The organism is Pseudoalteromonas sp. Angola-30, assembly GCF_028599215.1.
GTDB classification, from domain to species: Bacteria; Pseudomonadota; Gammaproteobacteria; order Enterobacterales; family Alteromonadaceae; genus Pseudoalteromonas; species Pseudoalteromonas atlantica.
On the sequence record NZ_JAQREI010000021.1, the window covers coordinates 1 to 57,671 of the forward strand.

A 57,671-nucleotide genomic window follows, 5' to 3' on the forward strand; every position below is an offset into this window, starting at 1 on the left:
TCTATTTTGAGGATGGATAAACGTGTTGATAGCAAGGCAAAAAATTCGCTATTTAGTTGTTCTAAATGAGAATTTTTTAACGCAGATAGCGACACATTTAGCCCCTGAAAATGATTAAGTATTAATGCGAATTGGTATAAATACACATTAAAAAGCCCGATATAAATCGGGCTTTTGTATATTAAAAAACGCTATTAAAACTGATAGCTTGCACCTGCAAAAAAGCGGCGCTCTGGGGTGTTGTAGTAATATACTTCACCGCTTGTAAAGTCAGCTCTTGAGTCAACCACATTGTAATCTCTGTCAAATAGGTTCTCTACACGCAGCGACAGCTCAATATTATCGTTTACATGATAGTTACCCGCTAGGTTCCAAAGTGTATACGATCCTAGGCGCGTGACTGCCCCCTCGCGATCACTGCGGTATTGCATATCAATGCGAGCATCAAAATCACCAAATTGCTTTGCGAGCTCCCAATTAGCAGTGCGCTTGGCAACATTGCGTAGCTCATCGCCGGTTTCTTTGTTTTCGGCACTTAAATATGCAAAATTAAAGTGGCTATCAAACCCTAAAATTTGTTGTGTAAGGCTAAATTCAACCCCTTCATAGCGAGCTTCGTTTATATTAGCTAACGCAAAGTTTTCATCGTAATCAATTTTATCTTCGATGTCGTTTCTAAAAATTGCAAAATCGACTTGTGCACTGTCAAAATTAACATTTACACCAAGCTCGCGGTTTATTGATTTTTCAGGTTGGAGATCTGGATTACCAAAATTTGGGTAGTATAAATCGTTAAATGTTGGCGCTTTAAAACCTGTGCTTTGACTAATTCTAAATGTTGAATTTTCAGATAAATGATAACCAGCCGCCGCAGTATAGGTTGTTTCATCACCAAACTGTTCATCGTCGTCTTGGCGAAGAGTTAAATTGGCAAGCACAGTGTCGGTGTCGTAATAAGCCCCAACAAACACCGCTAATACATCGCGGCTATCTTCATCAAATGCTTGCGAGCTTTGCGATACATCATCGTTATACCAATTAACGCCGCCGCTAATATTAAGCGCATTTGTTAAGCGGTATTGGCCGCTGTAATCTACTTGCGAGCGCTTAGTAACAAATGTACTGGTTAATGGCCCGCCGGTAAAAGAGTCCACATATGTGCTGTCAGAATCATCGGTTGCAAAAGCAACATCTATAGCATGAGATTGGTTAGTGTAGTTTTTGCTCCACTGCGCCGACAGTTGATAGTTTTTAAAGTCCCCTCTTTCAACCGTGCTCGTAGCCGGGCTAAAGCTGCTATCGTAGTCCGCGTAGCCTTCGCTGTACTGGCCTAGTAGCTTAAAGTTACCGTAGTGTGCATCTGTATAGTTTACTTTAAAGCCTACGTTTTTATTTTCATAGCTGTCGTCATCGGGCGCTATACCTTGTAATGCATCAAAACCATCGGTTTTTTCAAAGCCTGCATTAAATGCGCTAACCACTTCATTTGATTTTACTGAACCTGCAAGCTGATAGTTTTGATAAGCGTTAGAGCCAAATGTGGCATCAAGTGATACATTGCTCGCTTCACGCGTTATTATATTAATAACCCCAGCTAATGCATCTGAGCCATACACAGCTGCACGCGAGCCTTTTATGATCTCGATTCGCTCAATACTATTTAGCGGCACGTTACTTAATGCTTTTTGTCCTAGCGTGGCTGAGCCCGTGCGTACACCATCAATTAAAATTAGCGTATCGCCAGAACCTGTACCACGTAAAGACACGCCCGACGTTTGGCCAAAGCCACCATTAGGATTAATTTGAAAACCCACCTGTGTGCTTAGTAAGGTTGGTAAATCGCGTACATTGCTTGCATCTATTTCGGAGCGTTCAATTACATTAACGCTCGCTAAAACATTTTTTATTGATTGTTCAAATTTATTAGCGGTAACAGTGATTTTTTCAATTGGGCTTTGTGCAGCAGATACAGAAAAAGACAGCGCAGCCGAGATAGCAACGCCAAGAGTTGTTTTATTTAGCATGATGTTCCCTATCTTTGCCCACCGCAAAGATTTAAGTAAGTAAGATTACTTCAAGGCCGGTCTCCGGACTCAGTAAACACATAAATGCGTTAATACTTTACCGTTGCGGGGGCAGTGTTGGGATTGCTTTTGTCATAAAGGCGCACCAACTTCCCGATTATCTCGCTGTTAGTTTTAATACTTTAAACCCTGTATTTAGCAACCAGCAAGCACCTTGAAAATAGGCGGTTATTGTGAGCAGTTTGTTTACAAATGTCAACGGACGTCTATATAGCTAAAGGTTATATTATTTATTTTCAGTAAAGCTGGATGTTACGCCGTATGAACTTAAAAGCGCTGTGATTTTAGGTTTTATTTCAGACGAATTTAAAAGCTTATCCATTTGTTTTACCGTAATTTTACTGCGCGCAGGATTAACTAAAAAATGAGTATCGTATATAGCATCTGGGGTATTACTCTTATAAAGCAGGTTCATATTAAAAATGTTGTTCTTTTTAAAGTATTGATAAGCTATGTTATTTAACACCCCTACATCGGCACGCTTTAATAGCAGCATTTTAACAACGTTAAACTCATCGATTGTTAAACTAACTTGGTGTTCTTCACTTAAATACTGTGCATCGGTTTTAAAATCAGCAAAACGATAGGAATACCCCAATACTCCCGCTTTTGTTAAAGCATGTAAGTCATCGAAATAGCTTTGCTTTTGGGCGTTTTGTGCCAGCGTATACAACTCATTTTTAGCAATAACATAAAAGCTCGTTTCCTGTAAGGCACTTCTTGCTACTTCAGGCACCCATTGCATAGCCATTAAAAACAACATGTCGAATTCCCCCCATTCGACCCACTTTTTGAGCCTTTTTACAGGCAAAGAGTTAAGAGTAAATTTATATTCGCTTTGAGAGTCATTGAGTATTTTTACAAACTCAGGCGCTAACCCTTGCTCTTTTTCGGCATTAATAATAATTGGAAAGTAACCGTCCTCTACCAACACATCTACATTTATTGGCTTGGCAAAGCTAAACTTACTGCACGCAATAATAATTATAAAAACAAGAAACTTAAGCATTCAAAGCCTTTAACAGTCGCTATTAAGTAATATTGATATTAAGAATAGCCTAATATACGCAACTGCGTGATAAGCAGGTTTAATAATGCATTTAAATAACGTTAAAAGAATATGGAATAACAGTAGAGTAATTTTACGTAGGTAAAAGGGGTTTAGGCTTGCGAGTAAGTAAAGGCTGTAATTAGGGCGGGGTAAAATGTGTGGCTAATATATTTAATAACCACACATTTAAATTTTCACTTTAAAATACTAAAGACACTTAGCTAATTAATCGCGAAAGTTTTTAAACTGGAAAGGCTGGCCTAAATCTGCAGTGCGAACGACTTGCATAGCGGCTTGTAAATCGTCACGCTTTTTACCCGTTACACGTACTTCTTCACCTTGAATAGCAGCTTGTACTTTTACTTTTGAGTCTTTAATGGCTTTAACTACTTTTTTAGCCATGTCTTTCTCAATGCCTTGTTTAAGTGCAACATTACGAAACACGTTTTTACCAGCACGAGTGATGTCTTGTAGTTCCAAGCTTGCTACGTCCATACCACGCTTAGAAATTTTACCTGCTAAAATATCAAACAACTGCATAACTTGTGAGTCAGCTTCTGCTTTTAATTTAATTGTTTTGTCGTTTAGCTCAATTGATGCGTCAACACCTCTAAAGTCAAAGCGCGTTTCTAGCTCACGGTTGGCGTTATCTACTGCATTTTTAGCTTCGTTCATTTCTACTTCTGATACGATATCAAATGAAGGCATTGGGTTCTCCTAACTATTAAATCTAAATTTATGCGCCGATTATAACGCTAAAATTATAAATCTTTACATTTTTCTGCCAGTTGTTCAGGTGCGATACTAATTTAGTTTGATATACTGCAGCCTCTTTTTTAAGCGGTTTTAGGATTTATCGTGACAAGGCGTGTTTACCAAGCAGTTTTTTTGATTAGTATTGTGGTGTTTACCCTCTTATTTGCCAAAGAAATAAAAGGCGGCGTTACGAACTTATTTCCACATGTTGATAAAGTTGCCCACTTTGGGATTTTTTTTATACTTGCCATCATTATGGATAAAGCCTTTAAGTTACCGCTGTACACGCAAGTACTTTTGCTTGCGGGCTACGGTGCAGCAATAGAAATAATGCAAGATGCGCTTCCCTACAGGCAGGCCTCTTTAGGTGATTTTATTGCTGATTTTGCCGGCGCGGCCACGTACTTTTTACTAAGAACCATTTTTACTCCTCGAAAAAAGAACCCTTATGGCTAATATTCTTATTATTGGCGACGGCGCTATTGGTTTATTGCTAAGCCATTTTTTATCTAAAGCTCACACTGTTCATGTGTTAACACGCAAAGCCACTGCAAATACACGCTTTTATTGCAAAGCAAAACAGCCTTCGCAAAAAATTAATGCGCGGTTTATTACACTTAAGCAAATTAATGAACAGCCCGCGTTTGATATTGTTATTTTTGCAGTAAAGGCTTTTCAGGTGCAATCGGCCTTTACGCAAATTAAACCCTTTTTATCGCCAAGTAGTGTACTTGTTGTATCGCACAACGGGATGGGTAATGTTGAAACGCTCAATGAGCAACTCGATAAGCAACAAGCGTTGTACTTTTTAACCACCAGCATGGCTGGCTTTAAAACAAACGACTTTATAGTACAGCACACCGGTGAAGGTAAAAGCGTATTAGGTGCCTGCAACCCTTGCGCGCACAGTTATCGCCAAGCAATGTGTGAGCAATTGCAAAACGTGCCGCAGCTAAGCTACAGTACTAATATTGAGCAGCTACGTTTTGAAAAACTATTAGTAAATATTGCCATTAACCCATTAAGCGCACTGTATGATATTAAAAATGGTCAGTTACGTGTCCCTTATTTTAATAGCATTATCTTTAATTTATTAACTGAGGCATGCCAAATAGCCCATGCTTTAAAGCTTGATATTAAGCTGGCCGATGCGCTTAACAACGCTTACAACGTAATGATGCTAACCGCTGAAAACTACTCTTCAATGCATCAAGACGTAGCGCATAACCGACAAACCGAAATAGACGCCATTTGTGGCTATATTAGCCAACAAGGAAAGCGATTAAATATCAGCACCCCGCTAAACGATGCCCTACTTGCTAAAATTAAGGCAAAAAAAAGCGTGGTATAAACCACGCTCTAAATTACGGTTAACCTTTACGGGCGGTAAACTTTTACACCCGTAAAGCCTGCTTCATGAAGAATAAGCGCCTGTAACTGGCTCATAACCCCTCTTTCACAATACAGGTAGTAATCCTTATCTTTTGGCAGATCACCAAATTTAGTCGCTAAGCGGAAAAACGGTAAATGCACTACATCTATACCGTCAATCTCAAGCGGCGCTGCATCCTCTTCCTCTGGTGAGCGAATATCAACAACCACTGCACCCGCTGGTAAATCAACTACCGACTCAGCTTCTTTAAGTTCTTGCTTAGCTTCTACGTCTATATCACGCACATCCATAATGCGAGCGTTTTCAACAACTGTATTAAGCACATCAAAGTCGAACTTTTCTTCTTCGGCTTTAATAACGTCAAGTTTAGCTTTAACTGTTGGCTTTTTAGATATTACGCCGCAATACTCAGGCATGGTTTCGGCCATTTCTGCGGTGCCAATTTTACGGGCAATATTAATAATTTCTTGTTTGTCGTGCTGAATAAGTGGGCGCAAAATCAGGGTTTCTGTTACGCGGTCAATCACACTTAAATTAGCTAAGGTTTGGCTAGAAACCTGACCTATACTCTCACCAGTTACCAAGGCTTGAATATTTAATTTTTCGGCTACTTGGCTGCCAGCACGCATCATCATGCGTTTTAGCACAACACCCATTTGGCTGTTTTCAACGTTCTCTAAAATTTCGGCAACAACCGGTTCAAAATCAACCGTGATAAATTTAACTTTATGAGTAGAGCTAAATTTTTTCCATAAGTAGTAGCTGGCTTGTTTAACACCAATTTCATGTGCTGCGCCACCTAAATTAAAGAATAAAAAGTGCGTGCGAGCGCCTTTACGGATCATCTGATAACTTGCTACACCTGAGTCAAAGCCGCCTGACATTAACGAAAGCACGTCTTCTTGTGTTGGTAGTGGAAAGCCTGCCATACCTAGGTGAGTTTGCGTAACTATGTAGGCTTTATCGTCTTTTACTTCTAAGCGAATAGTTACTTCTGGGCGGCTTAACTTAACGCGCGCGCCTTCAACGTGCTGGTTTAAACCACCACCCACGTAACGCTCTAAATCGGTAGAAGTAAAGTCGTGTTGACCAATACGCTTTGCGCGTACACAAAACGTTTTACCAACAATGGTGTGCCCTACTAGGTCTATGGTTTTTTTATAGATATCGTCAAGCGTTGTGAAATCAGTTTCGGTCACTTCAATAAATTGCACAATACCAGGAATGCGCTGCAAGCTATCGATAAAGTCTAGGCGTGTTTGTGCATCATCAAGCTTAGTTACAACAGAAATATTATCCCAGTTGTTTCTTACTTGTACTTTTTCGTCAACACGGCGCAATACAATTTTAATGTTATTTTCTAACACTTTAGTAAAGCGTTTACGTACCGAACGGCTTTTAATGGCAATTTCAGGATGTAGTTTGACGATAAATTTAAGCATAGTTCACTCTTAGACTGCGGGAATTCGCGCTCCCAGGCATTGGGCGCGCGATTATAGCAAAAATTTTTGCGTCTAGGAACTAACCAACTAACAGCAGTTAGGCAAGCGCTGGCGCTTGCTCTGCAAGTTGGGTGTATTTTTCACGTAACTGATTCATTTTAAGAATGCTTTTTTCGGTGCTGTAAGCCCTAAATAATGCTAATACTTTTAAAATGCCATGATAAATATCTTGCTCAGCTAAATTACCACTGAGCCTACGCGCTTTAATATACGGAGTCCAAAAACTAACGGTTAGCTTAAGAGTATGGGCAAGTTCAAGCGCATCTTGCTCTTCTATGGCAATCATTTCGTTATCGCGCAGGCCTAAAATAACTTGGCGAACCTGCTCTAATAAAGTTGACTGAAAACCAATGTAGGCTTGTTTTAAGCTTTCATCTCTGGAGAGGATGTCGCCTAAGTTGTCGTAAAAAAAATGATAGCGCCACATTAGCTCAAATAATGAATCTAAATAAGCTGTTAGATGATCAAATGCATCATCGTTTGCTTCAATGGGTTTAAAATGAGTATGTAAATGCTCGCTGTAAAGCGCAAAAATATGTCGGATAATGTCTTCTTTATTTTTAAAATGATAGTAAAGATTACCCGGGCTCATCCCTAAATGTGATGCAATATGATTGGTTGATATTGCACGCTCACCATGTTCATTAAATAACGAAATACTGGTGTGTATTATTTTATCCTTAGTATTCATATGCGACGACTCAAATTAACTTATAAACTACATTACACTAAATATCAGCCTTGCAGTATAAACAAATCGGGCTGGTTTAAATACCATCATAATTTACTATTTTAAAAACGAAGTCTGATTATGCTGCACGCAGACATTTGCAATAATGTAGTGCTGTTAGCTAACGCAAAGCCTAAGCAGCGTAATTACACTTTAAAAAATGGTAACTCATTTAAAGCACTTTTACTGATTAAATATCAAACATAAAAGCTCAACCTGATCTCCTAGGCTGATTTGTAGAACAAACACTGATAGACTACTTAAAAAATAATAGTTAGTGAAATCTATGAACGTTACGGCAATCTATCCTGGTACATTCGACCCGTTAACCAACGGCCACACAGACCTAATTCAGCGCGCAGCTAAAATGTTTAGCACGGTTATTGTTGCTATTGCTCATAACCCTTCTAAAAAGCCGTGCTTTAGTCTCGATGAGCGAGTTGATTTAGCCAACACTATTTTAGGGCATTTGAGTAATGTAAAAGTGATTGGCTTTTCAGGCTTACTAGCCGATTTAGCTTTTGATCATAAAGCTGATGTGCTTATTCGCGGTATTAGAGCGGTGTCTGATTTTGATTACGAATTTCAGCTCGCAAATATGAACCGCCGCCTAAATCCAGATTTAGAAAGCGTGTTTTTAACACCTTCTGAGCGCAACTCGTTTATATCATCAACCTTGGTAAAAGAAGTTGCCCGCCATAATGGCGATGTGAGCGAATTTGTAAGTCCACTTGTAGTTGATGCTTTAAAACAAAGATTAGGCTGCGACGCAAACTAAATAAACACAATTAGCGCACTTTGGTGCGCTAATATACCTAACTACTTTATACCTAACTACTTTTTAGCCATAGCTTGTAATTCATTGCGGTTAAATAAAGCGCGTTTAAGCTTTACCAAGCCTAAAATATCTTTGTCTATAAATAAAACCAATGCCATTACTAAGTCACTTGTAAGCTGCCCAATACCATAAAGCCCCCAAAACCACCAATACTCTATATTACCAAGAACGATACTATCGTAATGCATACCGTAAAATACAAACGCATTAAAACTAAGCCCCACGATTAAATAATAAAAAGCGATCGGTTTAGCTTTCGATAAAAAAATCATCCATATCATCAAAGCGATTATGGTAACTGCATCAAATAAGAACAGTTTTAAGTGAGGTGTGGCTGTTTGCGGGTCCATAACCATACTTGATGTATATGAAGCCATCATAATAAATGATATTTGGGCTAAACTTTTATCTGACTTATTTATGCTTGTAGATAAGCAATATGAAAATGCAAAAACAAACAGCCATGTAATTAAAATGGTTATGTAATCGTATAGGTCAGCCATCGCCCATAACAGGCTATGCATATCGTGAGGGCTTAAATTTTGTTGTTAAATAATTACTTAACTTTGCTAAACCTAAAATATCTTTATTTAAAAGGCTTACTGTAATCATTAGTAAATCGCTAAAATTAACACCTACAAAGTAAATATCCCAAAACCACCAGTACTCATAGTGATGCATAATATCGTTGTCTATGTACATCGCAAAAAATAAAGAAGTATTAATACTTAACCCAATAAGTAAATAAATGTACAAGGTGCAACTTTTTATAAAAAAACCACATAAAGCAATTGAGGCTAGTGTTGCAGCATCAAATAAGAAAAAATCAAAGTAGGTTATGGAGTCCATATCAATAAATAAGCTAGATGAATATGAAAGTGCCATGATTGATGTTAACCAAACTTTGCTCTTATCAGCGTTATTTATTGAGCTGGCAAGTGAATACAAAAAAGCCATTAAAAAGCCCCACTGTACAAATGCACCTATGTAGAAGGTTATATTGGTATTTAATATTAAATCAATCATGAAACCTTAATGCCTAAAAGTAAAAATTGTACCGCTATCTACACTTTTGAGGCGTAGCAAATACCATAAAACAATAATTAAATTAACTCACTCCCTCAGCCTTTCTATAAATAATCTCAAATATCTCCTAAGCCGAAGTAAACCTAAAATATCTCTGTTTATAATTAGTACAATTGCCATTGTGAAATCGCTAAAATACATCCCAAAAATATATACCGCCCAAAACCACCAATAGTAAAGTGTACCTTGTATAACAATGTCGTAATGCATACCTAAAAATAAACAGGCATTAAAGCTCAGCCCTACAATTAAATAATAAAAGGGCGTAGGTATAGTTTGTTTGGTGAAATTACGCCACAGAAGTAAAACCAAGATAGTTACAGCATCATAATAAAAATAATTTAAGTGCGGTGTTTCTATAATTGGATCCACAAACAAACTAGCTATGTAGGATACCATCATAATAAATGAAAGTTGTGCCCTGCTCTTATCTGGCTTATTAATACTTGCCGATAAGTTTTACAAAAAGGCAATAAGAAAAAACCACGTAAACAAAATACCTACGTTGTACCCTAAATCGACCAGTCCCCAAAGAACATCAGCCACTTTGCTTCAATCTCATAACACCGTTCACCAACTTATCAGTAGCATGCACTAACATTAAAAAATCCTTTTTAACGAAAAAAATACCAACCATGATGATATCCATCATATTAATAACAACTGTATAAACAGACCAAAACCACCACGGTTCGTAATTACCACGTACAAACACATCTATGTGCATAGCTAAAAATAATAACGAATTGATGCTCAAGCCAAATAATAAGTAAGTAGATATGCGCTTTTCAGGTAGGAAATACCGCAGAAATAAAATAAAAAATAAAGTGCCTACATCATAGCAAAACAGTTCTATGTAACTAATGTTGTAAATATCTATAACTGTACTTAAGCAGTAAGAAACTACCATAACTAAAGATAGCCATACTGCCTGTTTTGATGGATTGTTAATGCTAGTTGTTAGTGAATATAAAAAGGCCATTAAAAACCCCCACTGCACTAACGCACCGATATAAACTGACACTTCAGGAGGGATTAGAACATTATTCACTATTGCGGTTTCTTAGCAAAGAACGAGTAAATAAGGTTTTTGAAATAAATAATTTTTAAAAAGTCTTTATTAATAAACAGCACTAAAATCATACTCAGATCAGAAATCGCCACCACTGATGAATACAACCCCCAAAACCACCAATAGGTGTAATTATGTAAAATATAAGAGTCTAAATACATACCTAGAGCAAAGCACATGTTGATACTCAGCCCAAGCATAAGATACATAAATGCAACCGTTTTCTCTTTAATATAAAAGTATTGGGCAATAATTAAAACCACAATGGTGATAGCATCTAAAATAGCGAGATCAAGGTAAGTAATGGTTTGGTAATTGAACAAAACACCTGGAAAATACGAAATAGCCATAATCGATGAAAGTATAACTAACGCTTTAAAGCGTGAATTGATAGATGAGACTAAAGAATATAAAAATGCCATGAGGAACCCCCATTGCAATACCACACCGATTATATGGGCAATTCTCACATCTAATAAAAAAGAGATGATATCCATCTTAAAAGTAAACGCTAATAATAAGCACCTCAAAAATAATAAACAACACCATTAACTGAGCACCTAGCTTAGTATTTTACTTATTAAAACTAAAAAAACTTTCATCGCCATAAACGTTTCGATACTTCGTCTTTAAAATGCTAGCTGCAAAAGCCACCTTTTAAGCTTAATTAAGCCTAAAAAGTCTCTATTGATAATTAGTACGGCAATCATACACAAATCAGAAAACATAACAGCCGATGAATAAAAGCGCCAAAACCACCAGTAGGTGTAATTATATAGAATATTGGTATCTAGATACATGCATAGGGCTAAAAAGGTGTTAACGCTAAGGCCGATGATTAAGTAGACATAAGCTGTCGTTTTCTCTTTAATAAAATAACGCTGAGTTACATAAACAGCAACTAAAATAGCGATATCTAAAAGGGCAAAATCTAAATAAGTAACCGTTTGAAAGTTTGTAAATATCCAAGGCAAATAACCTATCGCCATAATACTCGAAAGTACAACAAAGCCTTTAAAGGGGTTATTTATTGAAGATACTAATGAGTATAAAAAGGCCATGAGAAACCCCCACTGCACAATAGCGCTTAATATATAAGCGAAATCGAAGTTAGAGATTACATCAATAATAGCCATTTTGTTTGAAACACTATGTAGTTAGGCAAAAAATAAGTAATATTAACATAATTCATCTGACCCTCGTCAGTACCACAGCCCTCGCCTGGCAACTAAAACTCAATAAATAGCCCCACAAATGCAGCAAACCTCACGTTATTAAAGTTCAGCCACACTTATAACTTTTCAATAAGCCGATTACTCTTTAGCTGGTTAACCACTAGTGAAAGCATCATTAAAACATCAATTACGTTTACGCCGATAGAATAAACACTCCAATACCACCATGGCTCAAAGTTATATAGAACATATAAGTCATAATACAAAAGCAATGTAAGTACGGCATTAGCAGTTAAAGCCAGAACGAGGAACAGGAAAGCTTTGTTACGTTTAAAAACATTGAAGTACTGCAAAGAGAGCAACGCTACAATTGTAATAAAATCGTAGAACGCCCAATTAAGATATAGGTTATCTAACAATTTTATATAGCTGCCAAAAATATATGAGCAGAGCATTAATGCAGACAAATAAACAGGAGATTTATTTTCTTTGTTTATGCTGGAGACTAGACAGTAGAGGAAGGCCATTAAGAAGCCCCATTGGGAGAAAGCCGCTACATAATCCATTAGGGCTTCAGAAATATACATTTAAGCTAGATTATGTGCTGCGTTTTTGAAGACTTAAACAAACCAAAAAGCTTATTTTTGAGTTTGTGGAGACCTAAGAAATCCCTATCTACAATCAAGGCTACTATCATAAATATATCTATGATACTAACAGTAAAACCATATATATCCCAAAGAAGCCATGTGTCCCGATTATTATATATAAAAACATCTAAATGCATAGCTAACAGCAGACACATGTTTATACTTAAACCCGTGATTAAATAAGTAAAAGAAACAGTTACTTTTTTAATTATTCTATATGTAGTAACTAGAAGTGCAATTGTAATGGCATCATAGAGGGCCCAATCGAGGTAAGTAAGTTCATTTATAGATACCCATGTTAAAGAGTAATCAGATACGCCATAGGATACCATCATGATAAATGAACTTATCAGCAATGTTGTTTCTCTTTTTACTCCTAAGCTGTAAACAAATAGGTTAAATAAAAAAGCCATAGAGAATGCCCAAAAATTTAGGGCCGATAGAGAAAAGTAACCAAAGAAATCAGTTAAAAACATTAAAATCCCATAGTAATTATTTCGGGCGTGGATTTCCACCCGGCAAAATTATTCCTGCTCTCTGCAGATCATTACTAGAAGCGCTCATCGCCTCTTGAGAGAAGCTTACTGTATCAGATTGTAGTGTTTTAGGGCTAGCAGTTTGTTCCGTCGCAGGCTGTAATTGTTGTGTTTTATTGTATGCTTGCATTTGTAATTGGCTATTAGCTGAAACTTGCATGTGATTGTTCCTTGTATAAGTTTTAATATTATTTGGCGCAACTTTTAATCACACCATCATGTAGGTAATTGCATTACCTGTTTTAAGCAGTGATAGCTATTTTGCTATCTGACTTATACAAAGCAACCAATGTGCCAACATTTTTTGACATATTAAAAATACATGCTACCTACAACTATTTATTAAAACTAAATCTAAAACCCTAGCTGACACCAAACTCATCTGACCAGTTTATTATACACATAAAAAAACGTACAGGGGTAACCGTACGTTTTTTATATCCAGGGAATTTAAGCCACGTATTTACACGGGATCTCCGCACGTGTACTTGGCTTTAAAATATATTCCATTGCTACTTCGTCACAGTTTTCTTTACGAAGGCAAAGTTCGCAATCTTTCATTACCTTCTCTGGTAACGATTCTTTACTACAAAAAGTAAAACGTTGCTGTTCAAAAAAGTCTGGCACACGGGTTAATACAATAACGCGATTAAGCGCCAATTTTTTGGCTTTTGCTAATAAGTGCTCTACAAGCTGCCTACCCTGCCCAGTTACCGCGCTTTGTGGATCTATGCCTAAAGAGCGTATTTCAGCAAGCCCCGTGTCGTAAATGTATAACGATGCACATCCCGACACTTTGCCGTCTATTTCTGTTACTGCAAATTCGTTAATTGAATGCACCATGTCGCTTTTAGCACGCGGCAAGTTTTCACCTACAGTGGCCCAGTGCTGTATCAGCCTAGCAATACCTTCAACATCATCTAAATTTGCATCACGAACCGTTATTTGCTGTTTTTTTTTGGCTTCTTTAACCGCTTTGGTCACTTGTTCAATAGATGTACCGCCAAGCGCTTGACGAGCTTTAATACAGGCATCTATTTCAAGTACTGGGTAAACGTCATCTTCAAACACGTCATTAACCGATTTGTACTGCTCAAGCGAAAGCTCTTCAAGAGTTTTACCTTCGCTTATAGCAAGCTGCACAAGTACACCCACAATGTGGTGGCCTTCTCTAAATGGCACACCTTTAGCTACTAAGTAGTCTGCAAGCTCTGTTGCATTAGCATGGCCGCCTTTTGCCGCTGCAAGCGTTTTATCGCCGTTTACTTTTACGCCTTTGATACACGCTTGCGCCATGTGAATACAGGCAAGCCAAGTTGGCATAGCGTCAAAAAGACCTTCTTTGTCTTCTTGCATATCTTTATTATACGCAAGAGGGAGTGCTTTTAAGGTCATCATCATGGCACTAAACGCACCAAATACACGGCCCGTTTTACCACGAATAAGCTCTAGTGCATCAGGGTTCTTTTTCTGCGGCATTAACGATGAGCCAGAGGTAACATTATCAGCAAGCTCTATAAATCCGGCTTCACCAGAGTTATAAAATATTAAATCTTCAGCCATACGCGATAAATGAATCATAGAAATAGAAGCACAGCTTAAAAGCTCTACTACAAAATCACGGTCAGATACGCCATCAAGGCTGTTTTTAGTTGCGCCAGTAAAGCCTAGGCCTTGCGCCAAAGCTTGGCGATCAATTGGGTAGGCAGTACCTGCGAGTGCACCACTGCCAAGAGGACAAAAATTAAAGCGCGCTTTGGCATCTTGTAGGCGGCTTTCATCTCGCTCTAGCATTTCAACGTAGGCCATACACCAATGACTAAATAACACAGGTTGAGCACGTTGTAAGTGAGTGTAGCCTGGCAATATAGTTCCCAGCTCGCGCTCAGCTAACGCCACAAACTCAGCTTTTAGTGCAGCAATAGCACCAAGCAAATGATCGGCAGTATCACGGCACCATAATCTAAAGTCAGTGGCTACTTGGTCATTACGGCTTCGGCCTGTGTGTAGCTTTTTAGCTAAATCACCTACTTTTTCGATTAGTGCAGCTTCTACGTGCGAGTGAATGTCTTCTGCACCTGAGGTTGCCACTGCTTGTGGATCTGCTTTTACTTCTTCGAGCAGTTCATTTAGTGCTGCAACCAATTTGGTGTGCTCATCGCTTGTGAGTACATTTACTTGCTCAAGCGCACCTGCCCATGCCACAGAGCCAATAATATCTTGCTCTGCTAACTGATAATCGAACGGAAGTGAGTCGTTAAATTGTTTAAACGCCTCATCTGGACCCGTAGAAAAACGTCCGCCCCATAATGCCATGAAATCTCTCCAAACCCTGTAATGCCCCTTATACAAGGGGCTATAAATAATTTACTTTTTAGCCATTGCTGAAATTCTGCTCGAAAGCGAGAATAAACGAATAAAGCCTTCAGCGTGTGACTGGTCATATACGTCGTCTTCACCAAATGTAGCAAAGTCTTCGCTGTATAAGCTATTAGGTGATTTTTTCTGAACGGCTGTCACTTGGCCTTTGTAAAGCTTAAGTACAACTTCACCTGTAGCAAGTGTAGAAAGTGCTTCTGCACCGGCTAAAATAGAGTCTTTTAGTGGTGTAAACCAACGACCGTCATAGACTAAATGCGAAAATTCACCGCCCAGTACTTCTTTCCACTTACGGCTTGATTTATCAAGCACTAGCTCGTCAATGGCTTGCAGTGCCGCCATAATAACGGTACCGCCTGGTGTTTCGTAACAGCCGCGCGATTTCATGCCTACTAAACGGTTTTCTACAATATCTACACGGCCAACACCATGTGGCGCAGCAATGTCGTTTAATTTAACTAAACAGTCGTAAGGTTTAAGCTGCTCGCCATTTACGGCAACCACTTCACCCTCAATAACCGTAAGCGTTACATGCTCAGCTTTATCTGGTGCTTGCTCTGGTGAATTAGTCCAGGTCCAAACTTGGTCACTAGGCTCACACCATGGATCTTCAAGCTCGCCACCTTCGTGCGAAATATGCCATGCGTTAGCATCACGGCTGTAAATTTTTGTTGCTGAAGCAGAACACGGAATATCACGCTCAGCCAAGTAATCTAATAATGATTCACGGCTTGATAAATCCCACTCACGCCATGGTGCAATTACTTTTAAATCGGGTGCAAGCGCTGCAAAACATGATTCAAAACGTACTTGGTCATTACCTTTACCAGTACAACCATGCGAAAGTGCATCGGCACCTACTTTACGTGCAATTTCAACTTGCGCTTTAGCAATAATAGGACGCGCCATAGACGTACCTAATAAATAAGTACCTTCGTAAATAGAACCCGTTTTAAGCGTTGGGTAAATGTACTCACTTACCATTTCATCTTTTAAGTCAACTACGTAACACTCAGATGCGCCTGATGCGATGGCTTTTTCTTCAACGCCTTCAAGCTCTTCAGCGCCTTGGCCTACATCGGCAACAAAGGCAATTACTTCACAACCGTAGTTTTCTTTTAACCATGGCACGATAGCTGAAGTATCAAGACCACCTGAATAGGCTAAAACGACTTTTTTAATTGAACTCATAGGTGTTCCTTAACAAAATTTGGATTTAGTAATGTAACTAGCAGAGCATTTTGCGCATGCATGCGATTTTCTGCTTGTTGAATAATTTTTGATGCTGGGCCATCCATTACCTCAGAGGTAATTTCAAACTCACGGTGTGCCGGTTGGCAATGTAATACCGTAGTCGCACCTGTTTGTTCTAGCAATGCTTGGTTTAGCTGATATGGCATGTATTTTTCTTTAACTTGCTCAAGAGGCGTATCATCACCCATAGACACCCACGTATCTGCATATACAACATTAGCGCCTACAGCGGCTTCTACACGGTCGCTTACCATTACTGATGCACCATTCATTGCAGCAATTTGCTCAGCCTTTTTAAGAATTTGCGAATCAGGCGAGCTGCCTTTTGGTGTAACAGCAACAAAATCTGTACCTAGCGTTGCCGCTAATAACATAAGTGAATGAGTAACGTTGTTACCTTCACCTAAGTAAGCCACTTTTAGCTCGCTTACATCGCCGTGTACTTCTTGTAGCGTTAAAAAGTCAGCCAATGCCTGGCACGGGTGATATAAATCACACAAGCTATTCACTACAGGTACACTAGAGTATTCACCTAAGGTGGTTAACGTGCTGTGCTGGTTTACGCGCGCTACAATACCATCAGCCCACGTAGAAATATTAAGTGCAAAGTCTTTTACAGATTCACGTGCACCCATAGCGCCGTTTTGCTGATCTAAATACACAGCGTGGCCGCCTAAACGGTTAATTCCAATATCAAACGATAAACGCGTACGTAAACTTTGCTTTTCAAATAAGGTAACAATTGACTTACCCGCTAATACTTGGCTGTACTTTTCTGGCTTTGCTTTTAAATCACGCGCTAGTTTTAGTAAATTTAGTGCGCCTTGCTGGTCTAATTCTAGACCCGTTAAAAAATTCTCTAACATGATAACCCTATGGTGTAATTTTTGTTCCGACATGCTCGCCCTGTAGCAAAGCAGTTAAATTATCTGGCTTTTGCCAGCTGGAAATATACACACCGCGTCGTAAATGTTGGGCAGCGTGCAGGCTGGTCTTAACTTTGACCTCCATTCCGCCCAAAATTACCCCTTCATCAATTAAAGTATCAATGTGTTTTGTGTCAAGTTGATGTAACGGCTGCTTGTTTGCATCAAGTACTGCTTCTACATCTGTCATAAAAATAAGTTCTGCATTTAAGTTGCTAGCAATCGCTGCGGCAGCTTCATCAGCATTAACATTGTACCAATTACCTTGCTCATCAAACCCAATAGAGCTCACGATAGGTAATCGACCAAGCTTAAGTAAATCGTTAACAATTGAATCATCATTACTTTCGCACTTACCTACTTGCCCAAGCGCTTTTAACTTTTGAGACGCCATAACTCCGGCTTCATACAAACAAAGGCCAACAGGTTTATGGCCTGCATTAATAGCTTGGCTTACCAGCTGCTTATTTGCACAGCCAGCCAGCGCCCCCACTATGTAAGGCATTTGCTCACTTGGGCTAATACGCAGTCCTTGGTGCTTTGCACTAGCAAAGCCTGCTTGTTTTAGCCAAGTGTCGACTAACGAGCCGCCGCCATGAACAATAACAAACTGATTATTTTGATCAGCGTTTAATACATCAAACAAAGCTTTTGCCGCGTTTTCAGTATTAAGTACAGCACCACCTAATTTAATTACCCACGTTTTAGTGCTCATTAAAAGGCTCCTTTTAAGCCAGTGGTGTGATCTAAATTCATTGATAAATTAATACATTGCAAGGCTTGGCCCGCAGCGCCTTTTAATAGATTATCTATCGCTGCCATAACAATCAGTTGAGAGCCTTGCTGCTGCCAACCAATATCAACATACGGTTGTTTTACCACGCTTTTAATAGATGGCACTTTATCAGCTAACAAACGAATCAACGGCTCGTTTTTAAGTACTTGATAAGCATCAGATACGTTTTCCTTGGTAACGCCTGGCTTAAGCTGTACATAAATAGTTTCTAAAATTCCACGCGGAAAATTACCTAAGTGCGGTGTAAATAACACCTTGTGGCCAAGGTGTTGTTCAATTTCAGGCCCATGACGATGGTTAAATAAACCATACGGGGCAAGCGATACTTCACAAAAGTGAGTACCTACGCTGGCTTTACGCCCTGCGCCAGTAACACCTGAAACAGCATTAATAATCACTTTTTCATCACTCAACAAGCCTGCCTGTTGCAACGGCTTTAACGCATTAAGCGCAGCGGTTGGGTAACAGCCGGCTACTGCCACAAGATTTGCATTGGCAATTGCACTGCTATTCCACTCTGCTAACCCGTAGGCTGCTTCGTTTAATAACTCAGGATGTTGGTGCTCAAAACCATAGTAAGTAACATAGTCGTCGTTGCTAGCAAGGCGGTAACCACCTGATAGGTCAAATACTTTTTTACCCATTGCTAAAAACTGCGGGGCTAAATCAACACTTACTTTGTGATCAGTACATAAGCAGATGTAATCGGCACTCGAATTTATGTCATCAAACGCTGATTCGCTCAGTGGTAGTAGAGGAATATCAAGAAGGTTTCTATGCTCTGGGTATAAATCACTTAATAATTTATGTTTATCTAAACTTCCCTCAGAGACATAACAGCCCGATAACGTTAAATTAGGGTGCTTAGCAACTAAGCTTGCTAATTCTGCGCCGCTATAACCGCTTGCGCCAATAATCGCTACATTCATTTTTTACTCGTTTATAAATTTACTACTAAATAGGTGTGGTGTTCGCTTACACTAGCTTAGATGCTAGCTAATACTTTTCTCAATGAATTGTTGATTATCGTCGCATTATCTTCATGGCTATACTTAATATATTTATGCTTAAAAAGTGAATTGATATTCATCATAAATACTTTTATATTGTTATGCAATTAAATTGAATAATTATTTTGGATTTTTTTATGTCTTTGCCGTCATTTATCTCTATGTACCAACAACTCATTGCAGCCCCCTCTATTAGTGCAATAGATGATGAACTTTGTATGAGTAATAAAGGGGTAATAGAGTTGCTAGCACGTTGGTGCGAAAGTTTAGGTTTTACTTGCGAAATTATAGAGTTAGAAGGTGGAAAAGGCCGTTACAACCTACTTGCTAAGCGGGGGGAAGGCGATGGCGGCTTAATGCTTGCAGGCCATACAGACACCGTACCGTTTGACGATAGCCGCTGGAACCACGACCCGTTTAAACTCACTGAACATAACAATAACTTATATGGGTTAGGTAGTATTGATATGAAAGGCTTTTTTGCTTTTGTATTACAAGCTATTAGTGAGCTTGATATAAAACAGCAAACACAACCTATTTTAATACTTGCCACGGCCGATGAAGAAACCACCATGGCGGGAGCGCAGCAAATTTGTAAGCACCCTAATTTAAAACCTGCGCGTTGTATTATTGGTGAACCTACTGATATGACTCCTGTATTTACTCACAAAGGACATATGAGCACGGCTATAAGAGTGCTTGGCCGTTCAGGTCATAGTTCCGATCCCGAACGTGGTCTTAACGCCATCGAAGTCATGCATAAAGTGATTACAAAGTTGCTGATCTTAAAAGAGCAGTTAAAGAATAAATATTCAGTTGAACATTTTGAAATACCTTACCCTACCTTAAATTTAGGTAATATTCATGGTGGCGACAACGCAAATCGAATTTGTGGCTGCTGCGAAATGCACATAGACATGCGCCCGCTCCCAGGGTTAAGCATTAAAGACTTACAAGCCTTACTTATTGATGCCACCAGTGATATAAACGCGCAATACCCAAGCGCAGTGAGCGTAATTGATTTACACGAGCCCATTCCAGCTTTTAGTGGTAGCACTGATAGCGCACTCGTTAAAATGGCAGAAAAAATTGCAGGAGAAAAAGCCGTTGCAGTAAATTATTGCACAGAAGCTCCGTTTATTCAGCAACTTGGCTGTGAAACAATAGTCATGGGGCCAGGCTCAATTAATCAAGCCCACCAACCTGATGAATTTTTAGCAATGGAGAAAATAAACCCATCGCAAAAAATTATAACTGACATTATTAGGGCAAACTGCTTTAACGCTTAAAAAGAAGACTGTATTAAAAACTCACAGCAAAAATAACAAAGGCGCCCATTGGCGCCTTTGTTTTAGCTTATAACTAGGCGTTACTGCATATACTTACTTAAGTACTTTTTAAATACAGGGTCTGTTTTAGCAAGCTCTTTTTGCTCAGCTAAAATCTCTTTTAATATAACACCCGATGTTAGCGGATTAGCCAATACCACTCTAAATACCACTGTTGGCTGATTATCGTACTTTGAGGGTGTTAAGCGAGTACGCGATACAAACGAGCGCCCTGATTCACGTTGGCGTTTTTGCATACTGGCAGTAAAGCGATTGAGCGACGCGAAAATTTCTAACCGTGTTGCGGCATCTGCTTGGGCTATGGCTTGTTTAATTTGTTTAGGCACATAGCGGTATGTAAGCAAACACAGCTCAGGCTCTGAAATCAGCTCAAAGTCTTCATCGGCTTTAATTAAATCAGCAAAGTAATGTGCTTTTTTGATACTACGATCAATAAGCATTTCATAGCCTTTGCGGCCAATAACGCGTAAGCAAGCATGTACTAACATAGCCATACCTGGGCGGCTGCCTTCAAGTGTATGGCTTCCTAAATCTTTTGAACCTTTACGTAATATGTACTCTGCATGGTGCTCTATTGCATCCGTAGCAGTTGGGTCTTTAAATAACACCAAGCCTGCGCCCATTGGCACATACATTTGTTTGTGTGCATCAATAGTAATTGAATCTGCGCGCTCAATTCCTTTTAATAATGGGCGATGCGTTTGCGATAAAAGCGTTGCCCCACCCCACGCTGCATCAACGTGAAAATGGCAGTTTATTTGCTGAGCTAAATCGGCCATATCATCAAGAGGGTCGATATTACCGGTCTCGGTTGTACCAGCAACCCCTACAATTGCCATAACTTTTATGCCTTGCGATTCAAGCTCTAAGGCTTTTTCGCGCATGGCATTCACATCAACCTTGTTATTTTCGCAGGTTTTTACACCAATTAAATTTTCACGGCCGATGCCTAGTAAGTCAATTGATTTACCTAAAGAGTAATGCCCTCGCTCCGACACTAAAACGGCCAGCCCTTTGTAGCCATAATGCAGCATACCGGCTACGAGCCCTTGAGCGGCAATGCCTTTAAAGCTGCCGTCGGGTTTTAATAAGCGGTTACGCGCAATCCACAATGCCGTTATGTTTGCAACTGTACCACCGGAACAAAAAGCACCGAGTGATGTTTTAGCACTGTGCATCCATTTAGAATAAAACGACTCATCTTGCGAGTAAGCTAAATGATGCATCATACCTAGTACTTGGCGCTCTAGGGGCGTAAATGCTTTTGAGGTTTCTATTTTTACTAGGTTTTGATTAAGCCCCACCATCAACTTTGAAAGCGGTAGTAAAAAATGCGGAAGAGCCGATGTCATATGCCCAATAAAGCTAGGCGCAGCCGTGTGTACAGAATGGGCAACTAGCTGCTCCATAATATCTTGGGCGTAAGCAGATACAAACGTTGGGTTTTCTGGGATCACCGCAGCCTGAAAATCTTTTTCAATTTCGTGTAATGGTTTTTCAATTGCCGCTATATTTTCGTTTAAAAACCCTGCTAAATTACTCGAAATTTCAAGCTCAATTTTGCTTAAAGTTGAGTCTGGCGCTTCAGGTACAGTAAATATACGCTTAAGGCTTTCTTTAGAGGCGACGGCACAACGCTTTTGATCCATCTTTATACCTAGTGTGTGTGTAGCTAAAACACGCGTTTAACAGTTAAAAATGCCAAACTATGGCGCTATTATAAGCAGCGTGCTTCTTTTAAAAATTGCGCTAACTTTACTGCAATATAAGTAAAATGTCTCCCTTTAAGCCATAAAAGCGACTAAACGGATGACAAATATTGTAAAAAAATTTCAATAATAGGATTTTATTAAAAAGTCACATTTTAGTTTTGGGCAAATTACATTTATGCGTATACTTAATATGTGTAACAATAAGGGACAAGTATGCTCACAGGGAAATTAAAAGGGAAGTGGTTTATAGCTGGCTTTACATTGTTTTTGGTCAGTTTATTAGTCTATGTTTATTACACCTATAGCTCAGCGCGTAGCGAAATAATGCACGCTGTCGATGAGCGCCTTCTAAATGCAGCCACCAGCGTAAAACATATTTTAGGGCAGCGTTACCACGATAGAATTAGCCAAGGCTACGATATTGGTTTTTCGGTTTACCAAACTAAAAGCAAACAACTCTCAGAGCTTGCACAAGCGCTTGATATAGCTTACGTCTATTCAATGATCATGCGCGATAACAAAGTTTACTTTACCTCATCCAGCTACACCAAAGACGATCAAGAAAACGCACGTGTTACGCAATTTCTTGATTTATACCCAGAGGCCACCGACATTAACAGGGGCGCGTTTTATTCTACTGAGCCTGTTTTTGAGCAATCTAGCGACCAATGGGGTGATTTTAAAACTGTTTTTATTCCCTTTGTAGATAAATATGGTACCACCTACATTACGGGTGCCGACATAACCTTAGATGATTTAAATAAAAAGCTTCAATACAGCGTCACTAAAGCCATAATAACGGCGTGTTTTTTCTTTTTTATTGCGGTACTGGTTGCAGCTATTTATATATATTTGTTAAAGCGTACCCTAGCAACAGATGCCAGTACGGGCTTTGCCAATCATATTGCGCTTGAGTACTTTATCAAAAAGAGTAATTCACACCACATGCAACTTGCCATTATTTGGGTGAACGAAATTGAAGATATTAATAGCTTTTATGGCACTCAAGTTGGCGACAACGTAATGAAAAACTTGCTCAGTTATTATCAAAGCCGCAGCCCGCAAAGCTGTAAGGTGTATCGCCTTGCTACTAATAAAATTGCCGTTCTTACTCCTAAAAGCTTTAAAAGCAGCGAACTGAGCGATTTAGTTGAGTCGTATAACGCAAACAGCCCGGTATTAACTAACCCATTTATTTATATAACTTACTGCGCAGGTATCGCCAGTGGTAATAAATCACTACTGATTGAAAACGCGCACATTGCAACGCTTCAGGCTAAACACGGCCGCGGTAAGGTTGTTAGCTACTCAAAAGTAATGAGCGATGTAAAAAACCAGTATCAATACAATGTAAGCCTTGCCAAAGAGGTTCAAGAAGCATTTGATAACAACCGCATAGTGCCTTATTTTCAAGCTATGTTTAACACCACCAATAATGAAGTTGTACATTACGAATGCTTAGCCAGAATGGTGACTAAAAATGGTGAAATTTTAAAACCCGACTCATTTTTAAATGTAGTGAGCCGCTCAAGAATGGGCGGACTACTAACGCGCACGCTATTTAGCCAATGTATAGAGCGGTTTAGAAAAACAGATATATGCTGGAGCTTAAATATCAGCGATAAAGATATACTCGACCCTAGTTTGAGTGAATACATTGCTAGCGAGCTTAAGCGCTACCCGCACCCAGAAAACATAACGCTTGGCCTTTTAGAGTCACACGCTATTACTAATTTTTTAGAGGTTAAAACGTTTATTTCTATGGTAAAAACCAAAGGGGTGAATGTCATTATTACTGGTTTTGGTAGTGGTTATTCAAATATTTCGAATGCGCTAAAGCTTGAAGTAAACGCTATAAAACTCGACGGCGCATTAGTAAAACAAGCAGTAAGTGATGAAAATATAGCCTTATTTATTGAGCATACAGTTCATGCTGCAAAGCAACTTAGTTTAACGCTCATGGCAGAATCGGTAGAAAATGTAAGTATTGAAAATGCGCTTAAAAATGTAGATGTGGCGCTGATGCAAGGCAATTACTTTGCTTTCCCAGCGCCACATGTTAACTCATCAAGCCAAGAGGAAGTGGCCGTTTAAAGGTCTATCACTAAACGATGGCTTTGTTGGCCGCTGGCCCAGTATTTACGTTCAAACGGAGTAATCGCTTCGTTTGACTCATACAGCGTTACCTCACAAGGATGACCCGTTAGTTCAAGCGCTCTGGCAAACTCTTTTACATAAATATCCCAGTTACTGCGCACCTCTAAGCGACCGCCTAGCTTAACAATAAACGGAAAAATAGCCGCGCCGTGCCACCTACGCTGGATATGCTTAGATTTAGGCCATGGGTTAGGATAAAGCAAATAATGATGAGTAGGCTGCCAATTAGCAGCCACAGCTAAACGCCAAAAGTCGTTTAAGTCAGCTTGTACCAAAATGTACTGGCCGCTGTCTGTTTGTTTATATTCAACATCGTGCTTATCTAAGCGATGTGACGATTTATCAATACCAATAATTAATGCATCTGGGTGGCGCTTAGCTAAATTAGCCGAGCTCTCCCCTACTCCACAACATGAGTCTATAATAAGCGGTCCATTAAAAGCTTGAACCTGCTCATTGACTTCATCGAACGCTTGTTGAGTGTGCTCAGCAATAGGCTTTTTAAATTCTGCGTTTAAATGCTTGTTAACGATTTCATCAAGCTTTTCGTGTATACCCGCCTGATTAGATACAATACTGCGTGAATTTGCATCGCTCATTAATGTCTAAGCCCCACACCTTTTTTAATTAACGTTAGCGCTAAAGTAAATAGCACCGTAATAAATACTAATATAACGCCAAGCGCGACACTTAAATCAACATCCGACACGCCTAAAAAGCCATAACGAAACGCATTAACCATATAAATAATTGGGTTTATTTGCGATACATTTTGCCAAAACTCTGGCAGTAGCGTAATTGAATAAAATACGCCGCCTAAGTATGTTAGTGGCGTTAAAATAAAGGTTGGGATAATACTAATATCGTCAAAACTATTGGCGTAAATAGCGTTAATTAAACCACCTAGTGCAAACACCGCTGAGGTTAAAATTACCGTCGCCATAATTACAAATATATTGTGTATTTGAATATCCACAAACAATAGCGATACACAGGTAACAATAAAGCCCACCATCATGCCGCGGGTCATACCGCCGCCCATATAACCAAGTACAATTATGTAATTAGGCACAGGCGCAACCAGTAGCTCTTCAATGCTTTTTTGAAACTTGGTTGAATAAAAACTAGAAGCAACATTAGAATATGAGTTGGTAATAACCGACATCATTATTAGCCCCGGAACAATAAATTCCATGTAGCTAAAACCACCCATTTCACCAATACGTGAGCCAATTAAATTACCAAAAATAACAAAGTATAAACTCATCGTAATCGCCGGCGGTACTAAGGTTTGCACCCAAATACGTAAAAAACGAATACACTCTTTAATCCATAAACTCTTTAAGGCTACGCCATATTTAAACATTTATTCGCCCCGCCCTTGCTCTAGTAATCCTACAAATAACTCTTCTAATCTGTTTGCTTTATTACGCATACTCAAAACAGTGTTACCTTGCTCGGTTAGCGCGCTGAAAACTGCATTTAACCCTTGAGATTTAGCCACTTCAACTTCTATGGTGTGTTCATCAGGCATGCTAAACGAGTACCCCTCAAGGGTAACTGGCTGTGCTGGCTGTTTTAAATCGAGCACAAAGGTTTCTTTATCAAGCTTAGCTAGTAACGCTTTTATAGTGGTGTTTTCAACAATACGGCCAGTATCAATAATGGCGATGTTTTTACATAACAGCTCAGCTTCTTCAAGGTAATGCGTGGTTAAAATTATCGTTACGCCTTGCTCATTAATTTGGCGTAAAAAGTCCCACATTGAGCGGCGCAGCTCTATATCAACCCCTGCAGTGGGTTCATCTAAAATTAGTAGCTTTGGCTCATGCATTAATGCGCGGGCAATCATTAAACGGCGTTTCATGCCCCCAGAAAGCGTACGTGCTTGCTTGTCTTTTTTTTCTAATAAGCCAAGCTGAGTTAAATATTTATCGGCACGCTTATGCGCTTCTGCGCGGGTAACACCGTAGTAGCCTGCTTGATTTACCAATATTTGGCCAAGCGTTTCAAACTGACTAAAGTTAAACTCTTGTGGCACAAGGCCTAAATGCGCTTTAGCAGCTTCAAGGTCGGTATCGATGTTGTGACCAAACACTTCCACCTTACCTTGTGTTTTATTCACCAAGGACGATATAACACCAATAGTGGTCGACTTACCGGCACCATTTGGGCCAAGTAAGGCAAAAAATTCGCCTTCAAAAACTTGTAAATCAACACCTTTCACGGCCTCTACACCGTTTTTATAAACCTTGGTCAGGCCTTCTATATTTAAAGCAACATTTTGCTTATTCATTATTTACCCTCACCATAACCCCAACGTTTAGTTAGGTTATGTTCAATGTTTAGATGATCTAAAATTCGCGCCACCATAAAATCAACTAAGTCTTCAATACGTTGTGGCTTGTGATAAAAACCAGGCGCAGCGGGCATAATAGTGACCCCTAAACGCGCAAGCTTTAACATATTCTCAAGGTGAATTTCGCTAAAGGGAGTTTCGCGTGGCACTAAAATTAATTGCCCTCGCTCTTTAATAACCACATCGGCTGCACGCTCGAGTAGGTTATCTGATGCACCGAGCGCAATAGCAGATACAGACCCTGCACTGCACGGGCATACTACCATTTTTTTAGGGGCCGCAGAGCCTGAAGCTACAGGACTAAACCAGTTATCTTTACCAAATACTTTTAACTGCTCTGGCTTGGCATTAAATAAAGCGCTTAACTGCTCGGTTGCTTTATCTTCATTAGCTGAGAGTTTAATGTTTGACTCTGTATCAAGCACCACGCGCGCAGCACTTGATATAAGTACATACACTTGAAATTGCTGCGCGAGTAATACTTCAAGCAATCTTAAACCGTAAGGCGCGCCTGAAGCACCACTAAACGCCAGTGTAATTTTATCTTTAAACTGCACATTATTCTCCGCTGTATTTTTTAGCTAAACCATCAACTAAGTGTTGATGTAAGCCATTAAAACCGCCATTGCTCATAATTAATATGTGCTGATTTGGCATGATATTTTCAAGCACAGTGTCAATAATCATTTGCGTACTATCAAAACACTGCATACCGGCATTATCGGCTTGCGATTTAAGAGACCAATTTAGGTTATCGGGCTCAAATAACAGCACGTCATCGGCATCACTTAACGAAGCAAGTAGCGTATGTTGGTGTACACCCATCTTCATGGTGTTTGAGCGAGGCTCTAAAATAGCAATAATTTTTTCATCACCCACTTTTGCACGTAACCCCGCAAGCGTGGTTTTAATGGCTGTTGGGTGGTGCGCAAAATCGTCGTACACTTTAATGTTATTTATGTCGGCTTTAAGCTCCATACGCCGTTTAGGGCTAATAAATTCTTCAAGCGCTGCAATGCTATGCTCAACGGCTATACCTACGTGGCGCGCTGCCGCGATAGCCATAATGGCATTTTTAACATTATGCTCGCCTATTGCTTGCCAATTAACCGTACCTTGAAGCTCATTGTTTAAAAGCACATTAAATTGGCTGCCATCAGCGCTTAACAAGTCATAGTGCCAATCACCATTTAGGGTTTCACTTTCGCTCCAGAGCCCTTGCTTAATAACATCATCAAGTGCGACATCGTCTTTTGGCCAAATTACCTTGCCAGTATGAGGTAATGTACGCATTAAATGATGAAATTGTTTTTTTATTGCGTTTAAATCGTCAAAAATATCGGCGTGGTCAAACTCAAGGTTATTTAAAATGAGCGTACGTGGTAAGTAATGCACAAATTTACTGCGCTTATCAAAAAAAGCGGTATCGTATTCATCCGCTTCTATTACAAAAAACGGGGTTTCGCCCACTTTGGCTGACACACCAAAGTTTTGAACTATGCCACCAATTAAAAACCCGGGTTTTAAACCTGCATACTCTAAAATCCACGCCAGCATGCTTGCTGTGGTGGTTTTGCCATGTGTGCCTGCCACCGCAAGTACCCAAGCATTTTGCAATAGGTTATGTTTAAGCCACTCTGGCCCCGATGTATACGGCAAGCCCTTATCTAACACATACTCTACACAGGGGTTGCCTCGGCTCATGGCATTACCAATAACCACCATGTCTGGCTTTGGCTCTAACTGTTTTACGTCGTAACCTTGGGTTAGCTCAATGCCCAGCTGCTCAAGTTGAGTGCTCATTGGCGGGTAAACATTTTGATCAGAGCCCGTCACTTTATGGCCAAGCGATTTAGCAATAGCCGCTATACCGCCCATAAAGGTGCCGCAAATGCCTAATATATGAATATGCATAACTTTTTAAATCCTTTCGTACTTCGCACGTCTGTGAAGTTTAATGGCGCTATAATGCCAAATTTTAGGCTTCGTGACTATGCACGTCTCGTCAATTAACTGATGCTAAAACAGCGTTAATAAAATAAAAAAGCCCTCTTACCTAAGTAAGAGGGCTTGCTGGTAATAAGCTAAATTACAGCGTTAAAAATACAATTAAGCCTACGCCAAGTAAAAGTCTGTAAATTACAAACGGCAGCATGCCCATTCGTTCTATCACTTTTAAAAACATGAAAATACAGGCGTACGCCGATAAAAACGAAAGGACTACACCTAAAATTAATGTGCTCCAATCAACCACATGATCGCCTAAAGCCAGCTCTATCGTGTAGTAAAGACCCATCATAGAAATAATAGGTATAGCGAGTAAAAACGAAAAACGCGCTGCGCTTTGTTTGTTCATGCCCAGCAATAAACCCGCTGTCATGGTAATGCCAGAGCGAGAGGTACCTGGGATCATAGCCACCGCTTGAGCAAAGCCAATAAGCAGCGCTGTTTTCCAGTTAAGCTGATAAATTGTTTTCATTTGCTTACCTTTGGCGTCGGCGTACCAAAGTAATAAACCAAAAATAATAGTCGTAGCTGCTATAACCCAGGCACTGCGTAGGTACAGCTCAACAACGTCTTTTAGCAATAAGCCTAATAACGCAGCAGGTACAGTGCCCAATATAATCCACCAGCCAAGTTTACTGTCGTCGGTGGTGCCTTGGGCGCCAAACGATTTAAACCAGGCGCTAAGAATATCAGCCACTTCTTTACGAAAATAAATAACAACCGCTATTAACGTACCAACATGCACAGCCACATCAAAAGCAAGGCCTTGGTCTTCCCATCCCAAAATTTGCGAAGGTAAAATTAAGTGAGCTGAGCTCGAAATAGGTAAAAACTCAGTAAATCCTTGTATCAGGGCTAAAATAATTATTTCTAAAATACTCATGGGTTAGAAAACTCCACCTTCCATAGTTTTTGTTGAGGGTTGTTATACGCACTCCATAGCGCAGCAATAGTTTGCTTAGCAACGGGGTGATAAAAATTGGGGGCGACTTCACAAAGAGGCTGAAGTACAAAAGCGTTTTTGGTAATTTCATCGCGAGGTAATTGTGCAGGCGAGTCGCAAATAACGTCATCGTAAAAGAGCAGATCTAAATCTAATGTACGGGGGCTAAATTTTTTATCATCCGCTTTACGCCCGTTATCACGCTCTATTTGTTTTAATAACTTACATACACGCTCAAGCGGCATTGATGTGGAAGCAGCCACCACCGAGTTATAAAAGTTATTTCCTTTAAACCCTACAGCTTCGCTTTCAAAAACAGATGAATGCACAATATCTGTAAAGTGTTGCTCAAGTGCATCAAGCGCACAGCGAATATAATGCGCTTTATTTATATTTGAGCCTAAGCTGATATAAATTTGCGCCATTTAGCTCATAGCCTTTGTGCGTGTTATTTCTACACCTACAGTGTTTGCTTGCGCTACAGCGGCCGGTTTGCTCACTCTAATTGTTACTTGTGGTGTATTAAATTCGGTTAATATAATAGTTGCTAGTTGCTCTACTAAGGTTTCAAGTAACTCAACCGGCTTAGCCGTAGTGTGCTCAATCACTCGCTCGCTTACTTTTGCATAATCGAGTGCTAAATTAATGTCATCATTTGCTGCTGCAGGCTTTATATCGCTGAGCATTTCAATATCAAAATAAAGGCTTTGTTTACTTTCTTTTTCAAAGTCGTACACTCCAATAATTGTGTCGACGTGTAATTGAGATATAAAAACCTTATCCATTGATACTCCAAATAACTATAAACACTCTCTAAGCATACAATGCATTGATTAAATTAATACTGTATATGCTTTAAGCAGTGTTTAAATATGTAAAAATTACTTCTACAATAGCCAAATAGCTAGATTAACTGCAAAATACAGCAGTTAATAATTTTCACGATAAATTGTGCCGCCAATAATAGCGTAAAAGTGCTATCGATGGGTATAGCAATTAAAAAATAAGGGACTTTGTGTTAGCCATTTTACTGTTTGTTTTAGCCTACTTATTAGGGTCGATTTCATCGGCTATATTAGTGTCTCGGCTATTCAAACTGCCAGACCCTCGCAGCAGCGGTTCAAATAACCCAGGTGCCACCAATGTGTATCGTTTAGGTGGAGCCTTTCCTGCGTGCTTAGTATTAGTGTTTGATATTTTAAAAGGCACTATCCCCGTATGGGGGGCTTATTTTTTAGACCTAACGCCTTTAGCACTTGGTTTGGTCGCCGTTGCCGCGTGCTTAGGGCATATGTACCCACTATTTTTTAGCTTTAAAGGCGGAAAAGCGGTAGCTACCGCATTTGGCTCTTTATTGCCGATTGGTTTATCACTGGCGGGGCTATTAATAAGCACTTGGATTATTGTGGTTGCTATTACTCGCTTTTCTTCATTAGGCGCTTTGGTCACGGTGTCGCTTGCTCCACTGTATACGTGGTTGATTAAACCGCTTTACACCCTACCGGTAACCTTTATTACCGTGCTAATTATATTTCGTCATCGCACTAATATTATTCGCCTTTTTAGAGGTGAAGAACCAAAAGTGGGCGCTAAAAAAGCACCCACTAATGAAAAAAATCAATAATTATTGATGCTAAATCGCTTCTAAGCTGTCTATTGGCCAACGCGGTTTGGTTTTCATGTCGAGTGTGGCAAACTGGCCTGCTTTTAAGCGCTGCATACCAGCATAGGCAATCATTGCGCCATTATCAGTACAAAACTCAGTACGTGGGTAGTAAACCTGTCCTTTCATACCTTGCATAACACGCTCAAGCTGTAAGCGCAGCTGTGTATTTGCACTTACTCCGCCGGCAATCACTAAACGTTTTATCCCGGTTTGTTTTAGAGCACGCTTACACTTAATAACCAATGTATCAATCACTGCTGTTTGAAACGCATGGGCGATATCTGCTTTGGTTTGTGCGTCATCATCATTTTCGCGAATCGCTATAGAAGCTGCTGTTTTTAAGCCACTAAAGCTAAAATCAAGGCCTGGCTTATCCGTCATAGGGCGTGGAAAAACAAACCGTTTTGCAACACCTTGCTCAGCCATTTTAGCTAGTCGAGGGCCGCCTGGGTAATCAAGCCCTAGCAGTTTAGCTGTTTTATCAAATGCTTCACCTGCGGCATCATCAACAGATTCACCCAATACTTCGTACTGGCCTATACCGGCTACTTTTACCATCATGGTATGGCCGCCCGACACGAGCAAAGCAATAAAGGGAAACTCAGGCACGTTTTCTTCAAGCATAGGAGCAAGTAAATGCCCTTCCATATGATGCACGGCAACAGCTGGAATATCCCAACCATAGGCTAAAGAGCGGCCAATAGAGGTACCTACCAATAACGCCCCTACTAAACCAGGGCCTGCGGTGTATGCAATGCCATCTAAATCTTCAGGACCACAACCGGCTTGAGCAAACGCAGCGTCAATAAGTGGCAGGGTTTTACGTACGTGATCGCGCGATGCAAGCTCAGGTACAACACCGCCATAATCTGCATGCACTTTTACTTGGCTGTATAACTGGTGAGCCAATAAGCCTTTTTCATCATCGTAAATTGCAATACCGGTTTCATCACACGATGACTCAATGCCTAAAATTCGCACTTTACTTCTCCTGCCTTTATTTACTGCTTAACCTGCATTGTGGTTAAGAGATTTACACACATATTTAAAACTATTTTATCATTCTCTAGCTAAGGTTTTTACTAAGTTCAACGTAATAAACGCTAAAATTGCTAGAGAGCGATTAATTAACCACTGTTAATAATTACAACTATAACGCTAAACCAATATTGGTTTGCCCATCTGCAACGGCCTGCTTTTTAAGTGCCTTAACGTTTTCTGAAGTCACGCGGCCCATATTTTCTACAAAGTCGATTAGCTCACTCAAAACTTCAATTTCGTATTGCATTAATGGGTGTTCTCGTACGGCTTTATTGTCGGCTACTTCACCTTCAACCGTCATTTGGTATTCAATAAAACGCGCCACTGTTGCTTGCGATATTTTACTAACGCTTATAAATTCTTGCTCGTCTTGCCCCATCAAACCGTGCATTAGGCTCAAAAGCGAGGTTGCAGCGTCTATTGCGGGGTAAGTACCAAACATATCAAAGTCGGCAAGTTCTGGTACATTTGGCTCAATTTTTTCTACTTGTTTTTCGAGATCTATTTTACTTTTTGGTAGTAATATTTTTTCCCAGCAAACATTTAACGCACTGCGTAATAAGGCTTCATCACCAAAACCGGTGGCTTCACTAAATAAACCATAATTAGGTAACATACGCTCAATTAAAGCACTTGCTAACACTGCTTTTTGTAAGTAGTTTAGCTCTCTAATACGTTGAAAGTTATTCGCTTTTGTCATTTCTTAACGTCTCACATGACCAACAAAAATCAAATGTTGATCCATTATGCTCATTACAGTTAGGGCATACCCAATCTGGAGCGGATTGTTTTACTTGTTGGTAGTTTACCAATATTTCGCGCGCGTGGCGCTCTTTTATCGAATAAACCTGCACACTTACTTGGGTTTGTTCAAAGGGGATTTCGCCTAAGGCGCCTTGAAGCATTTCACCTTGAATTTGGCACTCAACTCCCGCATTTAATAACAGCCCTTTGATTATATTTGCCTCTAATGTGTTATCTGCTTTGTAGAGCGTTACCCACTGAAAAGCTTGCTGAGTATTATGAGTATTAATATTTTGCAATTATCACCTCAATTATTTTGTGTTTACAATATCCTACGATACTCTACTAAAGTGTATAGCAGGTAACTTTTTAGGATAAAACAATGACACTTACTACCCCAGGTTTACTTTTTCCAGCAATCTCACTGTTGCTGCTTGCTTACACAAACCGCTTTTTAGTACTAGCGCAATTAATCCGAGAATTAAATTCACGAGAAGGTGAGTCTATTCGCCCCGTTGTTGTGGCTCAAATAACAAACTTAAGAAAGCGCATTAAGCTAATACGTACCATGCAAGTGTATGGTGTGGCGTCTTTTTTATTGTGTACGCTATCAATGTTTGCCTTATTTATAGAATTTAACACCACAGGCATTATTTTGTTTGGGGTGAGCTTAGCGTGCTTAAGCCTTTCGTTATTAACATCGTTATTTGAAATTCATATTTCGTGCGATGCCATAGAAATAGAGCTACAAAGTATTGAAGACAAACCCCTAAGTAACCGCATTACTAAAAACTTTACTAACAAAAGTAGTAAGCCTTAGCGGCTTATTTTTCTAAATTCTTAAACAATAATAAAGCGATGGCATAACCTAAAACTATAAGCGTTTATGCCTCACTTCATTACAAATCACTACGTAGGATTTTCCTATAGCCTTTTTTCTGGCATACTTTTTTATTAATTAATGCTAAATTATGTCTAAAGTATTACTTTTAAAAGCATCAAAGCGCCTAAGTCATTGTATTTAGTCTTACTTGCTAACATAGCTTAGTTTTAAATAGAGTAATAAATCACTATAAATAAGCCTAATTGGTAATACTTTTAAATGCGTCTTCTCTTTAAATAATACTAAAAGAGGGATATGCTGAGGCAAATATGTCATAAATTTGCAAACACAGTTACATATTAGGCTTCGCTTTTTGAAAGCTCGAATCTAATATTATTGATGTTCGCGGCACACGCGACTTACTTATAAAAAGGGACTATAAAGTGAGATTTGAACAGTTAGAACAATTTGTAGCGCTTGGTGTGTTACGCCACTTCAGACAAGCAGCCGAACAAACTCAAATTAGTACATCAGCGCTAACGCGCAGCATTCAAACCCTAGAAGACGAAATGGGGTACGAACTGGTGAAACGCTCAACACGTTCAGTAAAGTTAACACCCGAAGGCGAGCTATTTCTTGATTACGCCAAAAACACCCTTGCCGAACTTGAGCATACAAAAAAACGAATTTCTCAATCGGTTAACGGCAATACTGACGAAAAGTTAGTCATTGGCTATACCAACAAAGCCAGCAGTGTAGTACCTATCTCATGCGGGCAATTTTTAGCACAATACCCCCATGTTAAAATAGAAATGCAATTGCAAGAGCAGCACGAACTTGCACGCAAACTGCAAGAGGGCGAGATTGATATCAGTGTTTATTCGCAGGCAATTAACAGCATCGGCAGCGACATACACCTGCCAGACCAACTGGTATTGTTTGTTTCTAAACATCATCCGTTAGCAAATAAAAGCGATATCAGCAAACACGATTTAGATAGCTACCCTATGTACGGCTGTTTTTCTCAGTCTAAACAAGTACAAAGCATGCTTAACGAAGCCATCGATATGCTCAACAAATCGGCTAGCATTAAGGTAGGCAGCATTGAGCAAGTAATGTCAGGGCTGGTTAAATCAGATCACTTTGCTATTGCAAGTATTGAACACGCGAGCACTCTCGCAGAGCACACAGAGCTTGTACAGCTAAAAACAAATAAAGACTTAAGTCACGAACAACTTGTTATACAAACAAGCCAACAAGCAGCAGTTGGCGAACACATTGACCATTTATTATCTCTTATCAAAAAAGCATCTACGACTATTAATTAAGCCAATATAAAAAAGCATACCGCATTGCCCTTAAACCTTTTAAGGGCAACCAATTTAGATAGCCCTTACTGATTTACTCTTCTTGTTACCAAAACCTGCAGCACAGCTGCTTAACCTAAAAAGCCCTTTTAGTTTTTATGCTTACGGATTAGGTTTTTATTTGCTTAAGTAGCGGAGCACAAACCACTAGCTATTAAATTTTTTTAGGCTACACTGTCGCACCTTTTTTAATCAACAGACATAAATGAACACACTTTTTAGTTCTGATGTTTATTTAGATGCAATAGAAACCCATGGTTATGTTGTTATTCCTAACGCACTTATTAGCGAGCTAGTAGAGAGTTTAATCACCGATTGCCACCGTATTAACCCGCATTTTAGCGCTGCAGGTATTGGCCGTTTAAATGACTTACAAATAGATAAAACCATTCGTAAAGATAAAACCTATTGGTTTGATGGCAGCTCACAAGCACAGCTAACTTATCAAGCAACAATGGAAAGTATAAAAACCACACTTAATCGGCAGTTTTTTATGGGCTTATTTGATTATGAGTGCCACTACGCTAAATACACCCAAGGCGACTTTTATAAAAAGCATTTTGATGCATTTAAAGGGCGATCTAACCGCGTATTTACAACAATCCTTTATTTAAATACGCCCGAGCAAGGCGGCGAGCTTGTTATTTACAAGCCAAAAAGTAAGCAAGTAGAGATAATAATTAAACCCACCGCGGGGACACTCGTTATGTTTGAAAGCGAGCGTTTTGCACACGAGGTATTACCTGCCATTAATGAGCGCTACTCTATTGCTGGCTGGTTTAGAAAGAACGCCTCAATAAGTGGAGTAATTGACCCGCCACGATAAAACCAACATAGCCACAACAACTAGTGGCTATGCTGAGGTTAAATTAATAGCGTTGAGATGAAATTAACGCGCAAATACAAATGACAAGAACATGCCAACAAAAATAGCTAATCCCACATAGTGATTATTTAAAAACGCTTTAAAACATGCATCACGCGCACGTTTATGAATAAGCACTTGCTGATAAATAAGTAACCCAGCGGCAGTAAATAAACCTGCAACAAACGCTAAGCCTAGCTGATTAATTAAGCCAATAAGCGCCAACAACGCTATAAAATTAGCGTTTAATAAAAATATAATATGGCGGTCGTATTTACCAAATAAAATAGCAGTAGATTTAACCCCTATTTTTAAATCGTCATCTCTGTCAACCATGGCATACATAGTGTCGTACGCTACCGTCCAACAAATGTTTGCAACAAATAACAGCCACGCCTGTAGCGGTAATGAGTCAATTGATGCCATATATGCCATAGGTATTGCCCAACCAAATGCAGCGCCTAAGACTACCTGCGGAAGATGTGTATAGCGTTTCATAAACGGGTAGCAAAATGCCAGTGCCAACGCCCCAAGTGACAATAAAATAGTGTTGATGCTAAGTAGCAATACCAATACAAAAGCAATGGCTATCAGTAATATAAATAAACTCAGTGCTTCACCTGCACTTACTTGTCCGGTGGCCAAAGGCCGCCCTGCTGTACGCTTAACTGAGCCGTCTATTTTTCTATCTGCAAAATCATTAATAACGCAGCCAGCACTGCGCATAACAATTACGCCTAAGGTAAATACAATAAAGTTAACTAGGCTTGGCATACCGGCGTTTGCAAGCCATAGAGCCCAATAAGTAGGCCACAGTAATAGTAATGTACCGATAGGTTTGTCAATGCGCATGAGCTGAATATAAAAAGGGCTATGCTGTAATTGCAAAGGGGCTAATTTCATGAGTACAAATAGGCTCCGGGTAAAAATACTTCGCACACTAAAAAGTGATAATCATTAATAGAAAACACACTACGACGACCTAATAAAGGGTGCGTAGTTAAATTCAACTCTTTAACAAGTGACTGCAGCGCATGTTCTGAGTCAAAGCGCCCTACCTCAATATTACTTCGGGTAAGTTCAGGGTGCTGAAAAATAACATCACCTAAAGGGCGTGCGCCCATATTATGCAGTGTTGTTTGCGTTTGTGTACTGGGCAACCAACTTTGGGCATACACCATGGGTGTATTGTCACACAATAAAAGCACCTCGCGATTAAGTGCTTTATTTGTATTTGAGCCAAGTAGTTGTTGCTGTGCATCGCTTAGGGTAAAAGTTTGCTCATTAAGCACTTTTACACTAAAACTTTGTGCATTACTTTTTAATTTAGCGGTTAATGAATGTGGCTCAAATAGCCACTCTTGCTCTAACGCAGATAAGTTATTTACCAAAGAAGCACATTGCCAATTGGCAGATATAGAAAGCGGAAATGTAATCACAATAGCTCAATCAAATAAAAACCGAGACGATGATAACATTGCCAAAGCATTTGAAAAAGTGATGTTTTACTGCCGATAAATAATTGCAGGAGCTGTTTATTAGGCGCTATTAAGTATAAACTATTTGTATTAAGAAAATGGAAACACACTAAAGATGAAAAAAATAGTATACGCAGGTTTTTTAGCACTGATCCTAAACTGTTTTAGCTTTTCGGCAAAAGCGGAATCGACAGTGGGCTATTTTGGTTTTGAGCCAGACATTATTACCAATTACATAGGCGCTTCAAGTAAAAAAATGGGCTATGTACGCGTGACTATAGATTTAATGCTTAGCAATAATGCAGATATTGCTATTGTAGAGCACCATACCCCGCTTTTACGCGATGCGTTAGTAGAAATACTATCTAAAGAACCTGAAGAAAAAATAAAGTCGCTTACTGGGCGTGAAGAAATTAGAGCAAAGTGTGCCGAAAAATTAAAAAGCCTGCTAAAAGAAGAAACAGGCCAAGAGATTATTCGTGAAGTATTATTTACTAAGTATTTATACCACTAAGCTTACGCTTTTTTAGCATTAAATAAATTAGCGGTTACGGCATAAGCCATGCCGCTTAAAAGCCCACCTAAATGCGCCCAATTAGCCATACCAACAAACAACACATCAGCAAAACCGAGTACCAGCCAAATTAACATAAAGCCAATAATGGCAGTGCTTACTAGCGCAGGTTGCTTAGGATTTAAATAGCTGTGAATCCAACAAAAACCCAATAAACCATACACAACACCACTTAAACCACCAAAGTTAGGCCCCACAATTAAAAACTGAGCCCAGTTACTAATAAGTGCAGTAACCACAAATAGCCCAACTAAGCTCAGCTTGCCGCATTGCTTTTCAATATTATCACCTAACGACATCCACCAAATTAGGTTAAATACAATGTGCATTGCGCTAAAATGAACAAGTGCCGGCGTTAACCAGTTCAGTGGTTGGCTCGGGTTAAACTGCAAAGCAGTATAAATTTGCTCAAAGCCACCCAATAAAAATGCAAAGTAAATAGCAACGCTTACAATACTTACGGTTTTATTTAGCCAGCTTAGTGCTTTAAAGCGCGCCACTAAATTAAGCGACTGTCCTTGATACGTTAAGCCAGATTGTGTACTGCCCACATCCCAGGAGGCTTGTTGATAACGCTCATGATTGGGGTTTTGTACAAATTCAGCCCACAAAGGTTGCACTTGATGAAAGTGCTCGCCCGCAACACAAATAATAACATTACTGCCATCAGCACTGCGCAATTGCCCTTCTAAGCCTTGGCTTTTTAAATAATCTATAAAGCCCTGTGCGGCACGAGGATTATTTAAACTACCTAGCTCAATCATCGTTCCACTTTCTCGCTGTAAGCCGCTTCCCAGGCGGTAAAGCCACCATCCATGCTATATACATCTTCAAAGCCCTGCTCTACTAAATAACTAGCCGCACCTTGTGAGCTCATGCCGTGGTAGCAAACAATAATAATGGGCTGATCGAACTCTTTTTCCATCATAAACTGAGCTATATTGGCATTTGAAAGCGCTTCAGAGCCAGGAATATGCCCTGCTTGGTACGAGTTAGGATCGCGTATATCTGCAATCACTACATCTTCTTTATCAAGCAGTTCGTGCGTTTGTGCTATAGATATATGTTTAAATGCCATTGAAATCTCTTTTAAAAATATAATAAAAAGGCGGCTTAAGCCGCCTCTGTATGCAAACTTTAAACTATTCCCAGCTTAAAATTACTTTACCAGATTGACCTGAAATCATCATATCAAAGCCAGCTTGGAAGTCATCTACCGAATATTGATGCGTAATAATAGGGTCTAAATTAAGGCCCGATTGAATCAAGCTTGCCATTTTGTACCACGTTTCGAACATCTCGCGACCATATATACCTTTGATCACTAAGCCTTTAAATATAACTTTATTCCAATCTACGGCCATATCTGATGGCGGAATACCCAACATGGCAATTTTGCCACCATGGTTCATGTTATTTAACATAGAATTAAAGGCGCTTGGCACACCTGACATTTCAAGGCCAATATCAAAACCTTCAGTCATACCTAGCTCATTCATTACATCTTCAAGCTTATCATTCGCAACGTTTACGGCACGTGTAGCGCCCATTTTACGCGCAAGCTCTAAACGGTATTCGTTAACATCGGTAATCACAACATGGCGAGCACCCACATGCTTAGCAACGGCCGCCGCCATAATACCAATTGGTCCTGCCCCTGTAATAAGCACATCTTCGCCCACTAAATCAAACGATAAAGCGGTGTGCACAGCATTACCAAATGGGTCAAAAATAGACGCAAGCTCGTCAGAAATATTGTCGGGAATTTTAAACGCATTAAAGGCCGGAATAACTAAATATTCTGCAAATGCGCCTTCGCGGTTAACGCCCACACCGGTTGTATTTCGGCACAAATGCACACGACCAGCACGACAGTTACGACAATGCCCACACGTAATATGTCCCTCGCCAGATACGCGGTCACCTACTGCAAAGCCACGTACTTCTTGGCCCATATCAACCACTTCACCCACGTACTCATGGCCTACAACCATAGGGGTCGGAATGGTTTTTTGTGACCACTCATCCCATTTATAAATATGAACGTCGGTGCCACAAATCGCGGTTTTACGAATTTTAATAAGTAGATCGTTATGCCCTACTTCAGGCTTGGGTACGTCGGTCATCCAGATGCCGGTTTCGGCTTTTAATTTTGATAAAGCTTTCATAGTTAACACTCAACTAAAAAACCGAAGCAATACTTCGGTTTATAAAAAATTAAATAACGCCCATTTCTTTACCAATACGGGTAAAGGCAGCAATTGCGGTGTCTAGTTGTTCAATACTGTGCGCAGCTGAAATTTGTGTACGAATACGCGCTTGGCCTTTTGGCACAACAGGGAACGAAAAGCCGGTTACATAAATGCCTTCAGCGAGTAGTTTGTCTGCCATTAATGAAGCAACTTTAGCATCGCCAAGCATTACAGGAATAATGGCATGATCTTTACCCGCACACGTAAAGCCAGCGGCTTCCATTTGCTCACGGAAATATTTAGCATTTGACCAAAGTTTAGCGCGTAACTCGCCACCATTTTCAAGCATTTCGAGTACTTTAATTGATGCAGTTACAATTGAAGGCGCTAATGAATTTGAGAATAAATAAGGGCGCGAACGCTGACGTAGCCATTCAACAATTTCTTTTTTACCTGATGTATAACCGCCTGATGCACCGCCCAGCGCTTTGCCTAGCGTGCCGGTAATAATATCTACACGGTCAAGCACATTACAGTACTCAGGCGTGCCTTTACCGTTTTCGCCAACAAAGCCTACCGCATGTGAGTCATCAACCATCACTAATGCATCATACTTATCAGCAAGGTCACACACAGCTTCAAGGTTACAAATTACGCCATCCATCGAAAACACGCCATCGGTGGCAATTAACTTTGTTTTAGCACCCGCTTCATCAGCTGCAATAAGTTGCTTTTCAAGATCCTCCATATCGTTATTAGCATAACGAAAACGCTTAGCTTTACATAAGCGTACGCCATCAATAATTGATGCGTGATTTAGAGAGTCAGAAATAATAGCATCTTCAGCGCCTAAAATAGTTTCAAATAGGCCCGTGTTAGCATCAAAACAAGACGAGTATAAAATTGTATCTTCGGTTTCTAAAAACGCGCTAATTTTTTGCTCTAGTGTTTTATGAATATCTTGCGTGCCACAAATAAAACGTACTGAAGCAACACCAAAGCCATGGTCATCTAAACCACCTTGCGCTGCTTTAATTAGCTCAGGGCTATTTGCTAAGCCTAAGTAATTGTTAGCACAAAAATTAATAACTTTATCGCCAGATGCAACTTCTATTTGAGCTTGTTGCTGCGAGGTAATAATACGCTCACTTTTATACAAACCTTGCGCTTTAACGTCTTCAATTTGCTCTTGTAGTTGGCTAAAAAAAGCAGATGCTCTCATCTGTAGTCTCCAATTAAATGAACGGGTAAACAACAACATTAAAGCCACTGTTTATGTTGAGGTGTATTGTAAAAGTTTAACAAGTAAAATGCACTGTTTGCAGCTCGTCGCTAATACAGGTAATGGCAGCAATACTTAACACTTTAGTTGCGAAAATATAAACGCACTTTATACCAAGTAGTGTGCTGGTAAATCGTTAATAGAGTCAATCACTAAATCGGCGTATTGTTTTGCGGTTTCGTCAAATTGTTGGCCAGAGCGAACTAGCATTCGCGTGCTAATAGCCGCTTTTTGTGCTGCTTGCATATCGCTAAGTTTATCACCCACCATAACACTGCTCGAAGGGTCAATATTATGCTCTTGCATAGCTTGTAACAGCATACCTGGAGCTGGCTTTCTGCACTGGCACTGTTTTAAATATTGCGCCATCGCTTTTTTGGGATGGTGCGGGCAAAAATACACATCTGTAATTTTAATATTGTGCTTACTAAATTGTGTTTTCATCCACTGAGTTAAAGCTAAAAAGTCATCTTCAGTGTAGTAACCTCGCCCTATTCCCGATTGATTAGTCACTATGATAATTTTATAACCTGCATCATAAAATGCTTTACAGGTACTAAACACACCGTCTATAAATTCAAATTTTTCACTTTGATACACATAGCCATGATCAATATTTACCACGCCATCTCGGTCTAAAAAAAGCGCTTTGTTTTTTTCTGTTACACTCATTTTATAGACTCTTTTTGTACCACATGATCAAACATAGCTTTAACATTGTCTACGGTTATTTGGCTCATAAGGTCATCTCCCTTAACGCGCGTACCCCAAGGCAATTGTTGAGCTGTTTTACCCGTTTGCTTTAGCAGGTTTTGATGATACACCTCAACTACGTAGTCTTGATATAAATAAGGCCCTGTACGTGCAGGATTAGAATGCGCATATAAACCAATAACCGGCGTACCTACCGTTACCGCCATATGCGCTGGGCCGGTATCGGGGGCTAATACTAAATCAGCGCGCTTAAGCACACATAGCAGCTCTTTAAGTTTTGTTTTACCGACTAAGTTTAAAATAGTGCAGTGACTATGTTTTATAATTTGATTAGCTAAATTAATCTCAAGCTCAGTTGGGCCGCCCGTTAGTACCACGTTGAAGCCCTGCTCATGCGCGTAATCAGCAAGGGCAGCATAGCGCTCAGGCAACCAGTTTCGCTGTGCTTTACTGGCCGCAGGAGATATTACCAATAACTTATTTGCCAAATATGCAGGCCCTAATAATGCATCTGCTTTGTTCTCATCCGCTAAGGTATAAGGCATATCCCAGGTAGGTGAATAGTCTTTAACTCCAATGGCGCCCGCAAAGCCTTTAAATCCCTCTAGCACATGCGCTTCTTTTTGTGGGGCTATTCGTTTATTTATAAACAAGCTATGTAATTCTTTTGAACGTGCCCAATCAAAGCCTATTTTTACTTTAGCCGGAATACAGCGCGCAACAAAGCCAGCTCTTAATGCGACTTGCATATTAAGCAGCACATCAAACTGCTGCCCTTTAAAAGAATGTGCTAACTTTTTAAGTGCATCCTTACCTTGTTTTTTATCAAAAACCACCAGCTCAACCCCAGGTAAATCGGCAAGTAACATGGCTTCTATTTTACCCATTACCCACGTTATTTTTGCATTGGGGTGTGCTTTTTGAATGGCTTGTACAGCACTAACGGCATGACACACATCACCAATGGCAGAGAGTCTTAAAATACAAATTGAGGAGTAATTAGGCACTTGAGTCACGCGTTCCACTTTGGCTTTAAATAATAGACTGCGATCTTAAATTATACTCGCACTAATGCAAGCACTTATGCTGCGCTATAAAACACGTTAATATACACGCATTATTGAATTATTTTAACGAGCTATGTTTAAAACACTAACGCAAGGTAAGCACACTATTTTAAGCCACCCAGATTATTTTAACGAGGTTGATTTAAACTGGTTCAATGCAGATTATTGGCAACAGCAAAATAAAATAGTCGGTGCTAAAAAAGGCCGCGCCACAGCCTGGTTTTTTAAACACGATGATTTAACCGCTGTACTTAGGCACTATTGGCGCGGCGGTTTAGTTGGCAAGTTGTTAAGCGATCAGTACCTCTACCCTGGGCTTAAAAACACCCGTGTGTATAAAGAGTTCAGCTTAATGATAAGGCTTATTGAGCTTGGCTTAAATGTACCAAAACCCATTGCCGCCAAGGTAACAACCTCTGGCTTAATTTATCGTGGCGATATAATTACAGAGGCTGTAAAAGGGGCTAAAAGCCTGCTCGATATTTTAATTGAACGCCCACTAACAGAAGATGAGCTCAAGCGCATTGCCAATACTGTTGCGCTATTTCACTCAAAAGGTGTGTACCACGCTGATTTGAATATAAATAATATTTTATTTAATGAAACGGGCGAGGTTTATATTATCGATTTTGATCGCGGCGAAATAAAACCACCTAACAAGCAATGGCAACAAAGTAATATGGCACGTTTAGAGCGCTCATTTTTAAAAGAGCAAGGACGTAACAACGCTTTTTATTGGCAAAGTAATGACTGGCAAACTTTATTGGCTATTTATAAAGAGCAATTAACCACACAAAGCTAGGTATTGCTTAGCAACTTGTTCGGCCGTTACCTTTTGTAAAATGTCGGCATTATCTACATTAGGCTTAGCGTTTAAAACCAGCTCAATTTTAGCCGCTAGCTCATCGCTATGCCCTACAGGCGCTAAATATTTAGCCAAGTCGTTTGTTAAAATTTCGCTCGGTCCAAACGTACAGTTAGTACTTACTACAGGCGTGCCAACAGCTAATGCTTCAATTAACACTGTAGGGAGCCCTTCAAAATCAGAGCTTAATACTAATGCCTCAGCCTGCTTAATCCAGTTATACGGATTTTGCTCAAACCCTGGCACTATAAGTTGTCCCTCTATACCATACGTTTTTGCAAGCTTAAATGCTTTGCTAGGCTTATTACATAAAAGGACTAATTTGTATTTTTTATCAAGCTTTGCAAATGCCGAAAATAAAATATCGTGGCGCTTTTGTTTAGCTAACCGCCCTACATGAATAACATACGGTGATTGTGGTATTTGCGTATTAACCTCATTTGAGAGCCGCTTTATATCTGCTAAATTAAAGGGATTATAAATAGTTGTGATGGCGCTTGGGCTAATTAAACGCCCTTGGGTAATTTCTTGCTCTACCCCTTTAGACACGCACACCAAGGATTTTTCGTTTAAGTTTTGCTTTGACTTTTTAAGATAGTGATAAGAAAACGGGCCTAACTTTTTTTGCCTAGCTAGCTCTGCATTAACAGAGTTATGCATAACAAAGTGAACATTTTTAATCTGGCTTTTAGCCAATAAGTTATTGCTTCTATCTAAATTGCTAAGTACTAAATCTATGGGGCCAGTTTGTTTTTGTTTGTTATTAAACCACGCCTCTAGTTTTGCTACACTTTTGTTTATTTTCCAAAAGCGATCCACTTTAGTGGCTTTATCACTGAATAAACTTTCAACCTTTATATTCGCAGGGATCGTGTACTCATATTTATTAGCCAACGATAAAATAGTAACGCTATGCGTTTTTACTAGCTGCTGAGCAAGGGTTAGCATCACTTTTTCGGCGCCGCCACCCGCTAACGAGTCTATTACAATCACTATATTCATCTATCGGCAACCATCAGCATGCTTTTAACCCCTTGCGTTATTTCTTCATAGCTATGTGCGCTTTCAAGCAAAGAGTATTTTTCTAGTAGCTGGTTAAAATGCGGCTCTATTAGTAAAGCGCTGGCTTTATTTACTATGTCTTCAATCTCAAAGTTTGCTTTAATTACCACGCCAGTTGTGGCGCAACTTGCTAGGCGCTGTGTTTGATCTTTTGAAATAGCACATGCCACAGCAGGCGTTTTAACAGCAACCGCCTGCAATAGCGTGTCGCCAGCACTTAACAATGCAAATTTAGCTTGCTCCATAAGCGACAAAAACTCACTATTTTCTAACGTATCCAAATTTATAACCGTATTTGATGCTGGCAACGCTTTATTATAATTAGGGCCAAATACCACCACCGCCTTTAACCCTGTTTGCAATGAAATTTGCTCTGCGGCGGCAAAAAATACATCTGCACAGTTTTGATTATCTAGCACATGACCGCCAGAGCCTGCACTCACGATAAAGTAGCCTTGTTCATCAAGCTGATACTTTTTTAACACCTGTTTGGTATCGCACGCTGATGAAAATGCTATGTAAGGGCCCACATTTTTAGGCATAGCCAAAGAAAACATATCTATTTTAGCTTTTTCAGCCCAGCTCAGAGGTTCAATGCAGTAATCAGGCTGTACCACCCAATGGCTATCAATTAAGTTGATACGATTAAGTTTTAAACCTTTCGCTCGCTTTTTCGCATGCTGAGAAATAAACACCACTTTGGCACCCACTTTTTTTGCAGCTTTCATGTGAGCAGCGCGCCCTGCACAATCAAATATTACAATGTCAGGTTTAAAATCGGCTATAACTTCACACACTTTATCGCGCTCTTTAGTCGCAGAGCGCTCAAGCAAGGTGGTATCATATGGGCAGTTTTTAGCGTAGTTCGTGTGTTTATTTAAAACAAAATGGATAGTAAGTGAACCTAGACATTCACTTTCAAGGCTTTGGGCTAGCAACAACGAGCGCATGTATTCACCTATTCCTTGTGGCGATGATACGGGTATAAATAAAAGTCGTTTGTTGCTCATTGCATTCTCTATTTCCTATTTGCGCAGCAGTATATCAACCCCATTGTTTTTACGATAGCTAGGTTACATTTTTATACACAAATTTAACGCCCTAAAATAGATTATTTACTGCAATAGCCATGTTAGATTGGTAAACTTAGCCGCAATCTTAATCACAAGGATCTGAACTTTGCGAAACAGAATCTTTCTACTTTCTTCTCTTTTTTGCGCTATGAGCGCATCAGTAACAGCAGAGCCCTGGGTAAAGCCAGACGATTACGGTCTACGTGCCGACATTCAACAATTGGCTGATGCCGGTGTTATTTTAGCGCCTGTAACCACCTACCCGCTAATGTGGAAAAGCTTTATTGGCGAGCTAGAATCGAGCAAACTTGAACTTTTATCTCCCAGCCTGCAAGATGCACTGCTTCGTGTAAAACATCGTTATAAGTCAGAAAACAGCAGCTCGCACAGTGTACAACTCTCAGCGTTTGCCGCATCAGACCCAATTATAGCCACCAGCTTTGGGGCAACCAACACACAAGAATCTGAGCTTTCTGCGGCCTACGCCTACCTTGGCGATAACTTTGCGGCGAAGGTAGCCATTAATTACCGTAACGATGGTAAACAATGCTTAGTTGATGGCAAAACAACCGATGATATAGCCACTAACGAACAAGCACTTGAAGATTGTAACGATACCTCATTTGACGATAGCTACTTAGCCTACCGCTTAGGCAATTGGATTTTTAGAGCCGGTGCCGTAGAGCAGTTTTGGGGCCCAGGTGTTGATAACAGTTTAATTATGTCGGGTAATGCAAAGCCACTGCCGGCACTAAGTGTAACCCGTGAGCAAAGCACAGCGTTTGAAACGCCTTGGTTAAGTTGGCTTGGGCAATGGAGCTTTACCGCGCAAATGGCAAAGTTAGAATCGACACGCGTTATTCCTGATGCGCTGCTTTGGAGTAGTCGTGTTAACTTTCGCCCGATACAACAGCTTGAAATTGCTTTAAGTTGGTCTGCGCAGTGGGCCGGTGAAGGCCAACCAAGCTCAGCAGGTGATTTTATTGATGTTATTACTGGGCAAACTAGTTGTATTGATGGCAATGAAAATTGTGATAGCTCACTAGAGTCTAAAATTGGTAATCAGCTTGCTGGCATAGATGTGCGTTGGTCTGACACTTTATTTAGTCACCCCTATGCAATCTACGCAAGTACAATTGGCGAAGATGCCAGCTCGCAATTCAAACCAGCCGACAGAGCGTACTTATTTGGCGTACAAACTACGCAGCGCATTTACAATCAAAATGTGCTCGTTAACGTTGAATACATAGACACAGGTGTATCGTGCTCGGCCGAATCAACCAATGAAAACTGCTACTACGAACACTCCGATTATAAATCGGGCTATCGTTACCACGGCCGCACTATTGGCTCAACTTTTGATAATGATGCGCAGTCAGTGGTATTAACACTTTTAGGTCAGCTTTCAAATGGCGATGACTGGCAAGTAAAACTACGTAGTGTAGATTACAACAGCGATAATCTTGACCGTTACCCTAGTAACCCCGATTTAGGTAATACAATTACCAAAACCGGTTATAACTCAAAACAAGTTGAGCTACGCTACAGGCAGCTGGCTATGGGTGGGCGCTTAACGCTCGGCGCTTTTGCATCAAACAACGATGGCGCAGAAAACGACACATCAGCGTTTGCTAAGTACGAATATAATTTTTAAACCGTATATTTAAAAATAGCATTTTAAAGCCAGCTATTTATAACAAAAAAAGGGTTGAAAACGCAGTTTTCAACCCTTTTTTATTTAATCAGCAAATATTACTGCTTTATTTTGCTAATCACCTTAGAGGTTGAACAACCATCTAAAAATGTCAGCACTTCTACTTTGCCACCATGGCGTAGCACATGATCGGCGCCAGCTATTTGCTCTACAGTGTAATCACCACCTTTAACTAAAATATCTGGGCTTATTTGCTCGATTAATTTAGCCGGTGTGTCGTTTTCGTCCGCGCTGCCAAAGGGAATTACCCAATCTACAGAGGCGAGTGCACTTAATACCATTGCGCGCTCATTAAGTGGATTTATAGGGCGCTCAGGGCCTTTTAAACGCGTAATTGAATCATCATTATTTAAACCAACAACGAGTCTATCTCCACGCGCTTTAGCTTGGGCTAAATAGCGTACGTGGCCTGCGTGTAAAATATCAAAACAGCCATTGGTAAACACTATCGTTTCGCCATTTTGTTTAGCAAACTCAATGTGTTGAAGCACATCGTCAAACGGAGTTTGGTAGTGCTCGCCATTGATGTGCAAGTATTGGCCAAGCTTTTGGCTAAGCTCTTCTGGTGAAACCGTTGCCGCACCCAACTTACTTACTACAATGCCTGCGGCTAAATTAGCAATTTCTACCGCATCTTTAGGCTCCATACCTGCCCCGAGCATCACCGCAAGCGTGGCTATAACAGTATCGCCTGCACCAGTTACATCACTTACTTCTAGCTGCTGCGCTGCAAAGTCGTGTTTTTCATCGGCGTTAATTAATGACATACCTTGCTCAGAGCGTGTAAGTAGCATGGCTTTAATACCATTTTTACTAATTAGCTCACGCGCGCTTTGTGCTAATATTTCTTCAGAGCCTGTTTTACCCCCAGCCAAATTGAATTCATGTAAATTAGGGGTAATGTAGTCTGCGCCTTCGTATAAGTGTAAATCGGGCGATTTAGGATCTATAAGTACAGTTTTACCCGCCGTTTTAGCAACGCTAACCATTTCTTTAATCAAGCTCAGCGAACCTTTGCTGTAATCAGAAAATACCACAAAGTCGTAATCATCAAGCACCAGCTCTAAACGGTTTAATAACAACTGGCTATGCTGCTCGCTAAAGGTCTCTTCTAAATCTAGGCGCACAAGTTGTTGATGGCGGCTAATTACACGCATTTTAGAAATAGTGGGTAAATCGCATACACTAACAAGCTGTGAATGTATTTTTTCACCCTTTAAAATGGTTTCTAAGATTTGCCCGCTTTCATCTTCACCAATTAAACCAAGTAAGCCCACTTTGGCATCAAGCCTAGCAATGTTTTTTGCAACATTTGCAGCGCCACCCGCTTTATCTTCAAACTTGCTTACTTTAACAACGGGTACTGGAGCCTCTGGCGAAATACGCCCTGTATCGCCATACCAGTATCGGTCTAGCATGACATCGCCGACAACTAAAATACGCGCTTTAGATAAGTTTTTTAATAGCGATAAATCCATTACTGCTGCTCCGCAACAACCATATCGATAGCTTCACATAACCAATGGCCAATAAACATATGTGCCTCTTGGATACGGGCTGTTTCATCATTTTTTATAATAATGGGCAATTTAGCAATGTCTTTTACTTTACCGCCCTCGCGACCGGTTAAGGCAACCGTAAACGCGCCAATTTTGTTAGCTGCTTCCAGTGCTAAATTAATATTGGCGCTGGTACCTGAGGTTGTTAAACCAATCACTAAATCTTCTGGTTTACATAAAGCCTGAACTTGGCGTTCAAATACCGTATCAAAGTGGTAGTCGTTACTGTGTGCAGTTAATATTGAGGTATCTGTGGTCAGCGCCATAGAGGCAAGCGGGCCACGCTCTAACTTATAACGCACAACAAATTCGGCAGCTAAATGCTGTGCATCGGCAGCACTGCCGCCGTTGCCAAACCAAATAACCTTACCACCAGCTTGCAATGCACTGTGGCACGCTTCTAATAATTGCATAGACTCTTGATGATAAGCCTCCATCGTTTCAAATAAGGCTTGATGACGGTTTAAACTTTCAACGTAGCTTGTTGCCACAGAATCGATAATTGACATGAAAAATTCCTCTAGGAACTGAAATGGCAGGAAAAAATTAAATCCATTATTCCATAGTTTTATTTAGTTGTGTGTATTTTATGGGAATATAGCTGAACTGAATTATAATTTAGTGCTTCACATGTTCAGAAATTATCACTTTCGCGTTAAACTAGCGCCACTTACCTTAATAAAAGTTCAGTATGGCACGCATTTTTTACTCACTCGCTTTAATTTTAATTAGCCCACTGATTGTATTTTACTTGTATGTACTAAGAGGTAAAAAAAATAAAGGCTACCGCGCGCACTTTAAAGAGCGCTTTGGTTTGATCAGCAAACACTTATTTAATAATAGCGCTAAGCCGGTTGTGTTCCACTGCGCTTCTGTAGGTGAGGTCCTTGCTGCAACGCCACTGATTAAAGCACTGCAAAAACAACACCCGCAGCTTAATATACTTATTACCTGCAATACTCCTACCGGGCGTGCGCAAATTAGTGAACAATTTAAAAATACCGTGGTGTGTTGTTATTTACCTATAGACTTTGCCGGTTCGAGCGCTCGATTTTTAAAGCGCGTAAATCCACAAGCACTGTGTATTTTAGAAACTGAGCTGTGGCCTAATTTAATGGCAATAAGCCATAAAAAGACTATTCCGGTATTAGTGCTTAATGCTCGCCTAAGCGAAAAATCGCAACAGGGGTATCAAAAGGTGGCAGGGTTAACGCATATAATTATGCGTTCAATTTCAGTGCTTGCAAGTCATAATAAAAATGATGCTAAGCGCTTTGTTGAACTTGGTTTACCCCCTTCAAAAAGCCATGTTACAGGCTCAATAAAGTTCGACATTACGCCAAGCAATGAGCAACTAACTAAAGTTGCAAATATTAAAGCCGAATATAAAACCAAAGAACGTTTTGTATGGGTGGCAGGCTCTACTCACCCGCTTGAACACGAAATGATATTAAACGCCCATCAGCAACTATTAAAAAAATACCCTAATGCACTTTTAGTTATAGCACCGCGCCACCCAGAGCAATTTGATAAAGTAGCCGATACGTTAACTCAAAGCCCGCTTAGCTTTAGTCGTCGCAGCAACAATAACTATCAAAACGAGCAAGTACTATTAGCTGATACACTTGGCGAACTACAGTGTTTATATGGCGCAGCGAATGTAAGTTACATAGGCGGCAGTTTAATTCGCCGAGGTGGGCACAACCCACTTGAAGCTGCTGCTTTTTCGGTTGGTGTTATTACAGGCCCACACACGTATAATTTTGATCATATCTACCCTGAGCTAATTAAACTTAAAGGGGCTGTCGTTGTTGAAAATACCGATGAGCTTGCTAAACAATTAATTAATTTAAGCCAAAACACCAAAGCGTGCCAAAGCTTGGGTATTAAAGCGCAGCAATGTGTAGTTAAAAACCAAGGCGCCATTGAAAAAACATTAACCATTATAAATCAGTATTTAGAGCCAAAAGCATGACTCATCAAGCAATCGCCCAAACCCGCGAGTGGGTGTCATCTGTTATTGTTAAATATAACTTTTGCCCATTTGCCCGTAAAGAAGTAGAAAACAACTGTATTCATTATGTGCTTAGCCCTGCAACAAAAATTGATGACGCTGTAATGGACATGCTAGAGCAGTGTGTGCAGCTTGATCAAAATCCAGAGCGCGAAACCACATTAATACTGTTTGATAACGGCTTTAGCGATTTTGAAGACTTTTTAGATTTAGTCGATTTAGCCAATGCCTTACTGGTAGCGCAAGGGTTTGAAGGTAAATACCAAATTGCTAATTTTCATCCCGATTACGTGTTTGCAGACAGCGATGAAGATGATGCGGCAAACTACACTAACCGAGCCCCCTACCCTACACTGCATTTAATTCGCGAACTGAGTATGAGCGAAGCGCTTGATAACTATAACGAGCCTGAATCTATACCAGAGCACAACATAAAGCTTGCAAGGCGCAAAGGATTCGACTTTTGGCAGCAACTTTTAGCAAATATAAAAAAACCGAGCGCCTAAACGCTCGGTTTTTACGTAATATGTTTAGCTGCTTGTATTACTTTTTAACCCAGTTACCATTCACTTCAATATAGTGGCCACTTTTGGTCTTTTCGATTGTTTTAGCTGCTGCGAGTGCTTCTACTTGTGCCAGCGATAAATCGTTCTTTTTAGCCAGCTTTAAATACTGTGCTTTACGTTTAGCGTTAATTTCTTCAACCACGGCTTTTGCCTCGCTGTTTTGTACCACAAGCCCTAAGTAACCTGAGCTATCTTCACCCACTAAGCCTTGGTTTTTAGCATCATCTAAACTAATAGCCCACGCCGAAAACGACAAACATACCGCACTTGCTAGAGTGGCAATACTTAATTTATTTTTTATAGTCATCATTTAGCTCCTAAAATAATTCACTGTCGTCACTGAATAAGTTATCGAGTTCTTTATCAACTTTTACTCTAATTTCGTGATCTACTTTTACATTTAGATTGATCGTTATCGGCTCTTTCGCTGCCACCTCTACTCTGTGGGTACATGCGCTTAAAGCGCTAATAGCAGCAAGTGCAATAACGGCCTTAATGCTCAACAAATTTTTCATCATTAGTTTCCTTTTTTAGAGTATTGCTGCTCAACTTTTTGCGTTATTTCGTCGCTCAGTCTAAGCGCTCTTAGCAACGTAAACACATTTTCTTCGTGATTATAATTAAAGTTAACTTGTTGCTGCTCTGGCTCATTAAAGCCTTGTAAGTTAACACCTAAGTTTAACCAGCCATCACTTTTAAGTGCTACTGTACTATTAAGCTTTTGTATATCAAGGTTTTTGAGCAACCCAAGCACAGGTTGTAACTCTTGTTGCTGGCGCATAACAGCGTCAAACGCTTCGTTATTACTAATAATAAGCTTCCCTTGGCCTTGATTGGTTAGGCTGCCATTTTTTACCTCAACCCCTGTGTCATCAAAATAAAACGGCAACGACCCTTTTAGCCTACCTGTCAGGGTAATACCCGACTTATCGTCAAGCGTTATTAATTTACTGGCATCAACATTTTCAAACGTAACATTAGCTGTTTGCTGCTGCTTTAAAAGCGTGTATTTATCTAAAGAAAATTTACCACCAAAAATATCGCCTTCAACATCAAAGGCCTGCGCGCTATTATTAACCACTTTAATATTACCAGTGATACTTTTAACTACAGCGCCTGCACGTAATTCATTAAGATTAAAGGTAGTAGGGGCAACATTAAGCTGCCCTGAATCGTACTGCCCACCTAGCTGCATACTAAATTGATTAGCTAAGTAGTCGTTATACAGTGCACTGGTATCAGTCATCGTTAAAGTAAAATTTGCTTTTTGTAAATTCACATCACCACTTATACGCCCACCCAATTTTCCTTGGGTTAGCTGAGCTAACGGCTCAAATTGGCTAACGATTGAATTTAACGAAAGCACACTTTGCTGCGGTATAATCACTTCAAACGGATGCGCTACCTTTGAAACATGATGATTGGCCACCAGCTCAACACCATTTACAAATACATGATGAGACGCTTTAAGCGCGCGACTTTGCAGCCCGGTTGACGTTACGTTTATTGTATTTAAATCGATATTTGGACTAATGAGTGTATTTATTTGGGTGTTTGCATTTAAGTGAGCAAATAACTCACCCACACCTAAGTTTGCTCTTGCATTAAGGGTGTTATTAATACCAGTAAGTTTATACTCGCTGTATTGCACGCTTTTAAGCTTACTTTTAAGCGTTACTTTTGCATCGAGCTTTTCATTCATACTTGCTTCAAGGTTACCTGTGTAGCCGTTAAGAGCGCTGCCATAAGCAGCTGCGCTATCAACGCTAAACTCAATACGTGCGCTACCTTCGGGCTTAAAGTCAATAAGTTGAGTGACTGTAAAGTCCCCCTTGGCTTTAATATTATTAGCCTCAGCCGGTAAAAATTCAGGCAAAGCGGTAAGGGCAATATCGTAATTACCGCTTAATTGAGCGTTTTTAAGCTGCGTATTTAGCGTTATAGCGTCTATTTCATCCGTATGTAGCTGTGCCTTTAGCTGTGTGCGGGCGCTTTGTAACGGTGCAGCAGTATTTATAAACGTATCTGTAAACGTTATATCTATATTTTGCTTGGCTTGCTCTGCGCTTTTGAGCGTTATTAACGGTAAGGTTAGGTTGTTATGTGCAAAGTTAATTGGTTTAGCTAAAGCCCATTGCCAATTAAGTGGAAGCTGCTTTACAGCAAATGACTTGTAGGCACTTTCAGGAATAAGAGATTGGCAGTTATTACTAAGTTTTACATTGTTTTTAAGCTTGCTTGGGTCAAGCTCAAGGTTTTGGCTATTTAAAATATAGGTAGCACTTAGCACACCTTTGGAGCTGTTTGTTATATCGCAGCTTTGTATTTTATAGTCATACTGGGCTTGTAAATCACCACTAAGGCTTGCCTCTACCCCGTTAAAGCTAAATGCCTGCGCTGTATTAAAGCTAAGTCCACTTAATAACTCATTATCTGTTTTAAGTAGTTGCTTCAATAATCCATCATTTATTTTAAGCTGCCCTTGTACCTTATTATTGTATAGCGTTGCGCTTGCGTTTAAATCACCATTGACTACAAACTGGTTAAGCGTGGGCTCGGTGATATTTAGCATTAGCGGGCGCTTTAAAAGCGCACTGTGTATAGTTAAATGCTCAACTGTAATTGTTGGCCTTTTTTCAGGAAGCGCTAAATCTAAAATTGTGGCAGCAGTGCTTGTTTTACTACTTTGAGGAAATGGATTTACATTAAGTACTGCGTGTTTAACTTTAACATGCTTGGTATTAGCAGTAATACCTGTAAGAGCAAGCTCTTGATTTTGGTAACTTAAACAGGCTTTTTGTACGTGCACATTTAACTTACTCGTAAGCGAAAAATCTAAGCAGCTTAAGGTAACACCTGCTTTTTCAAGTTCAGGCGCTACAGCCCATTGTAATAGTGGCAAACGAAATACATAGCCAAGCAAAACTATACTTAGCAATACAGCCCCCATAATTAAACCAACGCGCTTTAACATACTGTCCTTATAAGCTTTTATTTATACTTTACAAACTATCGTAATTTTAAATCTACGCAATCAAAAAAGGCTGCACAGTGCAGCCTTTTTTATTTTACAGCTAGATTATGAATCTAACTTGTATATGTCGTTTTTAACCTACATTTTTACGTGCGTTGCGGAACATACGCATCCATGGGCTATCCTCTTTCCACTCATCTGGGTGCCACGAGTTAGCAACAGCGCGGAATACACGCTCAGGGTGCGGCATCATTACAGTGGCACGGCCATCAGTAGAGGTAATACCGGTAATACCCTCTGGTGAACCATTCGGGTTAGCCGGATATTGCGTTGTTGGATTACCATAGTTATCTACAAATTTAACCGCAACAGTGCCGCTTTCAAGCGCAGCTTTAGTGGCAGCATCGTTTGCAAACTCAGCATGGCCTTCACCATGAGATACAGCAATTGGCATACGCGACCCAGCCATTCCATTAAAGAACACAGACGGGTTTTCTTGTATTTCAACTAAGCTAAAGCGTGCTTCAAAACGCTCTGACTTATTTGTTACAAAACGAGGCCAATGCTCAGTACCCGGAATTAACTCTTTCAATGTTGATAACATTTGACAACCATTACACACACCTAAACTAAAGGTGTCTTCACGGTGGAAGAAGTTTTGGAACTGTTCGCGTGCCATATCGTTAAACAATATAGACTTAGCCCAGCCTTCACCGGCGCCTAATACGTCACCATAAGAGAAACCACCACATGCCACTAAGCCTTTAAATTGCTCAAGGGTTAAACGCCCTTCGAGGATATCGCTCATGTGTACATCAACAGCGGCAAAACCAGCACGGTTAAACGCAGCAGCCATTTCTAAATGCGAGTTAACGCCTTGCTCACGTAAAATAGCCATTTGCGGCTTAGCGCCCGTTGCAATGTACGGTGCGGCTATATCTTCGTTTAAGTCAAAGTTAAGTTTTACATTTAAGCCTGGATCTTTTGCATCAAACTTGGCATCAAACTCTTGCTTAGCACAATCAGGGTTATCACGACGTGCTTGCATTTGGTACGTTGTTTCGGCCCAAATAGTACGTAATTCAGTACGAGTATGATTAAGTACAGTTTGCTCACCACGGTTAAATACAATGCTATCGTCGCTATTAAGCGAGCCAATCACGTGGCTAATTGCAGCAACACCGTGCTGCTCAAATACAGCATTTACGGCATCTAAATCGCTGTTAGCAACTTGAATTACCGCGCCAAGCTCTTCGTTATAAAGGGCTTCTAGGTCTGTCCCGGTTAACCCAGCTAAATCAACAGTCACACCGGTGTGCCCAGCAAATGCCATTTCAGTTACAGTAGTAAATAAACCACCGTCTGAGCGGTCATGATAAGCAAGTAGCTTGCTATCAGTGACAAGTGCTTGCATGGCATTGTAAAAGCCTTTCAGTAGCTCAGGGCTGTCAACATCTGGAGTTACATCACCAAGCTGCTTGTAAACCTGTGCAAGGCTTGATGCGCCCAGTCGGTTTTTACCCGCGCCTAAGTCAACTAAAATAAGTGATGTATCGCCTTTATCTGTACGTAACTGCGGAGTCACTGTTTTACGCACGTCGTCAACACGACCAAAGGCAGTAATAATAAGTGATAACGGAGAAGTAACTGATTGCTCAGCACTATCATCCTCGTTTTTCCATGTCGTTTTCATCGACATAGAATCTTTACCTACAGGTATAGTTAAACCAAGCGCAGGACAAAGCTCTTCGCCTACCGCTTTTACAGCTTCGTAAAGGCCGGCGTCTTCACCAGGGTGACCTGCTGCAGCCATCCAATTAGCCGATAGCTTAATGTTCTCTAGGCTACCAATGTTGGCACAGGCAATATTGGTTAGTGACTCTGCCACGGCTAAACGCGCCGATGCACCGTAATTTAATAGTGCTGCCGGCGTGCGCTCACCCAGTGACATAGCTTCACCGTGGTAAGTGTCGTACGTTGCTGCGGTAACTGCACAGTTAGCCACAGGTACTTGCCAAGGGCCTACCATTTGATCCCGTGCTACTAAACCGGTAACCGAGCGATCGCCAATGGTAATTAAGAATGTTTTTTCTGCAATGGTAGGTAAGCGCAGTAAACGCTGAGCAGCCTCGGCTATATCAATCGACTCTGCATCAATTGCCTTACCGGTAACTTGCTTTGAAGTTACATCGCGATGCATTTTAGGTGCTTTACCTAATAATACATCAAGCGGCAAATCAACAGGGCTGTTATCAAAGTGGCTGTC

60 protein-coding genes and 1 riboswitch (1 of these 61 running past the window's edge) are annotated in these 57,671 nt (G+C 40.1%); of the genes, 14 read left to right on the plus strand and 46 right to left on the minus strand.

Annotation, left to right across the window (positions count from 1 at the left end; all coding sequences use genetic code 11):
* Positions 1-194: 194 nt before the first annotated feature.
* The 3 genes from PSH54_RS18345 to PSH54_RS18355 all read right to left on the minus strand — a co-directional run bounded on the left by PSH54_RS18345 (position 195) and on the right by PSH54_RS18355 (position 3,843).
* Positions 195-2,024, minus strand: coding sequence for a TonB-dependent receptor domain-containing protein (locus PSH54_RS18345; RefSeq protein ID WP_273606794.1), 1,830 nt, complete (start codon positions 2,022-2,024; stop codon positions 195-197).
* Between the two features lie 49 nt (positions 2,025-2,073).
* Positions 2,074-2,243, minus strand: a riboswitch (cobalamin riboswitch).
* Positions 2,244-2,310: 67 nt separating this feature from the next.
* Positions 2,311-3,093 carry an ABC transporter substrate-binding protein gene (locus tag PSH54_RS18350; RefSeq protein WP_273606795.1) on the minus strand — a complete coding sequence of 261 codons (783 nt, stop codon included), beginning with the start codon at positions 3,091-3,093 and terminating at the stop codon, positions 2,311-2,313.
* Between the two features lie 267 nt (positions 3,094-3,360).
* Positions 3,361-3,843: a YajQ family cyclic di-GMP-binding protein gene (locus PSH54_RS18355; RefSeq protein WP_004588518.1), complete on the minus strand. Its 483-nt coding sequence runs from the start codon at positions 3,841-3,843 to the stop codon at positions 3,361-3,363.
* A 150-nt stretch (positions 3,844-3,993) separates the two neighbouring features.
* On the opposite strand from PSH54_RS18355, the gene PSH54_RS18360 reads away from it, so the two are divergent.
* Positions 3,994-4,347, plus strand: a complete 354-nt coding sequence (locus PSH54_RS18360) for a VanZ family protein (RefSeq protein WP_064386896.1) — start codon at positions 3,994-3,996, stop codon at positions 4,345-4,347.
* Positions 4,340-5,242, plus strand: coding sequence for a ketopantoate reductase family protein (locus tag PSH54_RS18365; RefSeq protein ID WP_273606796.1), 903 nt, complete (start codon positions 4,340-4,342; stop codon positions 5,240-5,242). Before PSH54_RS18360 ends, PSH54_RS18365 begins: the two co-directional genes overlap by 8 nt.
* Positions 5,243-5,268: 26 nt before the next feature.
* Here the strand turns inward: PSH54_RS18365 and thiI are convergent, their stop codons facing one another.
* Both thiI and PSH54_RS18375 read right to left on the minus strand, forming a co-directional pair.
* Entirely contained in the window at positions 5,269-6,726 is a 1,458-nt protein-coding gene (gene thiI, locus PSH54_RS18370; protein WP_004588521.1) for a tRNA uracil 4-sulfurtransferase ThiI, read from the minus strand.
* A gap of 97 nt (positions 6,727-6,823) precedes the next feature.
* Entirely contained in the window at positions 6,824-7,477 is a 654-nt protein-coding gene (locus PSH54_RS18375) for a TetR/AcrR family transcriptional regulator (protein ID WP_004588522.1), read from the minus strand.
* A gap of 325 nt (positions 7,478-7,802) precedes the next feature.
* On the opposite strand from PSH54_RS18375, the gene coaD reads away from it, so the two are divergent.
* Positions 7,803-8,294: a pantetheine-phosphate adenylyltransferase gene (gene coaD / locus PSH54_RS18380; protein WP_273606797.1), complete on the plus strand. Its 492-nt coding sequence runs from the start codon at positions 7,803-7,805 to the stop codon at positions 8,292-8,294.
* Between the two features lie 56 nt (positions 8,295-8,350).
* Here the strand turns inward: coaD and PSH54_RS18385 are convergent, their stop codons facing one another.
* From PSH54_RS18385 to argC, 13 genes are all read right to left on the minus strand, one after another.
* Positions 8,351-8,878, minus strand: a complete 528-nt coding sequence (locus PSH54_RS18385; protein ID WP_273606798.1) for a hypothetical protein — start codon at positions 8,876-8,878, stop codon at positions 8,351-8,353.
* Positions 8,871-9,380 carry a hypothetical protein gene (locus PSH54_RS18390; RefSeq protein WP_054983181.1) on the minus strand — a complete coding sequence of 170 codons (510 nt, stop codon included), beginning with the start codon at positions 9,378-9,380 and terminating at the stop codon, positions 8,871-8,873. Before PSH54_RS18390 ends, PSH54_RS18385 begins: the two co-directional genes overlap by 8 nt.
* Before the next feature lie 598 nt (positions 9,381-9,978).
* Positions 9,979-10,491 (minus strand): hypothetical protein, encoded by a 513-nt coding sequence (locus tag PSH54_RS18400; RefSeq protein WP_248462647.1) that lies wholly within the window; start codon positions 10,489-10,491, stop codon positions 9,979-9,981.
* A complete protein-coding gene (locus tag PSH54_RS18405; RefSeq protein ID WP_054983179.1) occupies positions 10,491-10,934 on the minus strand; it encodes a hypothetical protein in 444 nt (147 codons plus the stop codon). Before PSH54_RS18405 ends, PSH54_RS18400 begins: the two co-directional genes overlap by 1 nt.
* 207 nt (positions 10,935-11,141) lie before the next feature.
* The gene (locus PSH54_RS18410; RefSeq protein ID WP_095206722.1) at positions 11,142-11,573 is read right to left on the minus strand and encodes a hypothetical protein; all 432 of its coding nucleotides are present in this window, start codon (positions 11,571-11,573) and stop codon (positions 11,142-11,144) included.
* 230 nt (positions 11,574-11,803) lie between these two features.
* On the minus strand, positions 11,804-12,274 hold the full coding sequence (locus PSH54_RS18415; protein WP_054983177.1) for a hypothetical protein: 471 nt from the start codon (positions 12,272-12,274) through the stop codon (positions 11,804-11,806).
* Between the two features lie 5 nt (positions 12,275-12,279).
* A complete protein-coding gene (locus PSH54_RS18420) occupies positions 12,280-12,813 on the minus strand; it encodes a hypothetical protein (RefSeq protein ID WP_273606799.1) in 534 nt (177 codons plus the stop codon).
* Between the two features lie 16 nt (positions 12,814-12,829).
* Positions 12,830-13,033, minus strand: coding sequence for a hypothetical protein (locus PSH54_RS18425; RefSeq protein WP_054983175.1), 204 nt, complete (start codon positions 13,031-13,033; stop codon positions 12,830-12,832).
* A 290-nt stretch (positions 13,034-13,323) separates the two neighbouring features.
* Positions 13,324-15,189 (minus strand): argininosuccinate lyase, encoded by a 1,866-nt coding sequence (gene argH, locus PSH54_RS18430; RefSeq protein WP_273606800.1) that lies wholly within the window; start codon positions 15,187-15,189, stop codon positions 13,324-13,326.
* Positions 15,190-15,240: 51 nt separating this feature from the next.
* Entirely contained in the window at positions 15,241-16,443 is a 1,203-nt protein-coding gene (locus PSH54_RS18435; RefSeq protein ID WP_004588532.1) for an argininosuccinate synthase, read from the minus strand.
* The gene (locus PSH54_RS18440) at positions 16,440-17,372 is read right to left on the minus strand and encodes an ornithine carbamoyltransferase (protein ID WP_024034341.1); all 933 of its coding nucleotides are present in this window, start codon (positions 17,370-17,372) and stop codon (positions 16,440-16,442) included. Before PSH54_RS18440 ends, PSH54_RS18435 begins: the two co-directional genes overlap by 4 nt.
* A 7-nt stretch (positions 17,373-17,379) precedes the next feature.
* Positions 17,380-18,147, minus strand: a complete 768-nt coding sequence (gene argB / locus PSH54_RS18445) for an acetylglutamate kinase (protein WP_273606801.1) — start codon at positions 18,145-18,147, stop codon at positions 17,380-17,382.
* Positions 18,147-19,157 (minus strand): N-acetyl-gamma-glutamyl-phosphate reductase, encoded by a 1,011-nt coding sequence (gene argC, locus PSH54_RS18450; protein WP_273589257.1) that lies wholly within the window; start codon positions 19,155-19,157, stop codon positions 18,147-18,149. Before argC ends, argB begins: the two co-directional genes overlap by 1 nt.
* Positions 19,158-19,375: 218 nt before the next feature.
* Between argC and argE the strand changes: the two genes are divergently transcribed.
* Positions 19,376-20,527 (plus strand): acetylornithine deacetylase, encoded by a 1,152-nt coding sequence (gene argE, locus PSH54_RS18455; protein WP_273606802.1) that lies wholly within the window; start codon positions 19,376-19,378, stop codon positions 20,525-20,527.
* Positions 20,528-20,607: 80 nt separating this feature from the next.
* Here the strand turns inward: argE and panP are convergent, their stop codons facing one another.
* Positions 20,608-22,236: a pyridoxal-dependent aspartate 1-decarboxylase PanP gene (gene panP, locus PSH54_RS18460; protein WP_004588537.1), complete on the minus strand. Its 1,629-nt coding sequence runs from the start codon at positions 22,234-22,236 to the stop codon at positions 20,608-20,610.
* A 276-nt stretch (positions 22,237-22,512) separates the two neighbouring features.
* Between panP and PSH54_RS18465 the strand changes: the two genes are divergently transcribed.
* Positions 22,513-24,393 carry a bifunctional diguanylate cyclase/phosphodiesterase gene (locus PSH54_RS18465; RefSeq protein WP_273606803.1) on the plus strand — a complete coding sequence of 627 codons (1,881 nt, stop codon included), beginning with the start codon at positions 22,513-22,515 and terminating at the stop codon, positions 24,391-24,393.
* On the opposite strand, the gene trmB is transcribed toward PSH54_RS18465, so the two are convergent.
* The 8 genes from trmB to folB all read right to left on the minus strand — a co-directional run bounded on the left by trmB (position 24,390) and on the right by folB (position 30,550).
* Positions 24,390-25,055: a tRNA (guanine(46)-N(7))-methyltransferase TrmB gene (gene trmB, locus PSH54_RS18470; RefSeq protein WP_054983169.1), complete on the minus strand. Its 666-nt coding sequence runs from the start codon at positions 25,053-25,055 to the stop codon at positions 24,390-24,392. The genes PSH54_RS18465 and trmB overlap by 4 nt on opposite strands.
* A complete protein-coding gene (locus PSH54_RS18475) occupies positions 25,055-25,822 on the minus strand; it encodes an ABC transporter permease (protein WP_004588540.1) in 768 nt (255 codons plus the stop codon). Before PSH54_RS18475 ends, trmB begins: the two co-directional genes overlap by 1 nt.
* Complete coding sequence (locus tag PSH54_RS18480; RefSeq protein WP_273606804.1) at positions 25,823-26,752, minus strand: ABC transporter ATP-binding protein; 930 nt, start codon at positions 26,750-26,752, stop codon at positions 25,823-25,825. It abuts the gene before it with no gap.
* The gene (locus PSH54_RS18485) at positions 26,752-27,372 is read right to left on the minus strand and encodes a flavin prenyltransferase UbiX (protein WP_004588542.1); all 621 of its coding nucleotides are present in this window, start codon (positions 27,370-27,372) and stop codon (positions 26,752-26,754) included. Before PSH54_RS18485 ends, PSH54_RS18480 begins: the two co-directional genes overlap by 1 nt.
* Position 27,373: 1 nt before the next feature.
* Complete coding sequence (mpl, locus tag PSH54_RS18490; RefSeq protein ID WP_273606805.1) at positions 27,374-28,729, minus strand: UDP-N-acetylmuramate:L-alanyl-gamma-D-glutamyl-meso-diaminopimelate ligase; 1,356 nt, start codon at positions 28,727-28,729, stop codon at positions 27,374-27,376.
* 175 nt (positions 28,730-28,904) lie between these two features.
* On the minus strand, positions 28,905-29,705 hold the full coding sequence (locus tag PSH54_RS18495) for an undecaprenyl-diphosphate phosphatase (protein WP_004588544.1): 801 nt from the start codon (positions 29,703-29,705) through the stop codon (positions 28,905-28,907).
* Positions 29,702-30,190 (minus strand): 2-amino-4-hydroxy-6-hydroxymethyldihydropteridine diphosphokinase, encoded by a 489-nt coding sequence (folK, locus tag PSH54_RS18500; RefSeq protein ID WP_054983165.1) that lies wholly within the window; start codon positions 30,188-30,190, stop codon positions 29,702-29,704. The genes PSH54_RS18495 and folK overlap by 4 nt, the downstream gene beginning before the upstream one ends.
* Positions 30,191-30,550, minus strand: coding sequence for a dihydroneopterin aldolase (gene folB, locus PSH54_RS18505; RefSeq protein ID WP_004588546.1), 360 nt, complete (start codon positions 30,548-30,550; stop codon positions 30,191-30,193).
* 230 nt (positions 30,551-30,780) lie between these two features.
* On the opposite strand from folB, the gene plsY reads away from it, so the two are divergent.
* Positions 30,781-31,389: a glycerol-3-phosphate 1-O-acyltransferase PlsY gene (plsY, locus tag PSH54_RS18510; protein ID WP_273606806.1), complete on the plus strand. Its 609-nt coding sequence runs from the start codon at positions 30,781-30,783 to the stop codon at positions 31,387-31,389.
* Positions 31,390-31,398: 9 nt separating this feature from the next.
* Here plsY and tsaD read toward each other — a convergent pair whose 3' ends face one another.
* The 3 genes from tsaD to PSH54_RS18525 form a co-directional block, all read right to left on the minus strand.
* Positions 31,399-32,412 carry a tRNA (adenosine(37)-N6)-threonylcarbamoyltransferase complex transferase subunit TsaD gene (tsaD, locus tag PSH54_RS18515; RefSeq protein WP_054983164.1) on the minus strand — a complete coding sequence of 338 codons (1,014 nt, stop codon included), beginning with the start codon at positions 32,410-32,412 and terminating at the stop codon, positions 31,399-31,401.
* A gap of 169 nt (positions 32,413-32,581) precedes the next feature.
* Positions 32,582-33,172, minus strand: a complete 591-nt coding sequence (locus PSH54_RS18520; RefSeq protein ID WP_004588549.1) for a YjaG family protein — start codon at positions 33,170-33,172, stop codon at positions 32,582-32,584.
* Positions 33,156-33,515 (minus strand): putative signal transducing protein, encoded by a 360-nt coding sequence (locus tag PSH54_RS18525; RefSeq protein ID WP_273606807.1) that lies wholly within the window; start codon positions 33,513-33,515, stop codon positions 33,156-33,158. Before PSH54_RS18525 ends, PSH54_RS18520 begins: the two co-directional genes overlap by 17 nt.
* 83 nt (positions 33,516-33,598) lie before the next feature.
* Between PSH54_RS18525 and PSH54_RS18530 the strand changes: the two genes are divergently transcribed.
* The 3 genes from PSH54_RS18530 (at position 33,599) to PSH54_RS18540 (ending at position 36,232) form a co-directional block, all read left to right on the plus strand.
* Complete coding sequence (locus PSH54_RS18530; protein WP_029773572.1) at positions 33,599-34,036, plus strand: DUF2721 domain-containing protein; 438 nt, start codon at positions 33,599-33,601, stop codon at positions 34,034-34,036.
* Positions 34,037-34,482: 446 nt separating this feature from the next.
* Complete coding sequence (locus PSH54_RS18535; protein ID WP_121637081.1) at positions 34,483-35,367, plus strand: LysR family transcriptional regulator; 885 nt, start codon at positions 34,483-34,485, stop codon at positions 35,365-35,367.
* A 244-nt stretch (positions 35,368-35,611) separates the two neighbouring features.
* Positions 35,612-36,232: a 2OG-Fe(II) oxygenase gene (locus PSH54_RS18540; protein ID WP_055252920.1), complete on the plus strand. Its 621-nt coding sequence runs from the start codon at positions 35,612-35,614 to the stop codon at positions 36,230-36,232.
* A 63-nt stretch (positions 36,233-36,295) separates the two neighbouring features.
* Here PSH54_RS18540 and ubiA read toward each other — a convergent pair whose 3' ends face one another.
* Positions 36,296-37,174 (minus strand): 4-hydroxybenzoate octaprenyltransferase, encoded by an 879-nt coding sequence (gene ubiA / locus PSH54_RS18545; protein WP_273606808.1) that lies wholly within the window; start codon positions 37,172-37,174, stop codon positions 36,296-36,298.
* A complete protein-coding gene (locus PSH54_RS18550) occupies positions 37,171-37,710 on the minus strand; it encodes a chorismate--pyruvate lyase family protein (protein WP_029773569.1) in 540 nt (179 codons plus the stop codon). Before PSH54_RS18550 ends, ubiA begins: the two co-directional genes overlap by 4 nt.
* A 154-nt stretch (positions 37,711-37,864) precedes the next feature.
* Here PSH54_RS18550 and PSH54_RS18555 point away from each other — a divergent pair, with 154 nt between their 5' ends.
* A complete protein-coding gene (locus tag PSH54_RS18555; protein ID WP_024034357.1) occupies positions 37,865-38,263 on the plus strand; it encodes a flagellar basal body-associated protein FliL in 399 nt (132 codons plus the stop codon).
* Between the two features lie 2 nt (positions 38,264-38,265).
* Here PSH54_RS18555 and glpG read toward each other — a convergent pair whose 3' ends face one another.
* The 6 genes from glpG to PSH54_RS18585 form a co-directional block, all read right to left on the minus strand.
* Positions 38,266-39,087, minus strand: a complete 822-nt coding sequence (gene glpG / locus PSH54_RS18560; protein WP_004588557.1) for a rhomboid family intramembrane serine protease GlpG — start codon at positions 39,085-39,087, stop codon at positions 38,266-38,268.
* Positions 39,084-39,401, minus strand: a complete 318-nt coding sequence (gene glpE, locus PSH54_RS18565) for a thiosulfate sulfurtransferase GlpE (RefSeq protein WP_004588558.1) — start codon at positions 39,399-39,401, stop codon at positions 39,084-39,086. Before glpE ends, glpG begins: the two co-directional genes overlap by 4 nt.
* Before the next feature lie 64 nt (positions 39,402-39,465).
* Positions 39,466-40,491 (minus strand): L-threonine 3-dehydrogenase, encoded by a 1,026-nt coding sequence (tdh, locus tag PSH54_RS18570; RefSeq protein ID WP_273606809.1) that lies wholly within the window; start codon positions 40,489-40,491, stop codon positions 39,466-39,468.
* A 49-nt stretch (positions 40,492-40,540) separates the two neighbouring features.
* Positions 40,541-41,737: a glycine C-acetyltransferase gene (locus tag PSH54_RS18575; protein WP_024034359.1), complete on the minus strand. Its 1,197-nt coding sequence runs from the start codon at positions 41,735-41,737 to the stop codon at positions 40,541-40,543.
* A gap of 168 nt (positions 41,738-41,905) precedes the next feature.
* Positions 41,906-42,469: a D-glycero-beta-D-manno-heptose 1,7-bisphosphate 7-phosphatase gene (gmhB, locus tag PSH54_RS18580; protein ID WP_273606810.1), complete on the minus strand. Its 564-nt coding sequence runs from the start codon at positions 42,467-42,469 to the stop codon at positions 41,906-41,908.
* Complete coding sequence (locus PSH54_RS18585; protein WP_273606811.1) at positions 42,466-43,527, minus strand: glycosyltransferase family 9 protein; 1,062 nt, start codon at positions 43,525-43,527, stop codon at positions 42,466-42,468. The genes gmhB and PSH54_RS18585 overlap by 4 nt, the downstream gene beginning before the upstream one ends.
* Before the next feature lie 124 nt (positions 43,528-43,651).
* Between PSH54_RS18585 and PSH54_RS18590 the strand changes: the two genes are divergently transcribed.
* Positions 43,652-44,380, plus strand: a complete 729-nt coding sequence (locus tag PSH54_RS18590) for a 3-deoxy-D-manno-octulosonic acid kinase (protein ID WP_264390370.1) — start codon at positions 43,652-43,654, stop codon at positions 44,378-44,380.
* On the opposite strand, the gene PSH54_RS18595 is transcribed toward PSH54_RS18590, so the two are convergent.
* Together PSH54_RS18595 and PSH54_RS18600 are read right to left on the minus strand one after the other, a co-directional pair.
* A complete protein-coding gene (locus tag PSH54_RS18595) occupies positions 44,363-45,445 on the minus strand; it encodes a glycosyltransferase (protein ID WP_096740042.1) in 1,083 nt (360 codons plus the stop codon). The genes PSH54_RS18590 and PSH54_RS18595 overlap by 18 nt on opposite strands.
* Entirely contained in the window at positions 45,442-46,515 is a 1,074-nt protein-coding gene (locus PSH54_RS18600; RefSeq protein ID WP_096740043.1) for a hypothetical protein, read from the minus strand. The genes PSH54_RS18595 and PSH54_RS18600 overlap by 4 nt, the downstream gene beginning before the upstream one ends.
* Before the next feature lie 211 nt (positions 46,516-46,726).
* Here PSH54_RS18600 and PSH54_RS18605 point away from each other — a divergent pair, with 211 nt between their 5' ends.
* Positions 46,727-48,232 (plus strand): capsule assembly Wzi family protein, encoded by a 1,506-nt coding sequence (locus PSH54_RS18605; protein ID WP_273606812.1) that lies wholly within the window; start codon positions 46,727-46,729, stop codon positions 48,230-48,232.
* A gap of 98 nt (positions 48,233-48,330) precedes the next feature.
* On the opposite strand, the gene hldE is transcribed toward PSH54_RS18605, so the two are convergent.
* Positions 48,331-49,770 (minus strand): bifunctional D-glycero-beta-D-manno-heptose-7-phosphate kinase/D-glycero-beta-D-manno-heptose 1-phosphate adenylyltransferase HldE, encoded by a 1,440-nt coding sequence (hldE, locus tag PSH54_RS18610; protein ID WP_273606813.1) that lies wholly within the window; start codon positions 49,768-49,770, stop codon positions 48,331-48,333.
* Positions 49,770-50,360, minus strand: coding sequence for a D-sedoheptulose-7-phosphate isomerase (locus PSH54_RS18615; protein WP_004588568.1), 591 nt, complete (start codon positions 50,358-50,360; stop codon positions 49,770-49,772). Before PSH54_RS18615 ends, hldE begins: the two co-directional genes overlap by 1 nt.
* Positions 50,361-50,542: 182 nt before the next feature.
* Here PSH54_RS18615 and waaA point away from each other — a divergent pair, with 182 nt between their 5' ends.
* The gene (waaA, locus tag PSH54_RS18620; protein ID WP_273606814.1) at positions 50,543-51,826 is read left to right on the plus strand and encodes a lipid IV(A) 3-deoxy-D-manno-octulosonic acid transferase; all 1,284 of its coding nucleotides are present in this window, start codon (positions 50,543-50,545) and stop codon (positions 51,824-51,826) included.
* A complete protein-coding gene (locus tag PSH54_RS18625) occupies positions 51,823-52,371 on the plus strand; it encodes a DUF1415 domain-containing protein (protein ID WP_064386926.1) in 549 nt (182 codons plus the stop codon). Before waaA ends, PSH54_RS18625 begins: the two co-directional genes overlap by 4 nt.
* Before the next feature lie 37 nt (positions 52,372-52,408).
* On the opposite strand, the gene PSH54_RS18630 is transcribed toward PSH54_RS18625, so the two are convergent.
* The 4 genes from PSH54_RS18630 to purL form a co-directional block, all read right to left on the minus strand.
* Entirely contained in the window at positions 52,409-52,738 is a 330-nt protein-coding gene (locus PSH54_RS18630) for a YdbL family protein (RefSeq protein ID WP_055252911.1), read from the minus strand.
* Positions 52,739-52,748: 10 nt separating this feature from the next.
* On the minus strand, positions 52,749-52,946 hold the full coding sequence (locus PSH54_RS18635; protein ID WP_004588572.1) for a YnbE family lipoprotein: 198 nt from the start codon (positions 52,944-52,946) through the stop codon (positions 52,749-52,751).
* Between the two features lie 2 nt (positions 52,947-52,948).
* Positions 52,949-55,405 (minus strand): YdbH domain-containing protein, encoded by a 2,457-nt coding sequence (locus PSH54_RS18640; RefSeq protein ID WP_273606815.1) that lies wholly within the window; start codon positions 55,403-55,405, stop codon positions 52,949-52,951.
* 133 nt (positions 55,406-55,538) lie between these two features.
* Positions 55,539-57,671, minus strand: the 3' portion of a protein-coding gene (gene purL, locus PSH54_RS18645; protein ID WP_273606816.1) for a phosphoribosylformylglycinamidine synthase. It continues 1,758 nt past the right edge of the window; only the last 2,133 of its 3,891 coding nucleotides appear in the window; its start codon lies off the right edge, out of view — the gene reads right to left on this strand; its stop codon occupies positions 55,539-55,541.

What these genes read in the sequence shown, in the direction of transcription:
- PSH54_RS18390 (WP_054983181.1), bottom strand. Translation starts at nt 9,380, where the DNA reads ATGATTGATTTAATATTAAATACCAATATAACCTTCTACATAGGTGCA.
- PSH54_RS18635 (WP_004588572.1), bottom strand. Translation starts at nt 52,946, where the DNA reads ATGAAAAATTTGTTGAGCATTAAGGCCGTTATTGCACTTGCTGCTATT.
- PSH54_RS18640 (WP_273606815.1), bottom strand. Translation starts at nt 55,405, where the DNA reads ATGTTAAAGCGCGTTGGTTTAATTATGGGGGCTGTATTGCTAAGTATA.
- PSH54_RS18385 (WP_273606798.1), bottom strand. Translation starts at nt 8,878, where the DNA reads ATGCATAGCCTGTTATGGGCGATGGCTGACCTATACGATTACATAACC.
- PSH54_RS18600 (WP_096740043.1), bottom strand. Translation starts at nt 46,515, where the DNA reads ATGAGCAACAAACGACTTTTATTTATACCCGTATCATCGCCACAAGGA.
- PSH54_RS18410 (WP_095206722.1), bottom strand. Translation starts at nt 11,573, where the DNA reads ATGGCCTTTTTATACTCATTAGTATCTTCAATAAATAACCCCTTTAAA.
- hldE (WP_273606813.1), bottom strand. Translation starts at nt 49,770, where the DNA reads ATGGATTTATCGCTATTAAAAAACTTATCTAAAGCGCGTATTTTAGTT.
- tdh (WP_273606809.1), bottom strand. Translation starts at nt 40,491, where the DNA reads ATGAAAGCTTTATCAAAATTAAAAGCCGAAACCGGCATCTGGATGACC.
- gmhB (WP_273606810.1), bottom strand. Translation starts at nt 42,469, where the DNA reads ATGAGTGTAACAGAAAAAAACAAAGCGCTTTTTTTAGACCGAGATGGC.
- PSH54_RS18625 (WP_064386926.1), top strand. Translation starts at nt 51,823, where the DNA reads ATGACTCATCAAGCAATCGCCCAAACCCGCGAGTGGGTGTCATCTGTT.
- PSH54_RS18475 (WP_004588540.1), bottom strand. Translation starts at nt 25,822, where the DNA reads ATGTTTAAATATGGCGTAGCCTTAAAGAGTTTATGGATTAAAGAGTGT.
- panP (WP_004588537.1), bottom strand. Translation starts at nt 22,236, where the DNA reads ATGGATCAAAAGCGTTGTGCCGTCGCCTCTAAAGAAAGCCTTAAGCGT.
- PSH54_RS18590 (WP_264390370.1), top strand. Translation starts at nt 43,652, where the DNA reads ATGTTTAAAACACTAACGCAAGGTAAGCACACTATTTTAAGCCACCCA.
- thiI (WP_004588521.1), bottom strand. Translation starts at nt 6,726, where the DNA reads ATGCTTAAATTTATCGTCAAACTACATCCTGAAATTGCCATTAAAAGC.
- argH (WP_273606800.1), bottom strand. Translation starts at nt 15,189, where the DNA reads ATGGCATTATGGGGCGGACGTTTTTCTACGGGTCCAGATGAGGCGTTT.
- PSH54_RS18520 (WP_004588549.1), bottom strand. Translation starts at nt 33,172, where the DNA reads ATGACAAAAGCGAATAACTTTCAACGTATTAGAGAGCTAAACTACTTA.
- PSH54_RS18595 (WP_096740042.1), bottom strand. Translation starts at nt 45,445, where the DNA reads ATGAATATAGTGATTGTAATAGACTCGTTAGCGGGTGGCGGCGCCGAA.
- glpG (WP_004588557.1), bottom strand. Translation starts at nt 39,087, where the DNA reads ATGATTGAGCTAGGTAGTTTAAATAATCCTCGTGCCGCACAGGGCTTT.
- ubiA (WP_273606808.1), bottom strand. Translation starts at nt 37,174, where the DNA reads ATGAAATTAGCCCCTTTGCAATTACAGCATAGCCCTTTTTATATTCAG.
- PSH54_RS18375 (WP_004588522.1), bottom strand. Translation starts at nt 7,477, where the DNA reads ATGAATACTAAGGATAAAATAATACACACCAGTATTTCGTTATTTAAT.
- folB (WP_004588546.1), bottom strand. Translation starts at nt 30,550, where the DNA reads ATGGATAAGGTTTTTATATCTCAATTACACGTCGACACAATTATTGGA.
- PSH54_RS18425 (WP_054983175.1), bottom strand. Translation starts at nt 13,033, where the DNA reads ATGCAAGTTTCAGCTAATAGCCAATTACAAATGCAAGCATACAATAAA.
- PSH54_RS18605 (WP_273606812.1), top strand. Translation starts at nt 46,727, where the DNA reads ATGAGCGCATCAGTAACAGCAGAGCCCTGGGTAAAGCCAGACGATTAC.
- PSH54_RS18415 (WP_054983177.1), bottom strand. Translation starts at nt 12,274, where the DNA reads ATGTATATTTCTGAAGCCCTAATGGATTATGTAGCGGCTTTCTCCCAA.
- PSH54_RS18440 (WP_024034341.1), bottom strand. Translation starts at nt 17,372, where the DNA reads ATGTTAGAGAATTTTTTAACGGGTCTAGAATTAGACCAGCAAGGCGCA.
- mpl (WP_273606805.1), bottom strand. Translation starts at nt 28,729, where the DNA reads ATGCATATTCATATATTAGGCATTTGCGGCACCTTTATGGGCGGTATA.
- PSH54_RS18350 (WP_273606795.1), bottom strand. Translation starts at nt 3,093, where the DNA reads ATGCTTAAGTTTCTTGTTTTTATAATTATTATTGCGTGCAGTAAGTTT.
- PSH54_RS18575 (WP_024034359.1), bottom strand. Translation starts at nt 41,737, where the DNA reads ATGAGAGCATCTGCTTTTTTTAGCCAACTACAAGAGCAAATTGAAGAC.
- PSH54_RS18555 (WP_024034357.1), top strand. Translation starts at nt 37,865, where the DNA reads ATGAAAAAAATAGTATACGCAGGTTTTTTAGCACTGATCCTAAACTGT.
- glpE (WP_004588558.1), bottom strand. Translation starts at nt 39,401, where the DNA reads ATGGCATTTAAACATATATCTATAGCACAAACGCACGAACTGCTTGAT.
- argE (WP_273606802.1), top strand. Translation starts at nt 19,376, where the DNA reads ATGTCTTTGCCGTCATTTATCTCTATGTACCAACAACTCATTGCAGCC.
- PSH54_RS18435 (WP_004588532.1), bottom strand. Translation starts at nt 16,443, where the DNA reads ATGAGTTCAATTAAAAAAGTCGTTTTAGCCTATTCAGGTGGTCTTGAT.
- PSH54_RS18615 (WP_004588568.1), bottom strand. Translation starts at nt 50,360, where the DNA reads ATGTCAATTATCGATTCTGTGGCAACAAGCTACGTTGAAAGTTTAAAC.
- PSH54_RS18540 (WP_055252920.1), top strand. Translation starts at nt 35,612, where the DNA reads ATGAACACACTTTTTAGTTCTGATGTTTATTTAGATGCAATAGAAACC.
- PSH54_RS18365 (WP_273606796.1), top strand. Translation starts at nt 4,340, where the DNA reads ATGGCTAATATTCTTATTATTGGCGACGGCGCTATTGGTTTATTGCTA.
- folK (WP_054983165.1), bottom strand. Translation starts at nt 30,190, where the DNA reads ATGGCGCAAATTTATATCAGCTTAGGCTCAAATATAAATAAAGCGCAT.
- argC (WP_273589257.1), bottom strand. Translation starts at nt 19,157, where the DNA reads ATGAATGTAGCGATTATTGGCGCAAGCGGTTATAGCGGCGCAGAATTA.
- trmB (WP_054983169.1), bottom strand. Translation starts at nt 25,055, where the DNA reads ATGAGCGATGCAAATTCACGCAGTATTGTATCTAATCAGGCGGGTATA.
- coaD (WP_273606797.1), top strand. Translation starts at nt 7,803, where the DNA reads ATGAACGTTACGGCAATCTATCCTGGTACATTCGACCCGTTAACCAAC.
- PSH54_RS18465 (WP_273606803.1), top strand. Translation starts at nt 22,513, where the DNA reads ATGCTCACAGGGAAATTAAAAGGGAAGTGGTTTATAGCTGGCTTTACA.
- waaA (WP_273606814.1), top strand. Translation starts at nt 50,543, where the DNA reads ATGGCACGCATTTTTTACTCACTCGCTTTAATTTTAATTAGCCCACTG.
- PSH54_RS18480 (WP_273606804.1), bottom strand. Translation starts at nt 26,752, where the DNA reads ATGAATAAGCAAAATGTTGCTTTAAATATAGAAGGCCTGACCAAGGTT.
- PSH54_RS18345 (WP_273606794.1), bottom strand. Translation starts at nt 2,024, where the DNA reads ATGCTAAATAAAACAACTCTTGGCGTTGCTATCTCGGCTGCGCTGTCT.
- PSH54_RS18530 (WP_029773572.1), top strand. Translation starts at nt 33,599, where the DNA reads ATGACACTTACTACCCCAGGTTTACTTTTTCCAGCAATCTCACTGTTG.
- PSH54_RS18405 (WP_054983179.1), bottom strand. Translation starts at nt 10,934, where the DNA reads ATGGCATTTTTATATTCTTTAGTCTCATCTATCAATTCACGCTTTAAA.
- PSH54_RS18630 (WP_055252911.1), bottom strand. Translation starts at nt 52,738, where the DNA reads ATGACTATAAAAAATAAATTAAGTATTGCCACTCTAGCAAGTGCGGTA.
- argB (WP_273606801.1), bottom strand. Translation starts at nt 18,147, where the DNA reads ATGAGCACTAAAACGTGGGTAATTAAATTAGGTGGTGCTGTACTTAAT.
- PSH54_RS18420 (WP_273606799.1), bottom strand. Translation starts at nt 12,813, where the DNA reads ATGTTTTTAACTGATTTCTTTGGTTACTTTTCTCTATCGGCCCTAAAT.
- PSH54_RS18355 (WP_004588518.1), bottom strand. Translation starts at nt 3,843, where the DNA reads ATGCCTTCATTTGATATCGTATCAGAAGTAGAAATGAACGAAGCTAAA.
- PSH54_RS18495 (WP_004588544.1), bottom strand. Translation starts at nt 29,705, where the DNA reads ATGAGTATTTTAGAAATAATTATTTTAGCCCTGATACAAGGATTTACT.